Origin of the sequence: Candidatus Neomicrothrix sp., from assembly GCF_035329545.1 — a bacterium.
GTDB classification, from domain to species: Bacteria; Actinomycetota; Acidimicrobiia; order Acidimicrobiales; family Microtrichaceae; genus Microthrix; species Microthrix subdominans.
In genome coordinates, this window is record NZ_DAOLGP010000002.1 from 1 (window position 1) to 57671 (window position 57671).

A 57671-nucleotide genomic window follows, 5' to 3' on the forward strand; every position below is an offset into this window, starting at 1 on the left:
ACACGAGCCATCCGCCGATACTACACCCATGTAGTTCTAAGTTAACGGCATTGGGGCTACCCCCGGGTGGCGATGCTGACCGGCACGGTGGCGCCAGGCCGGCTGTGATCCTGGCTGGGGCGAGGCGGTGCCGAGGCGCCGACCAGCTGGCCCGAGGCCCGCTTCTGTTCCAGCAGGGTCTCGCCGTGGCCGAGCACGCACTCGGGATCGGGGTCGTCCATCTCGAGGCCGACGAAGAACTTGGAGGCCATGCAGCCGCCCTGGCAGGCGTCGTAAGCGCCACAGCTGGCGCAGGCTCCGGCCGAGGTGGGCTCCCGCAGCGACGGGAACAGGTCCGAGCCCCGCCACACCTTGGTGAAGCCACCCGGGTCGCGCACGTTGCCTGCGAGGAACTCGTCGTGGATCACGAAGGGGCATGCGTACACGTCGCCGATCGGGTCGATCAGGCACACGACCCGCCCGGCGCCGCACAGGTTCAGCCCGGGCAACTGCTCGGAGCCCAATGCGTTGAGGTGGAAGAACGAGTCGCCGGTGAGCACGTCGGGCCGATCGAGCAGCCAGTGGTACAGGTCGCGCTGCTGAGCCTGGGTTGGGTGTAGCTCGTCCCACGTGTCCGCGCCGCGGCCGGAGGGTCGCAGGCGTGTGATGCGCAGCTGGGCGCCGCACTCGTCGGCGATCGCCCGGAAGTCGTCGAGCTGGTCGACGTTCTGGCGGGGGACGACCACCGAGATCTTGAAGGCGCCAAAGTCGGCGGCCGCCAGGTGGTCCATGGCCGCCCGGGCGGAGGCGAAGCTACCGTCGCCGCGAACGTTGTCGTTGACCGCCTCGGTGGCGCCGTCGATCGACACCTGGATGTCGAGGTAGTCCATGCTGGCCAATCGCCGGGCGGCCGACGCGTCGATGTAGGTGCCGTTGGTCGAGAACTTGACGCCCACTTGGTGGTCGGTCGAGTAGTTGACGATGTCGAAGAAGTCGCGCCGCAGCATGGGCTCGCCGCCGCCGAGGTTGACGTAGAACACGCCGAGGCGCTGCAGCTCGTCGACAACGCCGAAGCACTCCTCGGTGCTCAGCTCGGCCGGGTTGCGGCGGCCCGATGAGCTCAGGCAGTGCCGACACGCCAGGTTGCAGGCGTACGTCAGCTCCCAGGTGAGGCAGATCGGTGCCTCCAGGCCGGACTTGAAGTCGTCGGTGAGGCTGCGCGTGGCCGACGGCGGCTGATCGGCGACGGCCGGCGCGCTGCGGCCGAGGGTCATTGGGACGGTCAGGTCACTCATCGGATTCCCCACTCGGTTGAACTTCATTGGATGCGGGACGCCTGACCACCATGTCCGAAGCGGCCAGCGTGGTCAGTGCGCGCTGGAACGACGGCCAGCGGGCCTCGGCAACGCCGGCAGTACGGAGTGCCTCGGCGACGGTATCGGCATCGGCCAGCCCCTCGGCGACGCGGACCAGATCCGGGTGTCGAAGGAACGACAGCCGACGATTGCCGAAGTGATAGGCCAGTGCCCCAAAACGTTCGGGACGCAGCGATACACGAGGGTTGAGTGCCCAGGCGTCGTCGAGATCGACCTCGGTCTCGACGCCAGGGTCAGCGTCGGCGTCCCCATCGACATCAACACCAACCTCAACGGAGTCGGCGGGGATCAGTACACCCCGCACATGCCGTCGATGGAGACTTCCTCCACCAACAGCTCGTCCTCGACCAGCGGCGCAGCGGCGCCGTCGACCGCGGCCTCGGTCACAGAGTCTGCGGCGTCGTGATCAGCGGAAATCTCGGTCGGCGTCATCGTTTCTGGGGCCACGGTGTCTCCCGGTCATCGTCGGCGGGTACCAGCCCCGCTGCGTCGGTTGCTTCGGGCCACTCTATCGGCGGCCCATCGGAGCAGCCCCACAGCGGTCGGCATCGAGCGAGACCTGAGGGTGGAAACTGTCACGCGTGTCACGAGCCGCAGCCGTGTGGGCTAAAACTGTCGCTGGCGGTCGCCGAGCGGGCGGCCTCAGAGAAGAATCCCAAGGGGGACCTATGAAGACTCGTGCTGCGGTGCTGTGGGGCGTTGGCGAGGAGTGGAAGATCGAAGAGGTCACGCTGGATGACCCGCGCGGCCGAGAGGTGTTGGTGAAGACCAAGGCCGCCGGCATGTGCCACTCCGACGAGCACGTCGTCACCGGCGACATGCCGGCACCGCACTTCCCCCTGATCGGCGGGCACGAGGGCTCGGGCATCGTCGAGGCGGTCGGCCCCGAGGTCACCCGCGTGGCCGTCGGCGACCACGTATCGATGTCGTTCATCCCGTCATGCGGCAAGTGCCCGTCGTGCATCAAGGGCCAGAGCTTCCTCTGCGACGAGGGCGCCAAGCTGTTCAACCTCGGCATGCCCGGCGACGACCGCGTGGCGCACCACATCGGTGACGTCCCGGCGGCCCGCATGACGCAGCTCGGCAGCTTCGCCGAGCACATGTTGTTGTCCGAGGACGGCGTCGTGAAGGTGGCCGAGGACCTGCCCTTCCCGCAGGTGGCCCTGGTCAGCTGCGGCGTCGCCACCGGCTACGGCTCGGTCGTCGACCGCGCCGGCACCAAGGCGGGTGACACCGTCGTGGTCATCGGCGCCGGCGGCGTCGGCATGAACGCAGTCCAGGGCGCAGCGATCGCCGGTGCCCAGCGCGTCGTCGTGATCGACCCGGAGGAGTTCAAGCGCGAGCAGGCGATGGAGTTTGGCGCCACCCACACCTACGCCTCGATCGACGAGGCCATGGGCGGCCTCGGCGAGATGACCTGGGGCCAGATGGCCGACCAGACGATCATCACCGTGGGCGTGATGAAGGGCGACATCCTGGAGCCCGCCATGAACCTCACCGGCAAGGGCGGCACCGTGGTGGTGACCGCCGTCGCCCCGATGGTCGACGAGGACGCCAAGCTCAATATGTTCATGCTCTCGATGATGAACAAGGAGATCAAGGGCACCGTGTTTGGTTCGGCCAACCCCCGCAACCAGATCCCCAACCTGCTCGCCATGTACCAGGCGGGCAAGCTGAAGCTGGACGAGCTGATCACCAACACCTACACCCTGGACGAGATCAACCAGGGCTACGACGACATGCGAAACGGCAAGAACATCCGTGGCGTCATCGTCTTCGACGACTAGGCGCCGATGACCGAGTTCCCCCCGCTGCGCCCGATCGAGGGGGGCGCCGACCCATCCTCGGGCCGCTTCGACGCCGCACTGCTCGACCGTCTCGACGGTCGAGTGGTGGGGCGGCGCCGCGAGCTCGAGGTGGTTGTCGCCTCGCTGGCCGGCTCCCGGCACCTGTTGCTGGAGGGGCCGCCCGGCACCGGCAAGTCCACCCTGCTGCGCGCCGTCGCCGACGAGGCGGGCCTGGGGTTCGAGTTCTCCGAGGGCAACGCCGAGCTGACCCCGGCCCGGCTGATCGGCACGTTCGATCCTGCCCGCGTGCTCGACGAGGGCTACGCACCCGAGGTTTTTCTCGATGGGCCACTGGCCCGTGCGCTGCAGGCCGGATCGCTGCTCTACATCGAGGAGATCAACCGGCTTCCGGAAGAGACCCTCAACGTGCTGATCACCGTCATGAGCGAGGGCGAGCTGCACGTCTCGCGTCTGGGCATGATCCCCGCCTCCCCGGGCTTCCGTCTGGTGGCGGCGATGAACCCGCACGACACCGTGGGCACCGCCCGCATTTCGTCCGCGGTGTACGACCGCTGCGTGCGGGTGGCCGTCGGCTACCAGGACGCCGACACCGAAGCGCAGATCGTCACCCGGGAGGCGGCGGCCGTGGCCTCCGACCTCGAGCAGCTGATCGCCGCCGAGCGGGAACTGCTCGACGGCGCGGTGGCGGTGGTTCGCGCCACCCGCAACCATCCCGAGCTGCGTAGCGGGTCGTCGGTGCGAGGCTCGATCGACCTGTTGATCGTGGCCGGCGAACTCGCCAAGCTGCGCGGCCGTCCGATCACGTCCGCCGACATCACCTTGGACGCAACGCTGTCGGCCTTGTCCGGGCGCATCCGCCTGGTCGAGGGTGCGGGCCGCAGCGCCGAGGAACTACTCGAAGAGCTGTGGGCGACCCACTTGGCCCATCTGTCCCCCGAGGATCGAGAGATCGCATCCGGCGACAGCGACGACGGGCATGAGGGCGATGCACCAAAACGCCCGGCCCCGGAGGGGGCGGCAGCGAAGGCCTGATCCGCGAGGGTGCCGAGGCCACCGAGGCGGTGGCCGACGCCGCGCGCCGAACAACCGGCCGGGCCGAGCTGTCCGGTCGGCATGGCTTCCTCGAGGTGAGCCCGGAGGTCGGGGTGCTCGACGAGGACGCCTTCGACGACCTGCTCGCCGACGACCCCGACGCCGCCCTCGGCCTGCTCGCCGACCTGGTCGGCGCCACCGACCCATCGCTGCGAGCGCTGGCGGCAAGCCTGGCCGGGCGCATCACAACCGAGGTGGCGCGATCGGGCCCGGCCCCCCGCCCGGGACGCGGGGTGGGCCGACTGACCCGGCGACGGGCGTCGCAGGCCGACGGCGAGCTGGACCTCGACGCCTCGATGGACGCCGTCATCGCCGGTCGGGCGCTGGGCCTGGCGCCGTCGGCCGACGAGCTGACCGTGGCGGCCTGGGAGCGCCCGGGCATCGCCCTGTGCCTGGTGGTCGATCGGTCCGGTTCGATGCTGGGCCCCCGCCTGGCCACCGCCGCCGTCGTCGCGTCGGCGATCGTGCTCAGCCGCCCGGCCGATGCGTCGGTGCTGGCGGTGGCGAGGGAGGCCCTCGTGCTCCGCTCCCAAGGTTCGGATCGCTCGGCCGAGCAGGTGGTCGGCGACCTGCTCGTGCTGCGAGGGCATGGTGTCACCGACCTGTCGCTGGCACTCGACGCCGCAGCGGTGCAGCTCGCCCGGTCGAACGCCCGCCGCAAGGTGTGCGTTCTGTTGTCGGATTGCCGATCGACGGCCGGGCCGCCCCCAGCCGAGGCCGCAAGGCGGCTCGACGAGCTGGCCATCCTGGCCCCTGCCGATGACAGCGCCGACGCCGAGGCACTCGGCCAATCGACCGGCGCCCGCCTCGTGCCGCTCGACGGGCCCCTCGACGCAGCGGCGGCCGTGCAGCGGGCGCTCGCCTGAGCTCGGCGCAGCGCTAGCCGGCGTCGGCCAGGGCCTCCTCCGTGCTCTCGCCCTCGCCGACCGCCATCACCGTGTCGCCCGTGGCGTCGCGGAACCGCAGCACGGCGGCGTCGAGGAACTTTTCCACCCAGTTCAGCGTGCGGCGGGTGCGGGGTGACACGAAGATATCAAACGCGTGCTGGGCGCCTTCGAGTTCGACGTAGATCACCGGCTCGTCCGATGCGGCCCGCAGCTCCTGGGCGAAGGTGCGGGCGCCCGCAGCCGGCACCAGCACGTCGATCGAACCCTGGATGACGAGGAACGGCGGAGCATCGGCGTGCACCCGCTCGATCGGCGAGTAGGCGCGGTGCAGCTCGGGGTCCTCGGCCAGCGAGCCGGGAAACATGAAGCGGTCGAGCACCTCGAGCATCTCCTTGGAGTTCTCGGTCAGGTCGTACACCCCGTAAAAGGGGACCGCCGCCTGCACCGAGCAGTCGGCTTCCTCGAAACCGGGCTGGAGCGACATGTCGTCGCTGGTGAGCGCAGCCAGCGCGGCCAGATGCCCGCCGGCCGACCCGCCGGAGATGGCGATGAAGTCGGGGTCGGCGCCGTAGTCCTCGGCGTGCTCGCGCACCCACGCGATCGCCCGCTTGACGTCGATCACGTGATCGGGCGCCTTCACCTTGGGGCTGAGCCGGTAGTTGACGTTGAACCCGACGTACCCGTTGGCCGCCAGATGGTTGAGCATCGGGACGCCCTGCTCGCGCTTGTCGCCGATCACCCAGGCACCGCCGTGCACATAGATCACGCACGGACGGGTCACCCCCTCGGGCGGCGGCTCCTGCGGCTCGTACACGTCGAGGCGCAGCTTGACCCCGTCGACCTCCGCGAAGACGACGTCCTTCTGACGGCGCCGCTTCTTCGACCCCGAGAAGAAGGGCAGCAGGTCGCCCTTCGGGTCGGCGGGCACGAAGTCCGGCATCCCGTCCAGGCCATCGAGGTCGGCGTAGTCGCCGAAGCCCTGCTCGAAGGCCAGGCCGGCCTTGGTCGCCTGGCGCCACTGGAACAGGCTCACCCCGGCCGCAGCCGCACGCAATCCCACCGCCACTCGCCCCTTGGCCGAACCCAGCCCGCCCTTGCGAACAAAGTTGGCGGTGTCCAGGGCGTCCGCGAGCAGCAGGGGGGCACCGAGTTCGGTGGTGAACCAGCTGGCGAAGAACGAGGGTGCGGTCAGGAGTCGGCTGTTGCCTCGGGGCGCCAACGCATTGGCTCCCAAGACCGCACGTCCGAGCGATCGGGTGAAGTAACTCATCGCGCTCAGCCTAAGCATCCGGCGCCGACGACGGGCGAGCGCACCCTTCGACGACCGGCGACGACCACCGGGCACAACCGTCGACGGCGGCGCCAAACGGCCAGAGTCCGAAGGCGGCACACTGCGCTCGCTCATGAAAGGATGCTGACCCAAGCGACAATGACAGCTCTTCGCGGGCCTCGGCTTCGAGGTCACGACACCAGGGGGACACCATGGAACGTCTGTCGGGGATCGACGCCGCCTTCACGTACCTCGAAACGCCCAACGCCCACATGCACGTGGCGATGACGGCGATCCTCGATACCGAGACCATGCCCGGCGGCTACTCCTTCGAGGCCATCCGTCAGCTGGTCCTCGAGCGCATGCACCTGGTCGCTCCTTTTCGACGCCGGTTGGTGAACGTCCCGTTCAACCTCAACCATCCGATCTGGATCGAGGACCCCGACTTCGACATCGACTTCCACGTTCATCGCGTGGACGCTCCAGCTCCCGGAGGCCGTCGGGAGCTGGCCGAACTCGCAGCCCGCATCGCATCGGTCCCGCTCGACCGTCGACGCCCGCTGTGGGAGATCTGGGTGATCGAGGGCCTCAAGCACGACCGGATCGGGGTGGTCACCAAGGTGCACCACTCGGCGGTCGACGGCGCCAGCGGCACCGAGATCATGACGACGCTCTACGACATGGTTGCCGAGGGTGCAGACGTCACCCCGCCCGAGCCTCACGAGCCCGAGCACATTCCCAACGAGTGGGAGCTGATCGGCTACGCCATGTCGTCGCGTCTGAAGCGGTGGATGGACATGCCGGCTCTGCTCGGCCGGACGGTTGGCAACCTGAGCAACGTGGTCAGCAGCCGCCTGTCGGATGACCCGGCGCCTCACGGTGCGCTTCCGTTGACCGCCCCGCCCACCCCCTTCAATTCGGCGATCTCACCTCATCGGCTGGTCGCCTTTGCGCGCGTGCCCTTGGCGGGGGTCAAGGAGATCAAGGAAGCGTTCGGGGTCAAGGTCAACGACGTGGTGCTGGCGATCATGTCGGGCACGTTGCGCAAGTACCTGGACGATCGCGGCGACCTGCCCGAGGACTCCCTGGTCGCATGCATCCCGGTCTCGGTTCGCACCGAGGAGGAGAAGGGCAGCGCCAACAACCGGGTGTCGGCCATGTTCGCCCACCTGGCCACCCAGGAGCCGGATCCTTCGGAGCGTTTGCGTCTGATCGCCGAATCGACCCGGGGCGCCAAGGAGGAGCACAACGCGTTGGGCGCCCGCCTGATGACCGACTGGGGCGAGTACGCCGCGCCCCGGACCTTCCATCTGGCCTCCCGTCTGTACAGCCAGATCGGCATGGCCAACATGCACCGTCCGATCCACAACCTGGTGATCTCCAACGTGCCGGGCCCGTCGTTCCCGCTGTACTTCGCCGGGGCCAAGCTGATCGCCGCCTACCCGATGGGGCCGATCATGGAGGGTGCCGGCATCAACGTCACCGTGCTGTCCTATGAGGACAACATCGACGTCGGGTTCATGGTCGACCGGGAGCTGACCCCCGACGTGTGGGACCTGGCCGCCGCCGTCGAAGCGGCCTACGACGAATTGCTGGCCGCTGCACGCGCCAAGACGGGGACGGCGGTACCGGCCGAGGATGCGACGGCCGAGAAGGCCCCAGAAAAGACGTCGACCGACGGGCCTGCGACGGCCACGACAACGGCGTCCCGGAAAGCCACGGCCAAGAAGGCACCCGCCAACAAGGCAACCAAGAAAGCTGCGGCCAAAAAGGCGACGGGGAACAAGACGCCGACCCGGAAATCAGCGACCAAGAAGGCTCCCGCCAAGAAGGCGACGATGCGTAAAATGGCCGCAAAGAAGGCACCGGCAAGAAAGACGGCCGCTTCGAAGAAGGCGGCACCTCGGAAGCCCTCCAACACCCGCGTCACCGAGCGCGGCGCCACCGTGCGGACCGCCCGCAAGAAGCCGGCTTCGCCCTGAGGGACTGCTTCGAGCGCTGATCGACGCAGTCGCCGCACCGGTGGTGACGCCCGAGCGGCGGGCCCGCGCTCCGCTGAGGCCGTGGACCTAGACCTATCCCCGAAGGTGCGAGGCGTCGGCCACCCGCTCGATCCCTAGAGCGAAGGCCGCCTCTCGCATCGTCACCCCACGGTGTTGGGCCTTGGCGATCGATGATCAACCGGCTCGCCGGGCGCGGACACTCACCTGCGGCGGGGTGAGCGGCGCGGCGGTGTCGCGTAGGTTGAACCGCTCGGCAATCGCCGCCCGCCGGAGCCGAATCGTCCCGGTCATCGATCGTCACCCTCTCGCAACCACCCGCCTCTGTCCCGCAAGGAGCCCCCATGTCCGAGTCCGCATTCCGTCTCTCCCGAGCGATCACGCCATCGCATTATCGCCTGGAGATCTCACCTGACCTGGATGCGGCCACCTTCGACGGGACGGTGTCGATCGACGCCGAAACGACCGAAGGGACCGACTCGATCACGATCCACGCCGTCGACCTGACGATCACCAGCGCCGACATCAGCCAGGGCGGTACCACCCAAGCGGCCGACGTGAGCATCGACGCGGACACCGAAACGGTGACGTTGCGCGTCGCCGAAGCCCTCAACCCGGGCGCGCTCGAGGTCAACCTCGCCTGGAACGCCGACATCAGCGACGGGCTGGTCGGCTTCTACCGATCCACCTACACCGCCGCCGATGGCACCACGGCCACGCTGGCCGCCACCCAGTTCGAGGCCCCCCACGCCCGCCGGGCGTTTCCGTGCTTCGACGAGCCCGACATGAAAGCGACGTTCGGCGTGACGCTGCTCGTCGACCCCGATCACCTGGCCGTCTCCAACAGCGCCGAGGTTGAGCGCTCGGAGCGGGACGACGGCCGGGTGCTGGTGCGGTTCGCCGACACGATGAAGATGAGCACGTACCTGGTGGCGTGGGTGGTCGGCCCGCTCGAGGCCACCGAGGCGACGATGGTCGGTGACACCCCCGTGCGCGTCGTGCACCAGCCGGGCCAGGCGCACCTCACCGCCTTTGCGCTCGAGACCGCCGAGCATGCGCTGGTGTACTTCGAGAACTACTACGGCATCGCCTACCCCGGCGACAAGCTGGACCTGGTGGCGCTCCCCGACTTTGCCTTCGGGGCGATGGAGAACCTGGGATGCGTCACCTTCCGCGAGGTGCTGTTGCTGGTCGACCCCGAGCGGGCCACCCGCGCCGAGCAGCGCCGCCTGGCCACGGTGATCAACCACGAGCTCGCCCACATGTGGTTTGGCGACCTGGTGACGATGGCTTGGTGGGAGGGCCTGTGGCTCAACGAGGCGTTTGCCACTTTCATGGAGATGCGCTGCACAGATGACTTCCGACCCGAGTGGGAGGTGTGGGCCGAGTTCGGGCTGGAACGTTCCGCCGCATTCACGGTCGACGCGCTCAGCACGACCCGACCGATCGAGTTCGAGGTGCACACCCCGGCCGACGCCGAGGGAATGTTCGACGTGCTCACCTACGAAAAAGGCGCCTCGGTCCTGCGGATGCTGGAGCAGTTCCTGGGCGAGGACACCTTCCGGGATGGCATCCGCTCCTATTTGACCGCGCACTCCTATGCCAACACGGTCACCCACGACCTGTGGGACGCACTCGAGTCGGTGTCCGACGCCCCGGTCGGGCGGATCATGGACGCCTGGATCCTGGCCGGTGGTCACCCGGTGTTGAACGTGGAGCGCAACGGCGCAGAACTGGCCTTGACCCAGCAGCGGGCCGTGCCGCTGGGGGCCGGCGAGGTCGAAGATCGCAGCTGGCCGATCCCGGCCCGCGTGGCGGTCGGCGCCAACGGCACGAGGACCGTGCTCGAAGCGCTCGTCGAGCCGTCACCCGGCAACGACGGCGCCACGGTGCTGTCCCTCCCAGCCGATGTGGACTGGGTGATGGGCAACGCCTCGGGTAACGGCTTTTGGCGTACCCACCACGGCGGCGAACTGTTCGCCGGCCTGCTGGGGTCGGTCGATCAGCTGGAGCCGATCGAGCGCTACCTGCTGGTCGACGACACCTGGGCTGACCTGCTGGCCGGCCGGGTGGAGCTCGAACGGGTCCTCCAGGTGAGCGAGGCTCTGTCGGGGGACGACCATCCGGCGGTGTGGCGGCGCCTCGGTCAAGTGCTCAGCGGCCTGCGCCGGCTGGTCGATCCTGCCGATCTCGATGACTACCGGGGCTGGGTCCGCCAACTGTCCACCCCGGCCCTCGCCTTCGCCGCCGAACGGGTCGACGGCGCCGATGCCGCCGGCCGGGACCTGCACGCCGTGCTGTTCGGCATCGCCGGGGTGGCTGGGGCCGATCCCAGCACCCGGCGAGCCGCACGGGATCTGCTCGCGCAGAAGGCCGGCGCGGTCGACGCCGACCTGCTCGCCTCAGCCACCGGCGTGGTCGCCGCCGACGCCACCGCCGCCGAGCACGCCGACCTGCTCGAGCGTTGGCGGGCGGCCGAGAACCCCCAGGAGGAGGTGCGGTATCTGTATGCCCTGGTCGATACGCCCTCGCAGGAGGACTTCGAGGTCTCCCTGGACCTGGTCGCGAACGAAGTGCGTACCCAGAATGCCCCCTACGTGCTCATGCGGGCCTTGAGCCACCCGACGCTGGGGGCGGTTGCCTGGCGCTACCTCATCGACCGGTGGGATGACATCACCGAGCGGTTCCCGACCAACTCGCTCCCCCGCATGCTGGAGGGCATCCGCTGGTTGACCGACGACGCTGTGGCCGATCCCGAGGCCAAGGCCGGGGCGCCGAGGTTCCTGGCCGCCCACCCCCTCGGTTCGGGCGATCAACTGGTGCGACAGAGCCTGGAACTCCAGGCGGTGCACCGGGCGCTGGTCGAGCGGGCACGCCCATCGATCGGCCCGCTGATCGCAGAGCGCTCCCCCAGCGGTGGGTGAGCTGATCCACTGCCGCCACAGCCGATGATGAGGCCAACGGCTCGCACCGAGGTACCCGGAGCACGACCAGCGCTGGGCCCGACCGGGCTGAGGCGTGGTCCGATGGTGTTCGCCGTCGAGGACACCACCGCCCAGCTGACCTGGCTGGGCTCACTCCTCCCCGCAGACGCGGGCCGACGGGGCGCCCGACACCATGACACGGCTCCCGCCGCGTCGGTCACCGCTCAAGGCCGGGGCGTTGCGGCCGATGCGACGATCACGGCCCGGGACCTGGCCACCGGGGATGTTCTGGGCTCGCGGCCCTACCTCGACGGAAGCGGTTCGATCGAGCTGGCCGGACTACCACCGGCGAGCACCAGCACCGTCACCCTGGACGTCGATGGCCGTCCGGCCGGGTGCGTACGGCTCACCACGACGGCAACCCTCGGTCCCGAGCTGAGCCGATTCGCCACCCTCTCCGACATCCACCTGGGCCTCGACGCGTTCGGCCTCCGGGGGAAGATCGTCGAGGGCGACCCGGCGACGCCCAGCAGTAGCGACCGGGCAGAGGACAGTGGCGGCCCCATCCACCTCCGGGCCGCCTCCCTGGCGCTCGACCAACTGAACGCCTGGGGCGCCGAGCACCTGTTCATCAAGGGCGACCTGGTCGACCGTTCCACCCCGGCGGCGTGGGCGCTGGCCGGCCGACTGCTCCTCCGGCCGCGCCCTCCGGTGACGGTGATGACCGGCAACCACGAACACAACCATGCCGGTCTCGTCTCGCCGCTCACCGGAGCGGTGTCGGCCGGTATCGATGTGGTCGACCTGGCCCGCCGGGTGGATCTGCCCGGGCTGAGCGTGCTGTGCGTCGACACGATCCGAGCAGGGGTCCACGGCGGCCGGGTGGCCAACACGGTCACCTCCGCCGCACTCGACCTGGCCCGGGCCGCCCCCGGCCCGGTGATGGTCCTGACGCACCATCCCATCGATCGTTTCGATCTGCCATTGAGCTATCCGCCCGGGGTGCCCAACCGCCAGGGCGCAGCGCTGATCGGTCGATTGGCGAACGAGTGCGAGCTGCTGTTGGTCAGCTCCGGCCACACCCACGCTCACCGCCTCCGCACGATCGCTGGCGTCAGCACCACCGAGGTGGGCTCACCGAAGGACTTCCCTGGGGTGTGGGCCGGTTACTCGGTCGCCGAAGGCGGTGTCCGCCAAGTGCTGCGTCGGGTCGACTCGCCGGACATCAACCACTGGCTCGATCACACCCGATTCGCCCTCGGGGGCATCTGGGGGCGATGGTCGGTCGGCCGCCTGGCCGATCGAAGCCTGCAGGTGCGACGGGGAGCCCGCTGAGCCGGTCGACCGGGACCCGGACGGACGGACGATGATTACCCAGCGGTGGCCAACGCCAGCACCAGGCCAACCTGCCCCAGGTGGTAGGTGACCATCACCACCACTCGGCTGTGAGGGAAGTCGCGCAGGAAGCGGGTCCAGCCGATCACCGAATCGGAGAAGCCGAACAGCAGTGCGCCGACGATACCGACGATGATCCCGGTGCCGAACGACGTCGCGATCATCACCGCTATCACGACGACGTAGGCCATCACCGGCGCAAACAGCCGTCGGTCGGTCGCTCTCGCCCCAGCGATGACGCGGCGCCCAACCGTGACGATCACCAGCACGGCAGCCACCGTTCCGATCACGAGCCAGCCGCCGGACACGCCGAGCAGCACCATGCCGACGACGTACAACACATGGGCCACCAGGAACGATCCAAGCCCGGCGACGAACGACAGCTCGGGGTCCATGGCGGATTCGGGCAGCATGAGGAACACATCGCCGGACAGGGACAAGATAATGGCGGCCAGATACCACCAGCGCAGCTGACCGCCGGGCAGGTCGAGGGCAAGCACGACGGCGCCCAGCGCCACCATCGTCGCCGGCTTGAGTACGTATTCGAGGGGGCGACGGTCGACGGCGACCGCCACCCAGTCGGCCAGCGCGATCAGCAGCGTCAGGGCCAGCAAAGCGCCGGCAACCGCGGTCATCGGGATCGTCCGAACGTCGAAGGGGTGGTCGGGGTCACGTGCTCGAAGCAGGGCTCGATCGTTGGATTCACGCAGTCACCGAAGGATTTGGGCATCAGGGTCGCAGGCTCATGGGAGGCTCAGCTGCCGAGGGCGTCGACGAGCGTCAACCCATCGGGTCGGTCCATGCCCATCCGAGTGCGCATCACCTTGGCGTTGCGGTTGTAGCCGATGACCGCTTTCACCATCGTGCCGTCGTGGGTGACACCGACCCAGGCGCGATCCTCGGGCGTGCCGTCGACCCACGTGAGGGCGTCGTCGGGGCTCACGTGGCCGGCCAGCTGAAACTTGGAACCGAACTGATCGGACCACAACCAGGGCACCGGCGAGTAGGCCTCGACTCCTGCATGGTCACCCGCCATCAGGCGGGCGCCCACGTAGCGGCCCATCTCGATCGCGTTGTCCCAGTGCTCCACCCGAACGAACGAGCCGGTGCCCTGATGCCACCACCGGGCGAGATCTCCGGCCACCGCGATGCCCGGCGCCGCCATGCAGGTGGCATCGGCGAGCACCCCGTCATCGAGCGTGATCCCCGGCGTGTCGCTCAACCAGCCACTGTTCGGTGCCGCTCCGACGGCGACGAGCACCAGGTCGGCGGCCAGCACCGTGCCATCGCTCAGGCGAGCACCCGCTACCGGGGCGTCGGCGTCGCCGCCCTGAGCGCTGTCCCCGCCCTCAACATCGTCGCCCCCCGCCCCAACCTCCGCCCCCACCCGCCCCGACGAGAGCCTCGACCGACGTGTCGGTGCGCAGGTCGACGCCCGCAGCGATCGCCGCCTCGGCCAGCGCCATGCCGACGGCCGGTGGCAGCACGCGGCTCGCCGGGGTGCTGAACGCCTCGACGACCGTCACCGGAAGGCCAAGCTTCCGGGCCGAGCCGGCCACTTCCAGACCGATGAACCCGGCGCCCACGATCAGCACTCGCTTCGGCGCGACAGCCAGGCCGGCCCTCAGCGCCGCCGCATCCGCGCCGGTTCGCAGCACGTGGACGCCCGCCCGGTCGATCCCGGGGATCGGGGGCCGGCGGGCGGTCGAACCGGTGGCGAGCACCACCGCATCGGCCGAGACGATCGCATCATCGTCGAGCGACAGCGTGCGCGTGGCGACGTCGAGGCGGACCGCACGTCGGCCGAAGCGCAGGTCGACGTCGAGGGCGTCAAGGGCGTCGCTCCCCGGTTGACGGGCCCGTTCCAGCTCCCATTCGCCGGTGAGTACCTGCTTGGACAGGGGCGGCCGGTCGGGAGGCAGGTCGGCCTCCCCTTCGATCATCACGATCTCGCCGTCAAAGCCATGATCCCTCAGGCTGGACGCTGTAGATAAGCCACTCAGGGACGCACCGACGATCGAGACCCGGCGAAGCTCCCCAGTGGGGACGACCGGGTTCACCAGTTGGGGCTGACTCAACGCGGTGCACCCACCGCACACACGTGCGATGGTGTCGACTCCGGCGATCCAGCCAAGACCAGGCCAGCAAGGGTCTGCGGGGGTATCGACTCCGGGGATCCGGCCGAGTACAACCGGACAGCAGCCTTCAGCGGAAGGCCTCTAGTCCTCAAGGCTGATGGCCTGCTTGGGGCAGCGCCTGACCGCCTCTTCCATCTTGGAACGCAGTTCTTCGGGCGGGTTCTCGTCCAGCACGTAGAGGAAGTCGTCGTCGCGCACCTCGAAGACCTCGGGGGCGATGGCCATGCACACCGCGTTCGACTCGCACAGGTCGTAATCAACAACCACCTTCATGGGGCGCTCCTCCCGGACGGGTTTGGGTCGTCGGGCGATTCCGGTGACCCGCCCCGCCATGGTACCCAACCGCCCGTCGCGGTCGGGCCTCGCACCGACGGACTTTCGGCGTCTTCCGGGTACCGGCCCGTGGCCGCCGGCGGTTGGATGAGGTCAGCGCACCTGACGCCAGTCGCCCCCCGGGCTACGGCGGTGGGCCGATTCGGTCCGGGTCACCCCATGGTCCGAGATCACGCGGACCGCTCCGTAGCTGCGACTCTGGTCCGACGCGTCGCTTCGCTCGACGGTCATCGTCAGCTCGCCTTCACGCACCATCCGTTGGAGGGTGGCGGCCACCCGGTGCGGGACGGGGTGGGGCCGGTTGAACTCGTTGAGTGCCGCCTGTGTGTTCGCATCGTCGGCCGACAGCGTGGCCTCGAAGCGCACTTTGGCATCGCTGCGCAGGTCGAAGGTCGGACCGGTGCCGATGTTGAGCGCCCCGAGCAGGGCTGCCGCTCCCCCGCCGGTGGTCTCCAGCGACCACGTACCGCCGCTGACGCCGGCGGGCCCGATCGTGGTCGAAATCAAGCTTTCCCCGTTCAGGTCGACCCCGAGGTCGCCGATGACCTGGGCGGTGGCGCCAGCGCTGACGCTGGCCGTCGTCACCCAGGTGTCGGTCCCCGGGTAATAGCTCGCTCCGCGGGCCACCTCGGCGTCGATGCCAAGACGGTCGACCGCACCGGCAACCCAGGTGTCGGCTGAGCCCCCGACCGAACCGTCAACCTTGGTTGGAGCGTGAGCGATCAGCACGCCAGCGGTGTCGCTGATGACGTCATCGACGATCGCCCGCCCACCTCCCAGCATGACGGCCGGCAGCCCCAACCCGGCGGCGACGGCCCACGGGGGCGGCGCCTCGACATCGCCGAGGGCGGCGAGGTCGGGCACGAGAGCATCGGACATCTCCGACACGAAGCTTCTGGCCGTCGCCTCGTCACCGAAGGAGAACACCAGCTCGTTCGAACCGGTGAGCCCCACACCTGCTCCGGCACTCGCCTCGCCGAGCAAAGCGCCAGTTCTCTGATCGGTGCGCACGCTGACGTCAGCCGAACCGTCCTCCGACACGCTGAGCGTCAGGGTGGCCTCGGCGCGGGCGTCGACCGGCGTGGCGCCGGCCTCGACCCCGATGGTGTGGGTCTCGGTCAGGAGCGTCAGCGGGGGTACCCCAGGGCTGGGGGTGCCGACAGGGGCAGCATCAGCCGGAGCGGTATTCACCGAGGTAGTGCGGACCTCACCAGGCCGTTCCCCGGGGCCGGCCGGAGCATCACCGGAGGCCTGGCGCTGCTCAAGGGCCTGACCCTCCAGCCGGTCGGCCAGTGATCGGAGCCCGCCGACGGCGCTCGCCAGGTTGCGACGCACCCCGTCGGCGAAGGATGCATGAAGGTGCCGGGCGTCGCTGCCCCGCCAGGAGACCGCCGCCAGGCGCTGACGCAACCGAGTCTCCGCCCCCTCGAGCGAGGTGCCGCCGGCGCGGGCAACCACCGCCAGTCGTTGCAGCTCTTCGGGGTCGGCGCCCAACACGTCGTTCGTCGGCACCCCCTCACTTTGAACCCGCCATCGCCACATGGCACCGGGCCTCGCTACCCGGCCCGGACGATGTGCACTGGGCACCCCACCTACCGGCCACCCTCACGCCCCCGAACCCGGGAGCCCAAACAACCGTCAGAGCGCGCTCCGGACTCCCCAGTTGCCAGCGACCCCCGAACCCGGGAGCCCAAACAACCGCCAGAGCGCGCTCCGGACTCCCCAGTTGCCAGCGACCCCCGAACCCGGGAGCCCAAACAACCGCCAGAAATCGAGAACTGGCCGGGGTGCGATCAGCCTCCGCTGACCCCCGCGGCGATTCGGTCGCCGATGGTGGCGTCGATGTTGCGCCAGTAGTCGAAGGCCCGTTGCAACACCGGTTCGGTCACCCCGTCGCTCAGGTGGCCGACCACGTTGTCGACCAGCCGGTCGCGGGCGGCATCGTCCAGGACGTCGCGCACGAGCGTGCCGGCCTGACCCCAGTCGTCGTCCTCGGCATGGAGGGTATAAGCGGCGTGGACAAACTCGCCGCTCGCCGCCCACTTCTCGGCGTACGGGCTGCGGGTGGCGTCGGCGGCCGGGCCGCCCTTGGAGTTGGGCGCATAGACGGGATCGGAGACGTTCTCCATTCGCATCGCCCCGTCCTTGCTGTAGCTGTTCACCTCGGCCTGAGGCCGGTTGACGGGGATCTGCATGTAGTTGCCGCCGATGCGGGCCCGGTGGGCATCGGCATAGGCGAACACGCGCCCGAGCAGCATCTTGTCCGGGCTGAGCCCGATGCCGGGCACCAGGTTGTTGGGCTGGAACGCCGCCTGCTCGATCTCGGTGTGGAAGTCGGTGGCGTTGCGGTTGAGCGTCAGCTTGCCCACCTCGTGCAGGGGATAGTCGCTGTGTGGCCACACCTTGGTGAGGTCGAACGGGTTGAAGCGGTAGTCCTCGGCCTCGTCGAAGGGCATCAGCTGCACCTTGAGCGCCCACGAGGGGTGCTCGCCGTCGCGGATCGAGTTGAACAGGTCGCGGCGGTGGTAGTCGGCATCCTGTCCCGCCATCTGATCGGCGTCGGCCTGGGTGAGGAACTCAATGCCCTGGTCGGTCTTGAAGTGGTACTTCACCCAGAACCGCTCGCCGGCGGCATTGACCCACATGTAGGTGTGCGAGGAGAAACCGTCCATGTGGCGCCAGGTCTTGGGGATGCCTCGATCGCCCATCAGCCACGCCACCTGGTGGGCCGACTCGGGCGAGAGCGTCCAGAAGTCCCACTGCATGTCGTTGTCTCGCAGGCCGGAGTCGGCACGGCGCTTCTGCGACCGGATGAAGTGCTGAAACTTCAGCGGGTCACGGAGGAAGAACACGGGGGTGTTGTTGCCCACCATGTCGTAGTTGCCCTCGGATGTGTAGAACTTGATCGAGAAGCCCCGGGGGTCACGCCAGGTGTCGGGGCTGCCCCGCTCCCCCGCCACCGTCGAGAACCGCATCAGCGTGTCGGTCGTCGTTCCCGGCTGGAACAGGGCCGCCTTGGTGTAGGCGCTGACGTCGTTGGTCACCTCGAAGTTGCCGAAGGCGCCCGAGCCCTTGGCGTGGGGCTGGCGCTCGGGGATCCGCTCGCGGTTGAACGCCGCCATCTGCTCGATCAGGTAGTGGTCCTGCAACAGGATCGGCCCGTCCGGCCCAACGGTGAGCGAGTGCTCGTCGCTGGTCACCGGAATGCCCGCATCTGTCGTGGTGGGCTTCACCTGGTCGTTCGCTTGATCGCTCGTGCTCATCAGTCCCCTGCTTTGATGGAGGTCGGGCGATCAGGGTACCGCCGCGCCGCCCGACGTGGTGGCCGTCACACGCCGAAGCGTCCTCGGTGCGGTCTCGCAGGCCCGGTTAGGCACTTTCTCACGCCATCTGTCACACTTACGCAACGTCACGTTTGTCCGGGGGGACATTGAAAGGGCCCGGTTCGATCTCGAACCGGGCCTTTCCGCGTCTTCGTAGGGTGCAAGCGCATCGAGGATCACCGACGAAAGGCACCGCAGATGAGCGAACCCACCGACCGCCCCTGGCTCGAACGGGACCGTCGGCCCTCTGGGGTCAGCGACGAGACGGTCTCAGCCGTCGGCAAGTTCAGCGAGGCCCTCGAGTGGGTGGAGCGGGCGAGGGGCCACCTCTATGACTTCCACCAGATGATGGGCCACGCCGACGCCCTCATCGGCGAAGCGGCCGACGAGTTGCGCGAGGCCGGTCATCAGGACCAGGCACAGCGCATCGAGGCCGAGTTGGTCGGCCGCAATGCGCTGGAGGGCCGCTGGTCGTTCCAGATGGTCGAGGAGTACGACGCCATCTACTGGTCGGTGGTGCGGGCCTTCGCCGACGACCTGCGCGGCGAACTGATGGGCGGACGACACCACGTGCTCGAATCCGAGATGAAGGAGGATCGCCGCACACACGGCGGCCGCTTCCACGAGCAACGCCCGACCGACGTTCCCAACTAAAAACGCACTTCCCGGCCACCGCTGTGCGGGACCGGGAAGTGAGACTTCTCAAGGCGAGGTTGGCAGAGTACGAACGGCCAACACACCGTCGGGAATTACTCGATGATGGGCTTATTCAATCCGGAGGCCGGAGATCGCCCGAGCGATCACCAGCTGCTGGATCTGCTCGGTGCCCTCGAAGATGTCGTAGATCTTCGAGTCGCGGTGCATGCGCTCCACCGGATACTCACGGGTGTAGCCGTAGCCGCCCAGGATCTGCATCGCCCGCTCGGTAACCCACACGGCTGTGCGTCCGGCCTTCAGCTTCGACTGGCTGCCCTCGGCGTTGATGTACTCGCCGTTGCGCGACAGCCAAGCGGCGCGCCACACCAGCAGTCGGGAAGCGTCGATCTCGGTGATCATGTCGGCGAGCATGAAGGCGATCGACTGGTTCTCGATGATCGCTTTGCCGAACGCCTTGCGCTCCTGCGCGTACTGCAGCGCGTACTCATACGCGGCGCGTGCCACGCCGACCGCCTGGGCGCCGACGGCCGGACGGGTGGCCTCGAACGTGGCCATGGCCGGCTGCTTGCCCGACGACTTGGGCTGCGGGTTGGTCTTGGCCTCGCGAGCGCGGGCCAGCTTCTCGTCCAGCTGCTCCTTGGTGCCCAGCAGGCAGGAGCCGGGGATGCGAACGTCGTCGAGGACGACCTCGGCGGTGTGGCTGGCCTTGATGCCGTGCTTCTTGTATTTCTGGCCCTGGCTGAGGCCCGGGGTGTTGGGCGGGATGATGAAGCTGGCCTGACCCCGGCTGCGCAGCTCGGGATCGACGGTGGCTACCACGACGTGGATGTCGGCGATGCCACCGTTGGTGATCCAGGCCTTGGTGCCGTTGAGCACCCACTCGTCGTTGGCCTCGTCGTACTTGGCGCTGGTGCGCAGCGACGACACGTCGGAGCCGGCATCCGGCTCGGACACGCAGAAGGCGCCCAGGGCGACCTTCTCCGGGGTGCCGTAGCACTGGGGCACCCACTCCATCACCTGGTCGGCGGTGCCGATCCCGGCGATGCCTGCGGCGGCCAGGCCCGAACCGAAGATCGACAGGCCGATGCCGGCGTCGCCCCAGAACAGCTCCTCGAGCGCGATCGGCATCGTCAGCCCGGAGGGATCGCCCATCATCGCCTGGGCCATGAAGTCGAAGGAGTACAGCCCGATCTGGGCGGCCTCCTCGACGATCGGCCACGGAAACTCCTCGCGCTCGTCCCACTCCTCGGCGGCCGGACGCACGACGTCCTTGGCGAAGGTGTGGATCCAATCCCTCAGCTGCACCTGGTCGTCGTTGAGAGCCATTGAGAATTCACCCATCAGGGTTTACCTCCGGGAGTGCGCAGCGAACGCGGTCGCAGCGACGTCGACAGTAGAAGCCCTAAGTTACCCATCGGTAACCGGAGGGCCAAACCGCGAGGGGCAAATCGCGACGGCGTGTCGGTCGGGGCGGTCCGGCCGCTCCGCACCGCTACCCCGGGAGGATCACCCAGCGGGGCGATTCGGCGCACAGCGCCTCGATCTCGTCGGGATCGGTCGGCACCTCATCGGTCAGCACCTCGCATCCATTCGAGGTCACGACGACGTCGTCCTCGATGCGAATGCCGATGCCGAGAAACTCCTCGGGAAGCCGATGGACCGTCTCGGGTGCCTCGGCCAACTCGGCCTCCTCGGCGGCCTTGGCCCGCTCGACGCCCAGCTCGACCCGGCGGCGCGCCCAGGCGTCGCGGTCGTGCGCCAGCAGCTTGAACGTCACCTCGCCCTTGGTGGGCGCCACGTAGATGCCGGGCTCGATCGTCAGCGCCATCGTCTCGGCCAACGGCCGGTGGTCGTCGTCGTTGCGGTAGGAGCCGACGTCGTGCACGTCGAGGCCCAGCCAGTGGCTGGTGCCGTGCATGAAGAACTCGGCGTCGAGGCCCATGCCCACGACATCGTCGATGCCGGAGGGGATCAGCCCGAGATCGACGAGCCCCTCGGCGATCACCGCCCGGGCCGCCTCGTGAGGAGAGCGAATGGTCGCCCCCGGTCGCACGGCCGCCAGCGCGGCGTGCTGGGCGAGGAGCACCACCTCGTACATCGCCCGCTGCGGTCCACTGAAGCGGCCGTTGACCGGGAAGGTGCGGGTGATGTCGGCCGAGAGCTGGTCCACCTCGCAGCCGGCGTCGATCAGCACCAGGTCGCCGTCGGCGACCACGTCGGCGTTCTCGGTGTAGTGCAGCACGCAGGCGTTGGTCCCGCCGGCAACGATCGAGGGGTAGCCGTTGCGGGGCGACCCGGCCGCGCGCCACACCCACTCCATCGCCCCCTGAAGCTGTCGCTCGGTTGCCCCGGGCCTGGCCAGGCGCATCGCCTCGCGGTGCCCCTCGGCTGCCAGGGCTCCGGCGCGCCGTAGCGAATCGAGGTCGGCGTCGTCCTTGTGGAGGCGGAGCTCGTCGAGCATGACGCCGGGATCGATCACCCCATCGGGCACCCGATCACCCAGCCGGTCGCGCCGGTTTCGCCCCCCGACGAGCAAGGCGGTGACCGTCTCGTCGAGGCGCTCGCCCAGCCGGTACCACACGCGGTCCCGGCCAACCGCGAGTGCTGGTAGCCGGTTGCCGAGTTCGGCGATCGGGTACGCACGATCTGCACCGAAGGTGTCTTTGGCGCCATCGACCCCGGCCCGGTAGCCGTCCCAGGTCTCACGCTCGGGATCGCGAGGTCGCACGAACAGGTGGTAGTCGCCATCGGCATGCCCCGGGGTAAGCACCGCCACCGCATCGGGCTCGCCGAAGCCGGTCAACCACCAGAATTGGCTGGCCTGGCGAAACTCGTGGTCGACGTCGTGGTTGCGGGGCGCCTCCACGCCAGCCGGCACCACCAGCAGGCCGTCGGCGCCGACGCGCTTGGCCACTCGATCGCGCCGTCGGGAGAACACATCCGGGCCGGGGCCTGATCCGGAGCTGACGACGTCGAGGGGCGAGCGGACGGAGGACGGGGTGCTCATCGCGCCAGTTTGCCGCGGGCCGCGGAGAGGTGTGGAGCAGAGGTGTGGAGGTGTGCCGGTGAATCTCACCGGCACACCTCCACACCTCTCGACGGACGACGGCTCGAACCGGGGGAGCAACGCCGCCGGGGGTTGGCCTCAGGGTCCGGCCGGCAGGCGCTGGTACCTTGGCGGGCCTATGACCGACGCCCCCCGACGCCGATCGACGCCGACCGTTCCCGCCAAGGCCGCCCTCGAGGGTCTCGAGGACAAGTGGGGTGAACGCTGGGAGGCCGACGGCACCTATCGCTTCGATGCCAACGCCCCTGCCAACGCCGTCTTCTCCATCGACACACCTCCCCCGACCGTGTCGGGGTCGCTGCACGTCGGCCACGTCTTCAGCTACACCCACACCGACTGCATCGCCCGGTACCAGCGGATGACCGGACGCGAGGTGTTCTACCCGATGGGTTGGGACGACAACGGCGTGCCCACCGAGCGCCGGGTGGAGAACTACTACGGCGTGCGCTGCGATCCCACCGTCCACTACGACGCCGCCTTCGTCCCGCCGGAGAAAGCGCCGAAGAACCGACGGGACTTCCTGGCGGTCAGCCGACGCAACTTCATCGAACTGTGCGTCCAACTGACCGGAGAGGACGAACAGGTCTTCGAAGCGCTCTGGCGCCGCCTGGGCCTGTCGGTCGACTGGACCCAGACGTACACGACGATCGACGAGCGCAGTCGCCGTGTGAGTCAGCGGGCCTTCCTCGACAACCTGGCCCGCGGCGAGGCCTACCAGGCCGATGCCCCGTCGATGTGGGACATCACGTTCCGCATGGCGGTCTCACAGGCCGAGCTGGAGGATCGCCCCCGCCCCGGCGCCTACCACGACCTGGCCTTTCACCGCTCGGACGGGGAGGGCGATCTGGTCGTGTCGACCACCCGCCCCGAGCTGGTCGTCAGCTGCGTTGCCCTGGTCGCCCACCCCGACGATGAGCGGTACAAGCCGCTGTTCGGCTCGACGGTGACCAGCCCGTTGTTCGGCGTTGAAGTGCCGGTGGTCGCCCACCGCCTGGCCGACCCGGAGAAGGGCACCGGCGCAGCCATGATCTGCACGTTCGGCGACCTGACCGATGTGATCTGGTGGCGCGAGCTGGACCTGCCGGCGCGGGCGGTCATCGGTCGCGACGGGCGCTTTGCCGCCGACACCCCGGCATGGATCGAGTCCGACACCGGACGGAACACGTATGAGGCCCTGGCCGGTCTCGGGGTGAAGGCCGCCCAGCGCACCACGGTCGAGCTGTTGGAAGCCTCCGGCGAGCTGCTGGGCGAGCCGAAGGTGATCGAGCACCCGGTGAAGTTCTACGAGAAGGGCGAGGCACCGCTCGAGATCGTGCAGAGCCGTCAGTGGTACATCCGCAACGGCGGTCGCGACGCCGCCCTGGCTGAGCAGCTGATCGCACGCGGCGACGAGGTGACCTGGCATCCGCCCTACATGCAGACCCGCTACACCAACTGGATCGAGGGGCTCAACGGCGACTGGCTGATCTCCCGCCAGCGCTACTTCGGCGTGCCGATCCCGGTCTGGTACCCGGTCGACGCCGACGGCGAGGTGAACTACGACGCGCCGATCGCGCCCGACGCCGTCACGCTTCCGGTCGACCCCCAAAGCGACGCCCCGAACGGCTACGACGAAGCGCAGCGGGGCCAGCCGAACGGGTTCGTCGGCGACCCCGACATCATGGACACGTGGGCCACCTCGTCGCTCACCCCTCAGATCGCCGGTGGCTGGGACCACGACCACGAGCTGTGGGCCAAGGTGTTTCCGATGGACCTGCGGCCCCAGGCCCACGACATCATCCGCACCTGGCTGTTCTCGACCATGGTGCGCAGCCACCTGGCCGAGGGCACGGCGCCGTGGCGCCACGCAGCGCTGTCCGGGTGGATCCTCGACCCCGACCGCAAAAAGATGTCCAAGTCGAAGGGCAACGTGGTCGTCCCTACCGAGTTGCTCCAGCAGCACGGCTCCGACGCCGTGCGCTACTGGGCCGCCAACGGCCGGCCCGGCACCGACACCGCCTTCGACGAGACGCAGATGAAGGTGGGGCGCCGCCTGGCCCTGAAGGTGCTGAACGCCAGCCGCTTCGTGCTCGGCTTCTCCCAGCGCAACGACCAATCGGCGGACGGCGGCGACGATGCCGCTGATCAGGCGGCGACCGGCGCGAGAGCGACACCACTCGGAGCCGATGCTGTCACCCACCCGATCGACCGGGCGATGCTGGCCGAGGTCGCAGCGTTGGTCGAGACGGTGACCGCAGCGTTTGAGGAGTTCGACTACGCCCGAGCGCTCGAGCGCACCGAGGCCTTTTTCTGGGACTTCGTCGACGTCCACCTGGAGTTGGTGAAGACCCGCGCCTACCGCGACGACGACGGCTCGGCGTCGGCGCGAGCCTCCCTGGAGCTGGCGCTCTCAACCCTGCTTCGGTTGTTCGCACCCCACCTGCCCTTCGCCACCGAGGAGGTGTGGAGCTGGTGGATGGACGGGTCGATCCACCGCACCGGTTGGCCAACCACTGCCGAACTCGGCGGCGCCGGCGACGGGGCGGACGGCGAGCTACCCGCGCTCGCTGCACAGGTCCTCCACGAGGTGCGCCGCACCAAGACCGAGGCCCGCACCGGCATGCGCACCGCGGTGCGCCGCCTCGAGGTTAGCGCCCCGCCAGAGTTGCTCAATCGGCTCGAGACCGTACGAGGCGACCTGGTCGACGCCGGAGTGGTGCAGGAGTTCGAGATGACGCCAACGGATGCTGGCGCCGACCTGACGGTCAGCGTCGAACTGGTCGTCGACGACGCCTAACGGCCTCAAAGATACATCCTCGGCCGACCGCATTGGCCGGGATCAGCTCGGCGTCGAGCAGGAGCCAAGGCATCACCTCAGCCTCACCGGTGCACCCGACGGGACCTGGCCGTGCACACTCGGCCCGGTCGGCGGCGCCCACTCCGCCCGATCAGTCGTCGAGCGCCACGCTGCCGGGGTCCCGCGGCGGATCGTCGGGCCAGTCGTCGTCGTCCGACGGGCCGATCGAATCGCCGGGCGGCGGCCCTTCCCCTCGTCCTGTCGCCGGCGGTTCGGGCCGCCGTCGTCGCGGGCCCCCGACGTCCTGCACCGGGTTGGCCCGGGACGGGCGCGATTCCTCCCCACGTGCGGGGCGGGGCACGGTCACCGTGCCTGGGGCCAGAGGGCCCTCCGCTGTGACCGGCGGGCTACGCCGTGGTCTGGTGAGCAGCACCGTGTCGTCTCCTCCACCAGCACCACCGCCGCCGCCATCGCCTCCACCGTTGCCACCAGCACCGCCACCGCCGTTGTCGTCGTCGTCATCATCATCATCGCCGTCGGCACCCCATCCAACGACGTCGTCATCCTGCTCGCCATGACCACCTTCGTCGTCCTCCTGCGGCAAGTGGGTGATGCCATCCGGTCCCGGCACGCCCAGGATGGCGTGGATGTCCTCGGGCAGCGGCACCGATCCCTGGCGTTGGCTGACCATGTAGACGAGCACCCGCATCATCGTCTCCGGGTTGGTCAGGTTGGTCATCTTTCTGAACTGCGAGTCCTCGTTTGCCGACTCGATGCGCACGCTGCCCACGTTCTTGATTCGGTCCCAGATCGACTGCTCCATCGACATGTCGGTGACCTTGGCCCAGGGGATCCATTGGTGGGTGCGGTTCAGCACCCCCTTGATATAGAGGACGCGATTGGTCGTTACCACGTATCGGGTGTAGTGCAGCTGGACCGCTCCTACGACGAAGAGGCCGATCGCCGTGACGGCCGCTAGAAGCGCAACAGCGGTCACGATCAGGCCGGTACTGAAGAACGCCAGGGCCAACGACCCGATCAGCAACATGATCGACCACTTCTGTTCGAAGAAGAAGGCGATCTGGGCCGGCCCGTCGATCATCACGATCTTCTCGTGGGGCAACAGCCGATCGAAGATGATCTCGTCGATCGTGTCCGTGCCCACCAAGCCCTGGAGAAAGGCAACCAGCCGATTAATCACTACCTTGGGCCCCCGGTTCGTTTCGGATGGGGTTTCAGTCCGTCAGCCCGTCGAGGAAGGTGGCGATCGTGTTGGCCAACCGCTCAAGAAAGCGGCCGATTGCACCGAGAACGTCGCCCAGCCACTCCGCCGACCCCGACGGAGAATTCCAGACCAAAAGCAGGACCACACCGACGATGATGCCTAGGGGGATCGCAGTTTTAGCGTTCATGGTGGCTACCTCGTTCAGCTGTCAGACCGCGCGAAGCGGCCCCGGTCTCCGCCCGTGGACCATGGTAGGGGAACGCTTGCTCCGCACCGCGGACACTCCAACACCCGCACCCCACAAGGAGGTCCCGCCGGTCCTGCTGCCTGCTCACTCCGACGGGTTTACCGGGGGCGGCGCCTGCTGGGGCACCGAGATGCCCGCCTCATGCAGACCATCGCGCAACCGCCGGCGCAGCTCGCGCTCCACCGCCCACTGCGATGCGGGCTCGGTGTCGACCACCAGCCGGAGGGTGGTCCCGTGGCTGTCGAGCGCTTGAACCCCGAGCATCGACGGCACGCCGAGCAGACGGTCGCTCCACTCCTCGTCGTCGGCCAACGCCGTTCCAACCGAGGCGACGATCCGCTCGGCCACCGCCAGGTCGGCGTCGTTGGCAACCGTCACGTCGATCAGTGCGCGGCTGAAGCGTTGCGACTGGTTACCGGCCCGGACGATCTCGCCGTTGGGAACGTGCCAGACCGTGCCGGCCACGTCTCGGAGCCGGGTGGATCGAAGGGTCACCCGCTCGATGGTGCCGGTCGCCGGGCCGACGTCGACCACATCGCCCACGCCGTATTGGTCCTCGATCAGAACGAACAGACCAGCGAGCAGGTCTCGCACCAACGACTGAGCGCCAAAACCGAGGGCCACCCCCGCCACCCCCGCGCCGGCGAGCAGTGGGCCGAGGTTGATGTTGAGCTCGCCCAGGATCATCAGGCCGGCGATCGTGAACACCGCAGCCGACGTGATGGAGCCGAGCACGTCGGAGACCGTCCGAGCTCGGGCATCCGCCCGCGGCGATCCTGCGGCCGCGGCGTCTGAACTGGTGGGCCGTGCGCCTCGCACGGCCGCCGCTCGGGTTCGCGCCGCCACCCGCGCCACCAGACGTGCGGCGAACCGATTGACCAGCCAGGCCAGGATGACGATCATCACCACCTTCGCCGGGGTATGCACCAGCCAGTCGACCGCTTCGGCGGCTGCGGCGGACCCGGTGAGATCGAGCGTGCGCTCGCACCACCATCCCGGATCGGGGCCGCAGGTCTGCATGTGGTCTCCTCCCACCGGCGTGGTCGTGCCGGACGACCGTCAGGCCGGCCATCCGTTGGCGGAGCGTATCGAGCGCGGCACTCTCGTGGGACGACCGACCATGACCGGACAATTCCGCTCTCAGCGCACCCGCCATCACTCAACGTGAGATTTAGGTTGAAAGGCCTACAAGAATGACCACTCCGCGCAGTTGATCGGTACGATGGCTGCAGATGCTCGCCACCGGCGTGACGCATCGCACCGCTCCCGAGAGGGACGATGCGGAGACCGGCGCCGGTGTGAAGTGAGGAGGGGGGGACGTGGCCAAAACCGAGCTCCGACCGATCGATCGTCCTCTACACCGGCCGTCGCAAAACCCGACCCCGCGCGAGGCAGTGCGGCCGGAGGGTTATCCCGCTCAACGCACCCCGCCCGAAACGGGTCGGGCGGGTCTGGCCTACCAAATCCCCCGCCGTGTGGCCGTTGCCGTCGCCGCTGTGGCGGCGATCGTCATCGACCCTCCGTCGAACTCATTCGAGCTGGCCTTGCGTGTGGCGGCAGCCCTCACCGTCGTCGGGTTGGAGGCTGCCCAGATAGGCGCCACCCTCCTGATGCGCCGCCGGTCGCACCTGGGCTCCATGCTCAGCCTGGTGGCGCTCGTCGGGCTGGGGCTCACCAACCCGGCTGCGCTCGTGCCAATCGCCGTTGCGCTGACCGCCGGCTACCTGTGTTGTCTCGGTCCGAACCGGGTGCAGGCGTCCGCCGCCGTCATCCAACTTGGTGGTACCGCTCTGATCGGGGCGTTCTCCAACCGTCCCGAAGACCTCAGGCTGCTGCTTCCGATCATGTTGATCGCCGACGCCACCAAGGTGGCGGGGGTCCATCTGTTCACCGCCCGACTTCGGGCGATCGATCAACGCGTCGACACGATGCTCGAGCAGTCGCGCAAGGTCGCGTGGTCCCTCGCCGAACGGCTGCGCCACCAGAACGACCACGACGCTCTCACCGGCCTTCCCAACCGGGCTCGGCTGAAGGAATACCTGCGCGAAACGGCGGCAGCAGGTGTCCCGCCCGGCCACGGCTTCGCACTGCTGCTGATGGACCTCACCCAGTTCAGACAGGTCAACGACGCGCTCGGCCACCAGGGCGGGGACCGTCTGTTGGCGGCGATCGCAGTAAGGCTCCGGGCCGAACTTGCCGGCCAGTGCGGCATGATCGGACGCTGGGGAGGCGATGAGTTTGCGCTGGTAAGTCTCCCGGTCGGCGACGAGGAGGAGGCGCTCGGTCTCGCCCGGCGCGCCATCGGGGTGCTCGAGCGTCCCTTCGAGGTGGACGGCATCCCGGTGCAGTGCAGTGGCAACCTCGGCATCGCTCTGTTTCCGGAGCACGGCAAGGGTGACGAGGATCTGCTGAACGCCGCCGACGAGGCCCTGTACCGGGCCAAGCGGTCGGGCCAACCGGTCGAGCTGTATCGCGCCGAACGCCATCAAGGCTCGCTGCGTCAGGTCACCTTGTTGGGCGAACTTGGCCGAGCGATGGACGCCGGGGAACTCGCGCTCTATTACCAACCGGCGCTCGGCCTCGGCACCGAACGGGTCGTTCAGGTGGAGGCGCTGGTGCGCTGGCAGCACCGGGATCACGGTCTGATGCTGCCGATCGACTTCATCGAGACCGTCGAGGGCTCCCACATGATCCATTCGCTCACCCGGTGGATCGTCGCCGAGGCGTTGCGGGACGCCGAAGCGATGCACCAGGCCGGGTTGGACCTCGGCGTCGCAGTCAACGTCTCGGTGCGAAACCTTCAGGACCCCGACCTGGTCGACTTCTTCGAACTGCTCTCCCACCGAGAGGATTTTCATGCCGAGCGCCTCCAGCTTGAGATCACCGAGACCGAACTGATCGACGACAACCCACGGGCGGTCGAGGTGCTCGCCCGTCTGAGAGCGCTCGGCATCTCGGTCGCGGTCGACGACTTCGGCGTTGGGAACGCTTCGCTGTCCTACCTGAAGCATCTGCCGGTCTCCCATCTCAAGATCGATCGCGGGTTTGTCACTGCGATGACCTCAAACAGCGACGACGCCGCCATCGTGCGCTCAACGATCGAGATGGCCCACCAGCTGGGGCTCACCGTCACCGCCGAGGGAGCCACCGACCTGACCACGTTGACGACACTGCGCCAGATGGGGTGCGACCTGGCACAGGGTTTCTACATTTCCGAGCCGGTGCCCTTCGACGACCTGGTGCCTCTGGTGACACACCTCGATGCCACCGCGCCGGCCTTGCTCCGCGGCGCCGGGCCCATCGAAGCGAGACTTGGTCAACCCAGCGCGCTGGTGGCGACCTCCCCGGCCCAGAGGTAGTCGGCCTTGCCGTTGGGACCGCGCTTGACCGCAGGCACGACAACCACGTGTTGGGGCGCCTTGTAGGCGGCGAGCTGCTCCTTGACATGGGTGCGCACCAGCTCGAGCAGCGCCGCATCGGCGGGTACGCCAACGGCGTCTGACCCGAGCGCTTCGTCTGGGGTGAGGTCGCCCGGCGCGCCGTCACCGAGCGACACCACCGCTGTCACCGCGCTCCCCTAGGTCTCGTCGGGGACTCCGACCACCGTTGCGTCAACCACCCAGGCGAGCGACTTGGTCGCTTCCTCCACCTCCTCGGGAAACACTTTCTCGCCGGCGGTGTTGATCGATACCGAGCCCCGCCCCAACAGGTTGATCGTGCCGTCGAGCTCGACGGTTGCGAAGTCGCCCGGCACCGCCCAGCGGCGCCCCTCGTAGGTGGGATAGGTGGCGTCGGTCGCCGCCGCATCCTTGTAGTAGCCCAGCGGCAGGTGCCCCCCGGTGGCCAGCCGGCCACGCTCGCCCGAGCCGGGCTCGACCCGCCGTCCGTCCTCGGTGAACACCGCAGCGTCGTCGCCCAGTTGGAACCGTGCGGTTCCGGCGCTGCGTCCGCGCCTGGCCACCGAGGCGCCGAAGCCGTTGCCTTCGGACGATCCGAGCAAATCGATCAACATCGCCGGCACGCGGGCGAGCAGCGCCTCCTTCTGGGGTCCCGACCACATGGCGCCGGACGACGTGATCACCTTCAACGAGGTCAGGTCGTAGGGGCGGCCGGTCGCCTCGGCCGTCTCCAGCTCGACGACCATCGGACGACAGAACGCGTCGCCGACGATGCACAGGTGGGTAGCGGACCGATCCTCAACCGTCGCCCACAGCTCGGCCGGATCGAAGCTGCGCGAGGTCAGGGTGACGACGTGTCCGCCCGTGCTCAGCGCGCCCATCGTCAGCTGCGACGAGGTGCCGTGCATCATCGGCGCCGCCGGGATCAGCCGCTGTTCGGTCCCTCGCTCGCGCAGCTCGGCCGCCACCCGGGCCGCCTCCGCAGGCGTGTCGGGCAGCGCCACCTTGAGGCCCTTCCAGGTGGGCCCAAACACGCCGAGCAGCGAGCTGTGGGGCCACATCACACCCTTGGGCATGCCGGTGGTTCCGCCGGTGTAGAGGAACCACAAGTCGTCGCCGGACCGCTCGATGCGCGAGGCGGGGTCGCTCGCCGCCAACAGTTCCTCGTAGTGCACCCAGCCATCGGGCAGCTTCCCCGCCGGGGACCCGTCGATCTCATCGCCCACCGCCACCAGCAGCCGCAGGCTGGGGACATCTGCGCGAATCGCCTCGATGAGGTCGACCAGCTCGGGATGGGCGACGACCACCTCGCAGTCGGCGTTGCTCAGCAGGTAGGCCAGCTCGGATTCCCGGTAGCGGTAGTTGACGTTGAACGGCACGGCCCGGGCCTTGAACGCTCCGAAGGTCGCCTCGGTGTAGGCGGGCCCGTTGTACAGCGCCATTCCCACCTTGGCCCCGCCATCATCGCTGCCAGCGCCGACGCCGGCGTCAGCCATCGCCCCGGCAAAGCGGGCGGCCCGGTCGTCCAGCTCGGCCCAGGTGCGGGTCAGCGGTCCGTGGGACAGTGCGGGCGCATCGCCCAGCGTGTCGGCGATCGCCTCCCAGACGGTGGCGAAGTTCTCGTTGAGGGCCATGGCCGGAACCTACCCGTGCCGCTGCGCCGCCGCTGCCAACGCGCCATCGTCGGTTGGGAGACGCCAGAAGCCAGCCCCTCGGCCTTAACAGCCGGCGGCCGCTTGAAGCACGCGGCACGCCTCGGCCATCCGAGGTGGCGACAGCTCGGCCACGCGCCGCCTCATGAGATCTCGCGGGATCGTATGGATGTTGTCGAAGTTGACGACGCTGTCCGTCGGCACTCCGTCGGCCGACGTCAGCTCAAGTTCGGACACGAGGCCTCGGCGGGTGCGGGTCAGTGCAGCAACCACGACCGATCCGATGCGGTCGGCAACGGGATCACGCGTGAGGACAAGCACCGGTCGGTCGCCGCCGGGGGTAGCGGCAAACCACACCTCACCGCGCTGCATCGGCCCAGTCCGACCAGTCTTCGGCCGGACCCCAGTCGGCGACCTCCATCAGAGCCCGCTCGCCGTCATCAAGCGGTTGAGCTGCCCAGCGAGCGGCGTCACCTTCGGATGCAAGCCGGTCGAGATGGCGGCGTAAGGCCTCCCGAAGCAGCTCGGACCGATCGATCCCGAGCTCGGTCGCACGTAGCTGGGCATCGGCCGCATCACGCTCGTCGACCCGGAAGCTCAGCATCGTCATACACCGAGGATAACCCGTATGACAGCGATCGACCAGGGGCAGGTCAGCCAAGTTGCCAGCTGGTCATCCAGCGGTAGGTGTGGCCCGGGCGGAGGGTGACGACGACGGGGATTGGGCCGTCGGGGCCCGCGATCGTCGCCATGTTGGGCCCGTTGGGCACCCGCCCGGCCTCCAGGCAGAGCGCACCGTGGCGAACCAGCGGTCCGTGTTGGCCGGGCAGACCGTCGAGGTGGTTGGCGGTGTACACCTGCACCGCCGGCTGGTCGCTGCGCATCTCCATCGTCCGGCCACTGCCCCGGTCGACCAGGCGGGCCACCAGCGGCAACTCGCCCTCGACCCCGGCGTCGACGAGAAACGTGTTGTCGTAGCCGTCGAGGTCCGCCAGCTCGGGCGAGCCCAAGCGGTCGCCCAGTCGCACGTCGTCGCGCAGGTCCCACGGTCCACCCGAAACCGGCAGTGCCGTCCCGGTGGGGATCTGCCCCGGCCCCAAGTCGAGCACCAGATCGGCGCTGAGCGACACCCGGTGATCGGCGATCGTCCCGGATCCCGACAGGTTCCAGTAGGTGTGGTTGGTCGGCGCCAGCACGGTCGCCCGGTCGGTCGTGCAGACGATTTGAAGCGTCAGCGTCCCCTCGGCGGCGAGCGAGTAGGTGGCGGTCGCCTCGACCCGTCCGGGAAACCCGCCCTCGCCGTCGGGATCGATCAGCGTCAGCGTCACCGATGCGTCGGCGTCGCCGGCGTGGAGGGACGCAATCCCCCACTGCCGTCGGTCCCACGGCGTCGAGCCGCCGTGGAGGGTGTTGGGCCCCTCGTTGGCCTCAAGTGAATAGGTCACCCCGTCCAGCTCAAACGACGCGCCGGCGATGCGGTTGGCGTACGGACCGACGACGCCGCACAGGTGCGGGTTGACCGCCGGGTCGGCCAGTTGCCCCAAATCGGCCAGCGTCAGCACGCAGTTGACCGGCTCGCCATCGGGACCGGGCGCCTCGAAGCCGACCAGCGTGGCCCCATAGGACAACACCGAGGCGGTGAGCGTTCCGGCCGACAGCCGGACGAGCTCCGCCGCGGTCCCGTCGCACATCTCGACGGTCGACCGCTCGACGCCCGGCGCGGCAGGGGTGACACCGGTGGGGCTCACGTCACCTCGTCGCGTCCGCTCATGTCGGCGTTGGGGCGGGCGGCGTTGACGATCTCCTCGACCAGCGGGCCAACGCGGGTGGGGTCGTCGGTCGGGTCAACGGTCGGTCCTCGATGCCAGCCCTCGGACACCGACATCGCCCGGCCGGTGATGTCGAACACCCGGCCGGTCACCCCGCGGCTCTCCTCGCTGGCCAGCCAGGTGACCAGCGGCGCAATCCAGTGGGGCGACATCTGCGCCTTGTCCTCCTCGGAAGCCTGGCCCATGCCCAGGTCCTCGGTCATCCGGGTGAGCGCCGCCGGCGCGATGGCGTTGGCGGTCACTCCGTAGCGGGCCAGCTCCTTGGCGGCGATGATCGTGAACGCCGCGATGCCCGCCTTGGCGGCGCCGTAGTTGGTTTGGCCGACGTTGCCGTAGATGCCCGACGGCGACGTGGTGTTGATGATGCGTGCGTCCACCTCCTCGCCGGCCTTGGAGCGCTCGCGCCAGTGCTGGGCGGCGTGGTGGGCCGGGCCAAACGTGCCCTTCAGGTGCACGGCGATCACCGCATCCCACTCGGCCTCGGTCATGTTCACCAGCATGCGGTCCCGCAGGATGCCGGCGTTGTTGATGACGACGTCGAGCCGTCCGTAGGTGTCGATCGCCAGGTCGACCATCGCCTTGGCCTCGGCAAAGTCTGCGACGTTGCCACCATCGGCCACCGCCTCGCCGCCCGCCTGGACGATCTCGGCGACCACCTGATGCGCAGGACCATCGTCCTCACCGCCGTCTCCGCGACGGTCGCCGCCGAGGTCGTTCACCACCACTTTGGCGCCGTGCTCGGCCAGCATCAGCGCATGTTCGCGCCCGATGCCTCGGCCGGCACCGGTCACCAGACAGACGCGTCCCTCACACAACTTTGCCATGGGCTCCCCTCCCGTCGTTATGTCGCGCTACGCCGCCGAGGCTAATCCCAGGCTGACCCCTCGGGCACGCAGTTCAGTGGAGCGCCAGAACCGATCGCAGGATGTCATAGATGGCATGTCGGTCCTCGACGCCGAGGCGGCCGAGACGCCTGACGAGTCGCCGCGATGACACCGCCCGCACCTGCTCCGCCTGAAATGCCGATGCCTCGTCGAGTCCATTGTCGGCGTTTGGTTGCACCACCGCGTGCAGCGACAGCCTCCGCAGCCGAGACGTCGCCGGAACGACGACGACCATCCGGAGCCGAGGGTGATGCAGCGCGTCGTCGCTCACGATCAACGCCGGACGCATGAACGCCTGCTCCGGGTCCGACGGGTCGTTGCCGAGGTCGACCAGCCAGACGTCGCCGCGCCGGTGCGTGGGTTCAGCGCTCACGAAGCCCATCGGCGGTAGTGACGTCGAGCGTCTCGGCATCGGCGTGATAGTCCGCCAGTTCGGCGGACGTCATGGTTTCCAATTCCTCATGCACCTGCGCCCACCATTGGTCTCGCTTCAAGCGAGCCACCGCATCGGCCACGACATCGAGCAACGTGGACTCGCGCTCGTCGGCGAGTCGAGCGATCTCGTCGCGCAGAGCTACCGGGAGCCGCAACGTCGTAGTCGGAGTAGGCGCCATCTACGTAGCCTAGCGAGGCGCTCGACGAACCCGGAGGCGATCGCTACTCCTGCGCGATCACGATCCATAGCCCGGCGCGGCCCAGCCGGCCAGGAATCGCTGCACCAAATCGTCGACGAGCGCCTCCTGGGACACCTCGCTTCCCACCAACGTGGAGAAGGCGAACGGACCGAGCAGCTGCAGGGCCACCAGCTCGACGTTCACCCCGTCGGGCACGGCGCCCTCGGCGACACCAAGGTTCAGCACCGATGCGAGCACGGCCAGCTTTTGGCTGGTGTCCGCCGTGGCGACGGAATCGACCTCGGGCAGCTCCCGCCGCAGCGACAGCAACGCCGGAAAGACCCGCTTCCAGGCGGGATCGGCGGAGATTTGGCCAAGCTGGGTCACGAGGGCACGAAAGGCTGATGCGAAGCCCTGGTCCATCGGGGGCTGCGGGATCGTCGGCGCGTTGGTTTCCAACACGTCGGCGAGCAGTTCGGTGCGCGATGCCCAGTGGCGATACAGCGTGGACTTGGCGACACCGGAACGCTCGGCCACCGCGTCGACGGTGACGCTGTGTGCGCCCGACTCGACGAGCAGGTCGAGCGCAGCGGCCAGCAGCTTGGCGCGGCTTCGACGCACTCGCGGGTCGACGTTGGACGTGGCGGAAGTGACGCATGACGCAAACATTTCACCCCTCAGCCTAGCCGGTCACCACGACAAACGCTACGCTACGGTCTCGTTTCGTTTCTCGGGCGATCCGTCGAATTCCCTCAACTACCCAGCCCCGAAAGTTCTAAGTCATGCCTGTCACTCCCCCCGGCGCCGCTCGCGGCGCCAGCGCAACCTCCTACGGCCGGCCGGTGCCCGGACCGATCACCAACAAGGTGCTGCAACGCAACGTGCTGATCGCGGTCTGTACCGCGCTGATGGCCGTCATCGCATCGGTGTCGGGGCTCAACGTCGCCCAGCAGAACCTGGCGATCGACCTTGGCGCATCGCAGAACGCCATCCTCTGGATCATCAACGGCTACACCGTTGCGCTCGCCGGTCTGCTGATGCCGATGGGGGCCATCGGCGACCGCTGGGGTCGCAAGCCGGTGCTGCTGGCCGGCCTCGTGGTCTTCGGCATCGCCAGCCTGGGCGCCGGCCTGGCCACCACCACGGCGATGATGGTGGCGGCCCGGGTGCTCGCCGGCGTCGGCGCCGCCATGATCATGCCCGTGACCCTGTCGGTCATCACCTCGACGTTCCCCGAGGAACAGCGTCCGCAGGCGATCGGCATCTGGGCCGGCGTCGCCGGCAGCGGCGGCTTGGTCGGGCTCTTCGCATCCTCGTTCATGGTCGACGTGCTCACCTGGCGCTGGCTCTTCGCCGTGCCGATCGTGCTCGTCGCCTTCTCCGCCTTCATGACAAAGCGGTACGTGCCCAACTCCGCCGACGGATCCGACCACCGCTTCGACGTGGGCGGCTCGCTGCTGTCGATGCTGGCCATCGGGTCGCTCATCATGGGCATCCACGAGGGCCCCGAGCGCGGCTGGACCGACCCCATCACGCTGGCCGGCCTCGGCATCGGCCTCGCAGCGCTGATCGGGTTCATCGTCTGGGAGCGCCGCCAGGATGAGCCGCTGCTCGACATCTCGGTCTTCAAGAACCGCGGCCTCTCCACCGGTGCGGTCACCCTCATGATCATGTTTGCCGTGATGTTCGGCATCTTCCTCGTGCTCTTCCCGTTCTTCCAGGCGGTCATCGGCTGGTCGGCGCTGCACTCGGCGGTGGCGCTGTTGCCGATGGCCCTGGTGATGATGCCGTCGTCCGCTGCGCTCGCCCCTCGGGTGAGCAAGGCGATCGGCTCTCGCAACACCATGTTGGTGGGCACCTCGATCTCCGCAGCGGGCCTAATCACGGTGGCGCTGCGAGCGTCGGTCGAGGGCGGCTACATGTCGGTGCTGCCCGGGTTGCTGCTGCTCGGGCTGGGCAACGGCCTGGCCATGACCCCGTCGACCGAAGCGATCACCGAGTCGCTCCCGTCCGAGAAGCAGGGTGTGGCCTCTGCGCTGAACGACACCACCCGCGAGCTGGGCGGCGCCATCGGCGTGGCGCTGCTCGGATCGATCCTCAGCTCGGGCTACCGGAGCGCCATTCAGCCGGCGTTGGAGGGCGTCCCCCGCCAGCTCGCCGAGGCGGCCAGCGACGGGATCGGGTCGGCGTTCGCCGTCGCCCCATCGGCGGGCGAGAACGCTCCTGCCATCCTCGATGCTGCCAAACACGCCTTCGTCGAGGGGTGGGTGCAGTCGATGTGGATCGGCGCCGCCATGCTGGGCATCGCCATCATCAACCTGGCGGTGCGCGGTCAGCGCCGACAGGTTGAGCCGGACACGGCGAGCGCTGCGACGCCCGCCGTCACCAAGACCGCCGCAGTGGGGTAGGTGCGACACCTTGGCGCATCTCAGTGTTACACTTTGCCCTGTGCCGACGATCAAGCAGCGCATCACCATCACCGCCACCGGTGACCTGGAACGCATCCTGGATGCCCAGGCGCGGCTGCACCCAGACCTCAGCCCCTCTGCGTTGGTGGCGATGCTGGTTGAGCGCGGCCACGCAGCCAGCACCGAGGCGATCGGGCGGGAAGCGCTCGTGCGAGGCCTTGCCGGAACACAGAGCTATCCCGTCGACTACCTGGGGGGACTGCGCGAGGAATGGCCGGATTGATCGTCGTCGACGCCAGCGCGTTGATCGCCTACTTGGACGCTGAGGACACGCATCACGACGACGCGATGCCGAGTTTGATCGCGGTCGACCGCTTCGTGGTGCACCCGGTGACGTTGGCCGAGGTGCTGGTGCACCCGGTGCGCAGGGGCACCGAGATGGACGTGCGGAACACCCTCACCACCATCGGACTACACGAGTCGCCGATGACCATCGACCCCGTCTCTCTGGCTCGGCTCCGGGTTGAGACCGGGCTGAAGATGCCCGACACCCTGGTACTTGCCACTGCAATCTGGCACGACGCAGCCGTGCTGGCGTTTGATGCTCGACTGAGGGCTGCCGCTGCGTCCCGAGGGCTACTGGCCGGATCCATCTGATCGTTCGGCGCCGGGCTCCACCCAGGACAAGGTGAGCGACAGCTGGTGTCGACCCGCCCGGATCAGGTGGCGGGCGGCGGCGTCGGGGCCGCACGACGCCGTGCCGACCCCGCGGTGGGCTGCATCCAGGTGGACGAACACCGCATCTTCGGGCTTGAGTTCATCGGCGTGGAGCGCCCGGGTGAGTTGCCCGTCGGAGTAGCGGTGGGCGGTGTGCACAAACGGCTGCTCCGCCGAGATGACCAGCGCTCCACGCTCGGGTGCGGCGGCGGACAGCCACCGGGTGCCGGAGCGTTGGCCGAAGCACTGCGGAACCACGTACGGGCTGTGCTCCTCCGAGGCCAAGCGCCGGTAGCGGCCAAGCACGGCGCCCTCCACCCGATCGGGCGGGCACTCGTGCGGGCCGAGGCCGTAGCTCTCGAGCTCGTCGAACGCGGGATCGAGCGCCAGCACCAGGCCGATCCGGGGCGGATCGGCCAGCTCCGCAGGGAGGCGCCAGGTGACGTCGACCGAGATGGTGCCGTCGTCGCGCAGCCACCAGCGCTCCGTGACCGGGCATTCGACGAGCGAAGCGTCGGGCTGGGCACTGGTGGGCTGGGAAGTGGTGGGCCGGGGAACCAGCGCCCCGCTCAACACCGCAGCGACGCCACCCTCGCGGCGTCGAACGGTCACCCGGTCGAGCCGTCGGGTCTGGGGGCCGTCAACCGAGTCGAGGCCCACCTGTCGCCAACGGTCCTGGTGGCCGAACCCGGCCATCCAGGCAGCTTTCAAACCGTCGTTGTCGACCGGCGCCCGCCACAGGCTGTGCCCGGGACGGTCCCTCAGCAGCGCGTCGCCGTTGCGTGACAGCCCGACCACGCCAAGGTGACGGTCGATCTCCAGGTTCCATGCCCCGTCACCGAGCGTCCAACGGTCGCCGGACTGCTCGCTCACCAACTCGCCCGGGCGCGGTGCGGCAACGTCGCGGCGCCGCAGCGCCGTCTCGCTTGGAATTGGGAACTGGTGGCGGGCAACCACATGACCCTCGTCGGCAAACGGCGTTGCAGCGGCGAGGGCGATATCGACGGTGAGGGCCAGCTCCTGATCGGACCATTCGCTCAGGTCCGTGGGCACTGAGACCGTTACCTCGGCCTCCCCGCCCGGGGCCACCGTCGGCACGTCCCAGGCACCGTCGGCGACGACGACGCCGTCGGCGAGCAGTTCCCAGGTACCGACCACGTCGGAGCTGTCCGCGAAGCTGCGCTCGTTGTACAGCCGAATGCGACCACTCCGAGCGTCGACGTCCTCAAGGTGCAGCGATCGGTGCAGGTGGGCCAGCTCGACGCAGGCCGGATGGGGCACCAGGTCGGGGCCGAGCAAGCCGTCGAAGACGAAGTTGCCGTCGTGGCGCTGCTCTCCGAAGTCGCCGCCGTACCCCCAGCGGGTCTCGCCGTCGCCCGCCGATTGCCCGGTGACAGCCGCTTGCCCGATCGTCTCCGACGATCCTTCGTTGGGGCGGACCAGCCCGTGATCGCGCCACTCCCAGATGAACCCGCCCTGCAACCCGTGATGGGTGCGGAAGGCCCGCCAATAGTCATCGAGCCCGCCGTTGGAGTTGCCCATCGCATGGGAGTACTCGCACAGGATCAGCGGCCGGCCCCGATCTGGACGGCCCTGCTCTTTGCGACTCTTTGCCCACGCGGTGATCTCCTCGACCGAGCGGTACATCGGCGCTACCAGGTCGCTCACCGAGTTCTCGGCGTCGAGGTCGAACATGATCGGGCCCTCGTAGCTGAGCGGACGGCTGGGGTCGAAGAACCGCAGCGCGCCGGCGAGCGCGTGGTGGGCGGTGCCCTCCCCCGCCTCGTTGCCCAGCGACCAGACGATCACGGACGGGTGATTGCGGTCGCGCTGCGCCATGCGCAACCCCCGCTGGATGATGGCGCCGGTGAACAGCGGGCCGGTGGTCAGCGACACCTGGCGCCCGTGGCTCTCCACGTTGGTCTCGTCAACGACGTACAGGCCCAGCTCGTCGCACATGTCATAGAACCACGGAGCGGCCGGGGCGTGGGCGGTGCGGACGGCGTTGACGTTGAGCCGCTTGGCCAGACACAGCTCAAACCAGGTGGTCTCGGGGTCGACGTAGCGACCCCGGGTGGGGCTGTGCTCGTGGCGGTTGACGCCTCGGATTAACGGGACAGCGCCGTTGATGCGCAGCTCCCGATCGCCGATCTCCACCGAGCGGAACCCGGTGAGCACCGCCGCCACCTCGACCAGCTCGCTGTCGGCTCCGTGCCTTTCACCGCGGGGCGGGCCGGCGTCGGGCGCGGTGCGCCACAACCGCACCAGCACCCGGTAACGGGTGGGACGCTCGTCGCTCCATGCCTCGATGCCGGGCACCTCAAGCCTGGTTCGCACCACCTGGCCGAGCCAGGTTTCCGTGGCGAGTATGCGGGCGAGCGCGTTGGCGTCGTCGAATGCGGTGATCTCAACCGGGTCGCTGTCGAGCAACGTGCTGCCGTCCAGGTCCTCGGCCGAGACGCCAACCCACCAGCGGGGCGCCGGCGCGTATGCGGTGGCCTGAGGATCACCGGGACCGGCGCGATGGCCAACGCCCCCATCACCGGCGACCCCATCACCGGCGACCCCGTCACCGGCGACCCCGTCACCGGCGCCGAGCTCACCGGTGGCCGCCTCGACCCGACCGCCGGTGAGGTCGCCGCCGACGGCGATGTCAACGTTGAGCGTGCCGGTGGTGCCGTCGGGGGCGAGGCCGGGCACCAGCCCGACGTCGGCCAGATGCACCGCCGGTCGCGACCACAACACGACCGATCCCTGGATGCCGCCGTGCCACCACTGATCCTGGTCCTCGATCCAGGTGGCCGCCGACCAGCGGATGACCACGATGGCCAGCGTGTAGGCCTGGCCGGGGGTCACGAACGGGGTGAGGTCGAACTCCGAGCCCAGCCGGCTGTCGGTGGCCAGCCCGACGAAGGCACCGTCGACGTAGACGACGGCCAGGCTCTCCGCCCCGCCGAGGCTGAGCACGACATCTCGCCCAGCCCAGTCGGCGGGCACCTCGATCGTGCGCTGGTACACCCCGGTGGGGTTGTCGGCCGGCACCCGGGGGGCGTCCCCCGAAAACGGCATCTGCACGTTGGTGTAGATCGGCGCATCCCAGCCCTGAAGGGTCCAGGCCCCGGGCACCTCGATCGGCGCTGCGACCTCGGCGCCGTCGTCGCCCTCAGCGGCGGCGGTGCGCGTCAACGCTGACGTTGGCACGTCCTCGGGCCGACCGAAGTGGGCAAAGCCCCACTCGCCGTCGAGCGAGCGGGCGAACCGTGCGCCGGGCTCGGCGGTATCCAGCCCAGCGGCCTGCCACAGCTTCGGCGCGGTCCGTGCGGCCTCGACGTCGTCGTGAGAGGCCAGCGGTGCGCGGGGCCGCAGACGGTTTCGCTCCGTGAGCGACGGGTCCTCCCAGAACCGGTCGCCGGGATCGAACAGCGGACGGTCGGGTGACTCGGCAGGGGCGGCGCTCATATCCAGAGGCTCCAGTCAGCTCAAGAGGCGGTGATGATGGGGATCCCGATAGATCAGGCTTGAAGCGAGATGCATCCACCGGGACCGACGCGATGCGGCAGAGCCGGAGCCGAAACGGGCGGGGCTCAAAACGTCAACTGGTAGTGCTCGACGGCTCGCACGAAGGCACCGGGTACATAACGGGGCGGAGCCTCCGCGCTGAGCGACCAGTCGGGAAGGCGCTCGAGCACCTGCCCGATCATCATGCGGATCTCCGTACGGGCCAGGCTGGCGCCCAGGCAGAAGTGCGTGCCCAACCCGAAGGCGATGTGGTTGTTGTGCTCGCGGGTGACGTCGAAGCGCTGGGGCTCGTCGAAGACCCGCTCGTCCCGGTTGGCCGAGGAGTACATCAGCAGCACCGTTTCCCCGGCGCTCAGCTGTTGGCCGCCCAGCTCGTGGTCCTCGGTGACCACCCGCGACATGTTGAGGATCGGCGTGGTCCAGCGGATGAACTCCTCAACCGCCGGCCCGTCGAGCAGCTCGGGGCGGTCCCGCAACAGCGCCCGCTGTTCCGGGTGTTCGGCCAGCGTCCACAGGGTGTTGCCCAACACGGTTCGGGTGGTCTCAGCGCCGCCGTCGATCACCAGCAGACACTCGGCGATGATCTCGCCGTCGTTCATCGGACGACCGCCAACCTCGGCCTGGGTCCAGAGCGACACCAGGTCGTCGGTGGGGTCCGCCCGGCGGGCCTCGATCAGCTCGGAGGTGGCGATCGCCACCTCGAAGGCACAGTTGGCGCCCTCGTCGGTCATGTAGCGGTCGCCGCCACCCAGCGGGATCGTCAGCTCGGACCAACGCTTGATGTCGCGCCAGCGCTCGGCGCCAAAGCCGAGGTCCTCGGCGATCATGATCGCTGGTAGGGGCGCTGCGAGGTGCTCGATGGCGTCCACCTCCTCGCCGACGGCGATGCGGCGCTCCACCTCACTGATCAGCTGATCGATCACCTCGCCGATGCGCTCCTCGCGCCGAGCGACCGCCCTCGGCGTGAAACGCCGGTGGATCAGCCGACGATGATCCTGATGTCGGGGATCGTCGAAGTTGATCATCGACGGGTTGCTCTCGGCGTCGCCGCCGTTGATCGGGCGGAACGCGCCGAGGCTGGAGTATCGCTCGGCGTCGCGGTCGACCAAGGCGACATCGCGGTAGCGGCTGATACCCCACAGGTTGTTGATGTCGTCCCAGTAGATGGGTGCCTCGTCGCGAAGCCATCGGTAGGTCGGCTCGGGATCGGCGGCATACAGATAGCCGTTCAACAGGTCGATCTGCGGCCCTGCACTCTGACTCGAAGCTGTCCCTTGATTCCCCACCGCCCCATCATGGCCGACCGACCACGAGCGCTGCACCGGTGGCTGCTACGCCGGCACCACCGGTGCCGACGGGCAGAGCCCTCGATCTAGCCCGGGCTGGCGCTGTGAGCCTGTTGGGCCACCTTGGCCCACAGGCGCGCACGGTCCACGTCGGAAGTGTGGGTGCCGGGTACGCGCACGTCACTGCGGATGCGGCGGTCGAGCCATAGCTCGCCAGAATGCTCCAGGGCCTCGGGAGCCGACGCCAGCCACAGCGCCGTGTCGGCACCCTCCTCCGGCGAGCGCAGGATGGGCCCCATCACCTTGTAAAACGTTTCCAGCTGCCCTGACACGCCCGGGGTATCGACCCAACCGGGATGGGTGGAGTGTGTCACCACCTCGTCGGCCGGCCACCGCTGGGCGAACTCGGCGGCCAGGTCGACCTGTGCCCGCTTGGCCTCGGCGTAGGCGAAGGTGCCGTTGTAGTCACGCTCCTCCCACTGGTCGTCGTCGGACTGGCTGCGCAGGTACATGCCACCGGAGGTCATCCAGATCACCCGCCCCGGCGCCGCCACGCTCAGGGGATGATGCAGCAGTTCGGTGAGCAGAAACGGACCGACCACCATCGACGCCCACGTCGCCTCGATGCCCTGGGCGGTTTCGGTGCGCTCGGCGATGATTGCGCCGGCGACGTGGGCGAGCACGTCAATACGGGGGTGATCGGCCATTAACGTCCGGGCCAGGGCGCCCACCTCATCGAGATCACCAACGTCGGCCCGGCGGAACATCGGCGGCGGCTGGTCGTCGGCGACCGCCAGCGCGGCCAGGTCGGACGCGATCTGCTCACCCTTCTCGGCGTTTCGACCGATCAGCTCCACTGTGGCGCCGCGCTGAACAGCTCCCTCGGCCAGCGCCGAGCCGATGCCCGACGTACCGCCGGTGATCACGACCACCTTGCCGTCGAGCCGGCCCGGCGGCTGCCAGCCGAAGAGACGGGAACGGACCTTGGGCCCGATCTCGGTGAAGCTGGCCACGACCGTCGCCTCGAGGAGGCCGTCAGCCGCCCGTCGGGCGGTTCGGGCTGCGGTGGCGACTGCGCTTGTTGATGAGGTCATGAGCTGATGTCTTCCCGGATCGATGTCACCCGTTGTGCGTACCCGAAGAGCGGCGCCGCAACACCTCCAGGGCCTCGTCGGCGTGCACCTCCATCTTCGTCTCCGAGCTGATCTCGGCCAGCAGGGTGCGATCGGTGTCGATGACGAACGTGGACCGACGGTTCCAGAGCGGGCCCGGGCGCTTGGCGCCGAGCTCCTTGGCGATCTTGCGATCCGGGTCGGACAGCAGCGGGTATCCCAGCGAGTTCTTGGCGTCGAACTTGGCTTGCAGCTCCGGCGAGTCCGCCGAGATACCCACCCGTTGCGCGCCGACGGCGTCGAACTCCGCCCCCAGGTCACGAAAGTGGCACGTCTCGGCCGTACAGCCACTGGTCATCGCCTTCGGGTAGAAGAACAACACCACCGGGCCGTGAGCGAGCAGCGACGACAGCGAGCGCTGCCTGCCGTCCTGGTCGGTGGCGGTGAAATCGCTGACCTGGGCTCCGACGTTCATCAATGCTCCTCGATGGGTTGGTGGATGCAGCCGGTGGCTGCGGTAGGCCGATGACGCCAGCCCCGTTATTCGGTTCTTCGGAGCCGGTGGCAACCCTGGATGCGCGTCGCGGCGACCAGGCGCCCCGCCGTCACTCGTCGGTGTCGACAAACTCGAGCTGGGCGTCGATGCGGTCGGTGCCCACCGCCAGCGACGCAATGCGAACCGTCAGGTCGTCGACGTTGGGAAGGGGATAGGAGATCGGCAACCGGGCGACGATCGGCATGACCGACGCGCCCAGCGTGGCAGCGGCGCGGCCGATGCCATCGAAGACCCCCAGCGGGCCGGGCAGCTCCAGCCAGGCACCGGCCAGGCGAACCTCGAGGTGATCCTGGCGTCGCGTGAGGTGCACAGCCGTGCGAACCCCGGTGCGGAAGTCGGGTATCGGCGGGCCGAGCACCCGGGTGTTGCGCACCCCCACCGAGAGCGACCCGGGTGCGGCGGACAGATCGAGGTCGAAGGGGGCGGGGATCCCCCCAAGGGCCCGGGTGGCGAGAAACGACAGCACAGGGCCAAGCAGGTCAGCGTCGATCGACACGCCGATGCGGTCCTCGCGCGACGGGGGCGTCCGGTGCGCACTGGCCGTCTCGCCGGTCACGCCACCGATGGTGACGGTCAGCGCGCCATCGGTGCTTCGGATCACGGCCCGGCCCGGCGACAGGCCGAGCTCGGCGACCGGGATACCGGTGAGGTCCATCCCGATCGGGCCGACCTCGCGGCCCAGCGAGGAGAACAGGGTGTCGCCGGTCTCGGCCAGCGCCATCTGGGCCATCTGCGCCATCGGATCGCTGGGCGCAGCGCCCTCCACCCCGACCACGCTCGCCCCAAGAAACTCCACCCCGGGGAGGTCGATGACCAAGCGAACCTGGTCCACCCCCAGGTCGAGCTGCGCCTCGACCAGCGCACGCACCTCGACGTCGAGCGGCGGCAGCGAGATGGGCAGCGGCTCACCGCTCGGGCGGCCGACCGTCACCCGGCCATGCACCCGCACGGGCACCCGGGCGTCGGCGCGCTCGACCAGATCGAAGTACGCCCCGACGATCGTGACCGTCAGCCCGACCTCAATCGAATCGATCATCGGCAGCGACACGGTGCGCACGACGGTGCCCGCCACGAAGCCGTCGCCCACCGCCGCTTCGACGGCGCGCTCCAGCATGGGCCCGGGTACGGTCACCATCACTGCCGGTTCTACCATGCGCTTGTTCTAGTTCAGCGCTGCGGCGTTGCGCCTACGGCGCCTCACCGAGCCTCGCTCAGACGGTCGACCAGCCCCGGCGCGGATCGGCCGTCGGCACACCACCCGTCGGCACCCACGGCGCTCACCCAGGCGGCGTCGGGTACCCCGGTTCCCCCGACCAAAACCGGGACGTCGATGGCCGAACGCAGCCCGGCGATCGTGCGTCTCGTTGCTTCCTCCTCGCCTTCGACCGCAACGCTCAGGCAGATCGCAGCCAGGTTGTCGACCTCTCGGGCCACGTCGATCAGCTCGGTTCCCGGCACGTCGGCGCCAAGGTCGGTGACGTCATACCCGGCCGCCCGGAAGATGTCGGCGACCACCGCCGATCCCAGGCTGTGGCGGTTGCCCTCGACGGCACCGACGATAATCCCGCCACGACTGCGACCGGGACGGGTGGCCGCCGGGCCCAGCCGTCCGATCAGCCTGGACGCAACGACGGTGGCCCGGTGTTCGTCGGCCACGCTCACCTCACCGTTGCGCCACCGGCGTCCGATCTCGGCCATCGCAGGCTCGATGAGATCGCACAACACATCGACCGGGGCGATCCCGGCACGCCGAGATTCCTCGACGAGCAGCCAAGCTCCGCCCTGGTCGCCGCGCAGCAGCGCAGCGGTCATCGGCGCCAAGCGTGAGCCGTCGAACCTGGCGGGGCGATGACGACCGGCCGAGTCGGCCTTGGATGTGCCTCGAGCGCCCCCGCCGGTGAGGGCCTCCAGGTCGCCAAGGCGCACCTTCCAGATACCGCCCGACTTCTCGGCGGCCAAACGGGACGTTCTGACCCACCGATAGACGGTCATGTAGTGCACGCCGGCCAGCTCGGCGGCCGCGGGCAGCCCCAACAGCGTGTCCTCCGGCAGCGAATCGGACGACCTCGGATCGGCCGGCGACGAACCGGAGCGACCGTCGTCGGACTGCACTGGATCGGACTGCCTTGTTGCGGACTGCCCGCTCCCACCAGGGGGAACGCGGGCTCCGTCGGTCATGCGATGCTCGACAGCTTCCGCATGGCCCGCCACGACGGATGGGTCAGCTTGGCGAGCGCCCGATGCTCCAGTTGGCGGATCCGCTCACGGGACAGGTCAAGCTCCTCGGCGACCTCGACCACGCTGCGGGGCTCGCCGCCGTCCATGCCGTAGCGAAGCTCGACGATGGTGCGCTCCCGCTCGTCGAGCACCTCGAGCAGCGCCTCCAATTCCTGTGGGAGCAGCCGGGCGCCGACGTTGTCGACCTCGGCCTCAGCGTCAGGATCGGCCAGGAAGTCGCCCAGCTCGGCTCCGCCGTCCTCGCCGACGCTGGCGGACAGCGACACCGGGTCGGCGCCGACCCGCATCAGGTCGAGCACACGGTCCTCGGGAAGATCGAGCGCCTCGGCCAACTCCGGCACCCCGGGTGGGCGGCCGAGCGACTGCTCGATCTGGTTTTGGGCCTCCCGCATGCGCAGCAGGTCGTCGTTGGTACGCGACGGCAGCCGAACCGTGGTGCGGGTGGCCGCAATGCCACGAGCGATGAACTGGCGGATCCACCACACCCCGTAGGTGGAGAACCGGAAGCCCTTGTGGTGGTCGAACTTCTCGACCGCACGGATCAACCCCAGGTTGCCTTCCTGAATCAGATCGAGCAGGGGAAGACCGGAGGCCTGGTAGCGCTTGGCCACCGAAACGACGAGCCGGAGGTTGGCATTGATGAACGCCTGGCGGGCCCGTTCGCCCGAGCGAACCTTCATGCGCAGGCGCGTTCGTTCGCTGCGAGAGAGGCTGTCGGCCGCCTCGAGCGCGGCTTCGGCTTCCCGCCCCTCCTCGATGGCAGAGGCGAGTTCTCGCTCGCCGGCCGGGGTCAACAGGTCGTAGCGACCGATCTCGTCGAGGTAGGCCGCCACCGGGTCGGACGCGCTGTTGGGCCGGCCACGGTCGCTGCGCCGGTTCGCCTGACGGTCGTGTCGCCGGGTCAGCGCCTCACCACCGGCGTTGGTGGATTGAGTGGTGCGCACGTCGCCTCCTTGCTGGGACGGGTCGATCTGAGGGCTGCCGACCTGTCCGATGAATGGTACCTAATTTAGTGCTAAATGACAACCAGCGATCAGGTAAACCTGCCGACGGCCCGATTTGTTCCCCTCCCAACCACAACTCACCGGCGTGTCCGGGGACCGTCCGGCCAGTCGTCGATCGTCCCAAACCGCAGCCGACCATCGCCTGAGCGCGCCGCAAGTACCCGTCCGTCGGGCGCTGGAAACAACCAAGCCGTGACATGGACCGCCCTTTGCTCCGATGCGTTCCCTCGATCCCCCGGCGCCGCCCAAACGTTGGAGGGGCCGGCACTGGCTTCGTTAGGCTGATGCCGCGTGGCTTCACCGATGCAACGCTTCGGGGCGCCACGACGGCGCGTCGGGAACGACCACAGATGAGGACCGGCCAGCCATGAGCCCTACCCCGTCACAAGCGATCACCCTCGACGGCGTCACCAAGACGTTTCCCGGAGCAACCGCACCGGCCGTCGACTCGCTGGACCTGGAGATCACCCCCGGCGAGCTGGTCGTGTTGCTCGGCCCCTCCGGCTGCGGCAAGACGACCACCCTCCGCATGATCAACCGGCTGGAGGAACCGACCTCCGGCCGGATCACCGTCAACGGCGTCGACATCGGCGACAAGCCGGTCGCCGAGCTGAGGCGGGGCATCGGCTACGTCATCCAGGACGTCGGCCTGTTTCCCCATAAATCGATCGCCGACAACATCGGCACCGTTCCCCGGCTGCTCGGCTGGAGCGGGGCCGACATCGACGCCCGGGTCAGCGAGCTGGGTGAGCTGTTGGAGCTCGGCTCGGCCCTTCTACGCCGCTACCCCGCCGGACTTTCCGGTGGACAGCAGCAACGCGTCGGCGCGGCCCGAGCGCTTGCAGCCGCCCCGCCGATCCTGTTGATGGATGAGCCGTACTCCGCCGTCGACCCGATCGTCCGCGGCCGTCTCCAGGACGAACTGCTCGGGCTTCACGATCGGCTGGGCACGACGATCGTGATCGTCACCCACGACGTTGACGAAGCCCTGAAGCTGGGCGACACGATCGTGTTGATGTCGGCCGGGGGCCGCATCGCCCAGTCGGGCCCACCGTCCGAGCTGTTGCGCAACCCCGCCAGCGAGTACGTCACCAGCTTCCTCGGGGGCGAACGCGCACTGCGCGGTCTGGGGTTGGTCCCGGTCAGCGAGCTGATGTTGACCCCACCCAACGGGTCGAAGGGCCCAGAGTTGGACGCCTCGGCCTCGGCCCGGGAAGCGCTCGACCTGTTGTTGGAGTCCGGCTCCGCCACGCTGGTGATCACCAACGACGGGAAGCCCCATGGTGAGCTGGGCTTCGACGACCTGGTGGCAGCCACCGCTTCGGGGTCCATGTCCTCCCGGAACGACCAGTGAGCATGACGTTCCCCCTCGGCGCCGCTGCGGTGACCCAACAGCCCGACGCCGGCGAGCCGCTGATCCGATGGGACTGGTTGGCCAGGCACCTCGACGACATCGCCGTCCGCACCTTCGAACACATCCAGCTCACCGCCATCGCCGTGGGCGTCGGGCTGGTGGTCTCGCTCGCCCTGGGCCTGGTCGCCGTGCGTTTCCGCTGGACCGCCACGCCGATCGGGTGGTTCTCCGGCGCGCTCTATGCAATCCCCAGCCTGGCGTTCTTCGGGCTGCTCATCCCGTTCTCGGGGTTCTCGATCTTCACCGCAGAGATCGCACTGGTCGCCTACACGCTGTCGACGCTGGTGCGAAACGTCATCGCCGGCCTCGACGGCGTACCCCCCGCCGCCCGTGCTGCGGCCGATGGGCTCGGCTACACCCCAACCCAACGCTTCTTCAAGGTGGACCTGCCACTCGCCGTGCCCACGATCGTCGCCGGGCTTCGGATCGCCACCGTCACGACGATCGGCCTGGTGACGGTGGCCTCGGCCGTCGGGTTCGGTGGATATGGCGTGTTCATCACCGACGGCCTCAACCGCGACTTCCCCACGCCGCTGATACTGGGATCGGTCCTGTCCCTCCTGCTCGCCATCGTGGCCGACCTGCTCTTCAGCGTGCTTCAGCGGTCCCTCGCCCCCTGGGACCGCGTGGGCCGGAGCCGCAAGCCCACACCAGGCCTGAGCGATGAGCTGGGCGATGAAGGGCTGCGCCAAGCGGCCATGGAGGACACCCGTGCGTGAGATGATCGACTTCCTCACGGCGTCGAGTTCCTGGTCGGGGTCAGCGGGTATCCCCGAGCGCCTGGCCGCCCACGTGTACGTGTCGATGCTCTCGATGGTGGTTGCCGGCGTGATCGCCCTGCCCGCCGGGCTGTGGCTGGGCCACCGCAACCGGGGCGCAGCCCTCGCCTCGGCGGTGGCCAACGCCGGCCGGGCCATCCCCACCCTGGCGCTGCTCGGCCTGGCCACCGTGGCGGTCGGCATCGGGTTCTGGCCGACGCTGATCGCCATGGTGGCACTCGCCATCCCACCGATGTTCACCAACACGTTCACCGGCATCCGGGGCGTCGACCCAAGCGTTCGCAGCGCTGCGGTCGGCATGGGCTTCGAGGACTTCGAACTGCTGCGCCAGGTGGAGATCCCACTGGCGATGCCGCTGATCCTCACCGGCGTTCGCATCGCCGCGCTCCAGGTCGTCGCCACGGCGACGCTCGGTGCGCTGGTCGGCTTCGTTGCGCTCGGCTCGTTCATCGAGGAGGGACGGCTTCAGCCCGATAAGGGCAAGCTGCTGGGCGGGTCGTTGCTCGTCATCGTGTTGGCGCTGGCCGCCGACGGGCTGGTCGGGGCACTCGCTCATCGATCAAGCCGCTGGCAGCGCCTGGGCCGCAGCCGTTGAGGCAAACGGGCCGCATCGCCCACCTCACCTGCGGTGAAGCGGGATCGACCGGGAATCGTTCGGGCGCCAGACAGACGGAGCGTCAAATGCTCGGCCCCCGCGTCGCGCCTCGCTAGGTTGTTTCGACACCCACGAGAAGGGCGACCTACATGACACGAAATCGCACGATCAGACACCTCGGAGCGGGCATCGCCTCGCTCGTGATGGTGGCGGCCGCCACGGGATGCGGCAACGACGACGAGTCGTCCGCTCCCGACGCGGACAAGCCTGCCATCACGGTCGGCATCCAGGACTTCGGCGAGTCCCAGGTGGTCTCGCAAGTCTACGGCCAGCACCTGGCCTCCGTTGGCTACGACGTCGACTATCAGGAGCTGGGCGGCTTCCGCGACCTCGTGCTCACCGCCTTCGAGTCCGGCGACATCAACTTCACCCCCGAGTACGCCGCCTCGATGCTCGAGTTTCTCAACGACAACGCCGGCGAGGCCACCAACGACGTGGGCGAGACCGTCGACGCGCTGAAGCCTCAGCTGGAGAAGAAGGACCTGGTGGCCTTCGAGCCCACCGAGGCCGTCAACACCAACACGTTCGTCGTCACCGAGGAGACCGCCAAGGCCGAGAACCTCACCTCGATCGGTGATCTCGGTGACGATCTCAAGCTGGGCGGCCCCCAGGACTGTCCGACCAACCCCGGCTGTCTTGCCGGGCTGAAGAGCATCTACGGCGTCGACCTGTCCGGCAACTTCACGCCGCTCGACGGCGGCGGCCCCAACACCAAGCGCGCTTTGAAGAGCGGCGACATCGACGTGGCCGTGCTGTTCAGCACCGACGGCGCCATCGCCGAGAACAACTGGGTGGTGCTCGAGGATGACAAGGGCCTGCTCAAGGCCGACAACATCATCCCGGTGGCGTCCAAGTCGCTCGCAGACGATGGCGGCGACGACCTGGCCAGCGAGGTGGACAAGGTTTCGGCCACGCTGACCACCGACAAGCTGATCGAGTTGAACAAGCGCTTCGACATCGATAAGGAAGACGCCAAGGACATCGCCGAGGAGTTCCTCGCTGACGAGGGCCTCAACTAACCGGCTTCATGGTTCTGGCGCCTGGTGCGCCTGCTGACAAACGTGTGTGGACTCACCCAGCCGCTCGGCTGGGTGAGTCTCGTTTTGAGAGCGTTAGCCGCGCTCGGTGGTCTCCAGGTCAAGCGGCCCCTTGACGAACCGGAAAATCATGGGATAGCGGTACCACTCACCCCGGTTGGCCGCCACCATCGCCATGATCGGCAGCACCAGCGCAACCAGCCCGATCGCCATCGTCAGGGGGAACAGCGCGAAGAAGCCACCGAAGGCGACGCCCCGACCAAAGACGAACGTGCCGCCCATCAGGAGCGCCATCACGCCGAGGGGCAACGCAAAGGACACGATCGTGAGCGTGATCGTGAAGTTCAGCGCCTCGGCGGCGTGGTGGCGCACGAACTGCGACCGTTCCTTCGTCACCGCATAGAAGATGCCGGTGCCGATGAGGCCGCCGAGCATGGCCAGCAGGTTGGCGACCAGCCCCATCGACCGATCGCTCGCCGGGTCGTGGCTCCACGGCTGGTTGGAGTAGTCGGGCCTGGGCGCCGCCACGCCGGGGCCGGAAGCCTGCCACGAGGATCCGCCAACGTGCGCGGTCCAGGCGATGCCATCCCACCAGCGCACCGACCCCTGTGGGTCGGCGTACCACCCGGGCGCCGGCCCGGCGCCTGGTGCGTTGCCCTGCGATGTCTGGTCGGAAGTGTCGTCGGTACTCAGTAGCTCTGACCCCCGTAGCCCTGAACGCCGCCCGGCTGGTCGAGTGGCCCCTTCACCAGGCGAAGGGTGGCCGGGTAGCGGTACCACTCCCCCTTGTTGGCCGCCACCGCCGCCAGGATCGGCATGATGAAGCCCCACAGCATGAGGAACGGCATGATCAAGAAACCGATCAACACGATGCTGAGGACGATGGTGGCCGCCCACGCGATCGCCAACGTGATCGTGAAGTTCAGCGCCTCGGTGACGTGGTGGCGTACAAAGGGCGACTTGTCGTTGCTGACCGCGTAGTAGATGCCGGTGCCGAGAATGCCGGTGAACAGCGCCAGCACCTGGGCGATCACCGCCGAGCCGGTGTCGTCGGCAACGCCGGCGCCCGCCATGTTGGCCATCGGTGGGACGGCCGGCGGCGGGGCGTAGCCCTGCTGGGCCGGGTCCGGCTGGGCGTAACCCGGCTGCGAGTAACCCGGCTGCGAATAATCGGGCTGGGCCGGGTCCGGCTGTGAGTAACCCGGCTGTGAATAACCGGGCTGGGCCGGGTCCGGCTGGGCGTAATCGGGCTGTGAATAACCGGGCTGGGCCGGGTCCGGCTGGGCGTAATCGGGCTGCGAATATTCGGGCGGCGCCTGGGCCGTCGAACCCTCGCCGGACGGCGGCGGAGGAACGCTGCCGTACCCACTCGAATCGGGCGGCGGCGGGGGTGATGGTGGCGGGCCATCGCCGCTCATGTCGGGCGGCGGCGGTGCCGATGGCGGCGGGGTTTCAGCTCCGCTCGATGGGTCGGCCGCGGGTGGCGACATCCCCTCCTCACTTGAGGAGGGCGTGCTCGGCTGGCCTTCGTCGCTCATCATGGTCCTTTGCCGGTTGGTGGTGCGGTCGTCGGATCGAGACGGTGAACCACAAGAAGTTACCATTCGACGAAATCGCCCGAGCCGAGTGAAGCGGAGCGGAGCGGGCAATGCCGACTTTCCGGCCGTCGGACTGGGAAATCGGCAAGACTGGACGACCACGGCGACTCAGGGAGGCTGCACATCGACGCCGAGGCCCTGCTGGTCACCGCCATCTCATTGCGCTCCGAGTTGAGCGGCATCACGCTGCCGTTTTCCGCCCCCTCGGCCGAAGCGTCCCGCCACTCGGCCGCCACCGCCGTCCAGCAGTTGGACGACTACATCGTGCCCCGTCTCTCCAGCCTGGACGCACCCGCGCTGGCGGTGATCGGAGGGTCGACCGGGGCCGGCAAATCGACGCTGGTCAACAGCATCATCGGGGCCGACGTCACCCGTCCCGGTGTCCTCCGGCCAACGACCACCGCGCCGGTGCTGGTGCATCACCCGGACGTCGCCGCCGCTTTCGAGGGGGACCGCGTTCTCGGCGGGCTGGCGAGGGTCAGCGGCAGCGCTGCCACCGGCCCGGCCGAGCTGGAGATCGTGGCGTCGACGACGCTGTCGGCGGGCTTGGCCATTCTCGATGCCCCCGACATCGACTCGGTGGTCAGCCAGAACCGGCAGCTGGCCGGCCAGTTGCTCGAAGCCGCCGATCTGTGGGTGTTCGTCACCACCGCCGCCCGTTACGGCGATGCGGTGCCTTGGCGGTTCCTTCGTGACGCAGCAGCACGCGGGGTGGTCCTCGCTCTGGTGATCAACCGCATCCCGCCCGGCGCCACGGCGGAGGTCGTCGCCCACTTCACCGAGATGCTCGAGGCCGAAGGCCTGCACGACGCCCCGCTCTTCGCCTTCGAGGAGCAGACGCTCGACGACGGACGCCTGCCGGCGTCGGAGGTCGACGAGCTGGGCTCATGGCTGGAGCAGGTGGCGTCCGACCGGGCGGTTCGGGCCGAGGTGGTGCGCCGAACCCTGACCGGCGCCCTCGGTGCCTTGTCGGATCGGGCCGACGAGGTGGCGACTGCGCTGGCCGACCAGCAGCGGATCAGTGACGCCCTGCTGGCGTCGGCGGCCGCACCGTTCAACCTCGCCCGGGCGCAGCTGTCGACCGAGGTGCGCGACGGCACGGTGATGCGGGGCGAGGTCATGGCCCGCTGGGCCGACCTGGTTGGCACCGGCGAACTGCTGCGTCAGCTTCAGAGCAAGCTGGGACGTTGGCGCGACCGCGTGACCGCAGCCGTCACCGGGCGTCCTACCGAGTCCGATCGCTTCCAGGGTGCTCTCGAGAGCGGCGTCGAGACGCTGGTGCGGGCACGAGTGGCCGAGGCGACCGCCGCCGCATCCGAGGCCTGGCGTGCCCACCCCGCAGGTGCCGCCCTGCTCGACGAGGCCGACGACGACCTCACCCGCCCGTCACCCGACCTGCCCGAACGGGCCGAGTCGATGATCCGCTCGTGGCAGGAGGGACTGCTCGATCTGCTCCGTACCGAGGGCGCCAACAAACGCAGCACGGCCCGTGCGTTGAGCTACGGCGTCAACGGCATGGCGCTGGTGTTGATGGTGGCCACGTTTGCCCACACCGGCGGCCTGACCGGGGCCGAGGTGGCGATCGCCGGCGGGTCGTCGGCCGTCGGCCAGAAACTCACCGAGGCGCTCCTGGGGGATCAGGCGGTGCGGAAACTGGCGGCCGACGCCCGCACCGACCTCGACCGACGCTTCGGCGTGCTCATCGACCGAGAGGCCAACCGGTACCGCTCCCAGGTGTTCGACCGGGGATTCGACCCGGGTGCGGCCGAACGCCTCGCCGGCTTGATCCAACAACTGCGTCGCGGGGTGAACCGATGAGTGCCCCCGACGTTCCGGCAACACCGTCCCGCCGGTCGCAGCGCTCGACCGCCAAAGCCGCCGATGCGCTGGCCGAACGCCTGGACGTCCTTGGCCAGGTGGTGGCGTTGTCGGATCATCGCCTCGATCCGGCCGCAGCGGATCACGCACGCGGCGCCCTCGACGCGGCCCGCGGTCGGCTTGGCCACGGCACCACCCACACGGTCGTGGCCCTCGCCGGCGCCACGGGCAGCGGCAAGTCGTCGATGTTCAACGCCCTGGTGGGCGAGGATCTGGCCGAGGTCGGCGTGCGGCGGCCCACCACCTCGTCGGCTCGGGCGGCGGTCGTCGGCGACGGGGCATCCGGTCTGCTCGACTGGCTGGGCATCGACCGCCGCCACGCTGTCGGCGGCCCCGCTGACGAGCTGGCCGGCCTGGTGCTGATCGATCTGCCGGACCACGATTCGACCGCCGCCGAACACCGGGCGGAGGTCGACCGACTCGTCGAAGTGGTCGATGCGTTCGTGTGGGTGGTCGATCCGCAAAAGTACGCCGATGCCGCCCTTCACGAGGGCTACCTGCGACGCTTCGCCGGTCACGCCGCAGTCACGCTGGTGGTGCTCAACCAGATCGACCTGCTGGCGGAGACCGACCGCGCCGCCACCCAGGAGCACCTCGGCCGGATGCTGGCCGAGGACGGCCTGGTCGGCGTGCGGGTGTTGCCGACATCGACCACCACCGGCGCAGGGGTGGACGCGCTGCGACGAGAACTGGCGGCTCGGGTGGCCGAGCGACGAGCGTTGCTCGCACGGCTCGACGCCGACCTCGACTGGGTGGCCACGGAGTTGGCGGCGGCTGTCGGCGACACGGTCCCCCGGCCGGTCGACCCTGCGTCGGCCAGGGCGCTGGCCAACAGCTTTGCCGTGGCAGCCGAAGTGGAGGTCGTCACCGACGCCGTGGCCGCGTCCCACCGGCGGCGATCGGCCCATGTGGCGGGATGGCCACCAACACGCTGGGTCGGACGATTGCGACCCGATCCGCTACGCCGGCTGGGGCTGGACAAGGAACGGCTGACGACGCGCCGACGCCACGGCGGCGACCACGACGACGCAGCCGGACCCGACCGCACCGTCACCGTGCCCCGTACGTCGCGTCCGGCGCCCAGCGCCGTCGCAGAAGCGGGTATGGACGAGGCGCTGCGAAACCTGAGCGACCATGTCGGCAACGGCCTTCCCCATCGCTGGCGCAACCGGCTCGATGACGTGGCCAGAGCGCGGCGCGACGAGCTCCCCGACGCGTTGGATCGCTCCGTCGGCGCGGTCGACCTGCCCACCCGACGCCCCGGCTGGTGGTCGGTGGCCTCGACGGCGCAGTGGCTCTTCACCGCTGCGATGGTGGTGGGTGTCGTGTGGCTGCTCGCCATCGGCGTCGTCGCAGCCTTGGGTCTGCCGGAATTGCCCACGCCGAGCGTGGGTCGGATCCCCTGGCCCACCATGCTCGCCCTGGGCGGCGCTGTCTGCGGGATTCTGGTGGCGCTCATCGTGGGGTGGGCAGCCGCCGTCGGAGCGCGACGCCGGGCAGCACTCGCCCGGCGAGCCCTCGTCGAGGCCACGGCGTCGGTGGCCGAACAGTTGGTGATCCGCCCGGTCGATGCGGAGGTGGCCGCCCTGGCGGAGCTGACCGCGTTGACCCGACGCCTGGACCGCTAGCTGAGGCGGCCGGGAACGCATCAGCAACTCGGGAGCCCACACCACCACCAGACCGCGCTCCTGACTCCCCACTACACCACCCTGTCGCAACTCGGGAGCCCACACCACCGCCAGACCGCGCTCCTGACTCCCCACTACACCACCCTGTCGCAACTCGGGAGACCACACCACCGCCAGACCGCGCTCCTGACTCCCGAGTACGGGTCCAGGCGGGGGTTCGGGAGGGTGACCCCGACGCTGGGGCTCTCGCATGCGATAGACGTGGGGCATGCGTGCAGCGGTGTGTTCCCAACTCGGCCCGGCCCAGGACCTGACCGTCGGCGAGATACCCGACCCGACGCCTGGTCCAGGCCAGGTGCGTCTCGAAGTCCGGTCGGCAGGGGTGAACTACGTGGACGCCTTGTTCGTCGAAGGTCGCTACCAGATCAAGCCTCCCCTCCCCTTCGTACCTGGCAGCGAGGTGGCCGGCGTGGTCGTCGAGGTGGGGCCCGACACCGACGGCGCCCCCGAACCGGGTACTCGGGTACTCGCCTCGATCGGGCTGGGGGGATTCGCCGAACAGGTGGTGGCTCCGATCGACGCCATCGTCGCCATCCCCGATGGTCTGAGCGACAACCAGGCAGCCACATTGGTGCAGAGCTACGCCACCATGCGCTTTGCCTTCACCCGGCGAACGAAGGTGCGGGCGGGCGAATGGGTGGCGGTCCTCGGCGCCTCCGGCGGCATCGGCATGGCCGCCATCGACGTGGCCCGCGACCTTGGGGCCCGGGTGGTCGCCGTCGCGTCGAGCGAACAACGCCTCGATCGGGCGGTCGCCCAAGGTGCCGAAGCGACGATCAACACCGCGACGCTGGGTTCGGCCGACCCCTCGACGCCGGTGGACGGCGTGGCGTTGAAGAACGCCCTGCGAGAGGCCACCGACGGCGGCGTCGACGTCGCCGTCGACCCGGTCGGCGGACCGGCGACCG

At 69.0% G+C, this 57671-nt stretch carries 52 protein-coding genes (1 of these 52 running past the window's edge); 19 read left to right on the plus strand and 33 right to left on the minus strand.

Annotated features, from left to right (window positions below):
- Positions 1-56: 56 nt before the first annotated feature.
- Genes mftC through mftA form a run of 3 tightly spaced genes read right to left on the minus strand, consistent with a single transcriptional unit; the run spans position 57 to position 1787 of the window.
- Positions 57-1253: a mycofactocin radical SAM maturase gene (mftC, locus tag PKD89_RS01520; RefSeq protein ID WP_349257308.1), complete on the minus strand. Its 1197-nt coding sequence runs from the start codon at positions 1251-1253 to the stop codon at positions 57-59.
- A 13-nt stretch (positions 1254-1266) separates the two neighbouring features.
- The gene (gene mftB, locus PKD89_RS01525; protein WP_287391282.1) at positions 1267-1659 is read right to left on the minus strand and encodes a mycofactocin biosynthesis chaperone MftB; all 393 of its coding nucleotides are present in this window, start codon (positions 1657-1659) and stop codon (positions 1267-1269) included.
- A complete protein-coding gene (mftA, locus tag PKD89_RS19770) occupies positions 1644-1787 on the minus strand; it encodes a mycofactocin precursor MftA (protein WP_425591219.1) in 144 nt (47 codons plus the stop codon). The genes mftB and mftA overlap by 16 nt, the downstream gene beginning before the upstream one ends.
- A 236-nt stretch (positions 1788-2023) precedes the next feature.
- Here mftA and PKD89_RS01535 point away from each other — a divergent pair, with 236 nt between their 5' ends.
- The 3 genes from PKD89_RS01535 to PKD89_RS01545 are packed head-to-tail and all read left to right on the plus strand — an operon-like array spanning position 2024 to position 5121.
- Entirely contained in the window at positions 2024-3142 is a 1119-nt protein-coding gene (locus PKD89_RS01535) for an NDMA-dependent alcohol dehydrogenase (protein WP_289011157.1), read from the plus strand.
- A gap of 6 nt (positions 3143-3148) precedes the next feature.
- Positions 3149-4195 carry an AAA family ATPase gene (locus PKD89_RS01540; RefSeq protein WP_289011158.1) on the plus strand — a complete coding sequence of 349 codons (1047 nt, stop codon included), beginning with the start codon at positions 3149-3151 and terminating at the stop codon, positions 4193-4195.
- Positions 4196-4224: 29 nt separating this feature from the next.
- Entirely contained in the window at positions 4225-5121 is an 897-nt protein-coding gene (locus tag PKD89_RS01545; protein WP_289011159.1) for a vWA domain-containing protein, read from the plus strand.
- 13 nt (positions 5122-5134) lie between these two features.
- Here PKD89_RS01545 and PKD89_RS01550 read toward each other — a convergent pair whose 3' ends face one another.
- Entirely contained in the window at positions 5135-6412 is a 1278-nt protein-coding gene (locus tag PKD89_RS01550) for an alpha/beta hydrolase (protein ID WP_289011160.1), read from the minus strand.
- Between the two features lie 212 nt (positions 6413-6624).
- On the opposite strand from PKD89_RS01550, the gene PKD89_RS01555 reads away from it, so the two are divergent.
- The 3 genes from PKD89_RS01555 (at position 6625) to PKD89_RS01565 (ending at position 12671) form a co-directional block, all read left to right on the plus strand.
- Positions 6625-8394, plus strand: coding sequence for a wax ester/triacylglycerol synthase family O-acyltransferase (locus PKD89_RS01555; protein ID WP_287378635.1), 1770 nt, complete (start codon positions 6625-6627; stop codon positions 8392-8394).
- A 362-nt stretch (positions 8395-8756) separates the two neighbouring features.
- Positions 8757-11336, plus strand: a complete 2580-nt coding sequence (locus PKD89_RS01560; RefSeq protein ID WP_289011161.1) for a M1 family metallopeptidase — start codon at positions 8757-8759, stop codon at positions 11334-11336.
- A 102-nt stretch (positions 11337-11438) separates the two neighbouring features.
- The gene (locus tag PKD89_RS01565; protein ID WP_289011163.1) at positions 11439-12671 is read left to right on the plus strand and encodes a metallophosphoesterase family protein; all 1233 of its coding nucleotides are present in this window, start codon (positions 11439-11441) and stop codon (positions 12669-12671) included.
- A gap of 35 nt (positions 12672-12706) precedes the next feature.
- Here the strand turns inward: PKD89_RS01565 and PKD89_RS01570 are convergent, their stop codons facing one another.
- The 6 genes from PKD89_RS01570 to PKD89_RS01595 form a co-directional block, all read right to left on the minus strand.
- Positions 12707-13366, minus strand: a complete 660-nt coding sequence (locus tag PKD89_RS01570; protein ID WP_287378641.1) for a lysoplasmalogenase — start codon at positions 13364-13366, stop codon at positions 12707-12709.
- A 119-nt stretch (positions 13367-13485) separates the two neighbouring features.
- Positions 13486-14118 (minus strand): oxidoreductase C-terminal domain-containing protein, encoded by a 633-nt coding sequence (locus PKD89_RS01575; protein ID WP_324332234.1) that lies wholly within the window; start codon positions 14116-14118, stop codon positions 13486-13488.
- A complete protein-coding gene (locus tag PKD89_RS01580) occupies positions 14081-14809 on the minus strand; it encodes an NAD(P)/FAD-dependent oxidoreductase (protein WP_324332235.1) in 729 nt (242 codons plus the stop codon). Before PKD89_RS01580 ends, PKD89_RS01575 begins: the two co-directional genes overlap by 38 nt.
- 141 nt (positions 14810-14950) lie before the next feature.
- Entirely contained in the window at positions 14951-15142 is a 192-nt protein-coding gene (locus PKD89_RS01585; protein ID WP_287391267.1) for a ferredoxin, read from the minus strand.
- Positions 15143-15295: 153 nt separating this feature from the next.
- A complete protein-coding gene (locus tag PKD89_RS01590; protein ID WP_289011165.1) occupies positions 15296-16714 on the minus strand; it encodes a hypothetical protein in 1419 nt (472 codons plus the stop codon).
- A 281-nt stretch (positions 16715-16995) separates the two neighbouring features.
- Positions 16996-18465 carry a catalase gene (locus PKD89_RS01595; protein WP_289011166.1) on the minus strand — a complete coding sequence of 490 codons (1470 nt, stop codon included), beginning with the start codon at positions 18463-18465 and terminating at the stop codon, positions 16996-16998.
- 258 nt (positions 18466-18723) lie between these two features.
- On the opposite strand from PKD89_RS01595, the gene PKD89_RS01600 reads away from it, so the two are divergent.
- Positions 18724-19179, plus strand: a complete 456-nt coding sequence (locus PKD89_RS01600) for a hypothetical protein (protein ID WP_287378651.1) — start codon at positions 18724-18726, stop codon at positions 19177-19179.
- Positions 19180-19290: 111 nt separating this feature from the next.
- On the opposite strand, the gene PKD89_RS01605 is transcribed toward PKD89_RS01600, so the two are convergent.
- Both PKD89_RS01605 and PKD89_RS01610 read right to left on the minus strand, forming a co-directional pair.
- Complete coding sequence (locus PKD89_RS01605) at positions 19291-20523, minus strand: acyl-CoA dehydrogenase family protein (RefSeq protein WP_349257306.1); 1233 nt, start codon at positions 20521-20523, stop codon at positions 19291-19293.
- A gap of 151 nt (positions 20524-20674) precedes the next feature.
- Complete coding sequence (locus tag PKD89_RS01610) at positions 20675-22189, minus strand: aminopeptidase P N-terminal domain-containing protein (RefSeq protein WP_289011167.1); 1515 nt, start codon at positions 22187-22189, stop codon at positions 20675-20677.
- A 178-nt stretch (positions 22190-22367) separates the two neighbouring features.
- Here PKD89_RS01610 and valS point away from each other — a divergent pair, with 178 nt between their 5' ends.
- Positions 22368-25025, plus strand: a complete 2658-nt coding sequence (gene valS / locus PKD89_RS01615) for a valine--tRNA ligase (RefSeq protein ID WP_289011168.1) — start codon at positions 22368-22370, stop codon at positions 25023-25025.
- Between the two features lie 151 nt (positions 25026-25176).
- On the opposite strand, the gene PKD89_RS01620 is transcribed toward valS, so the two are convergent.
- The 3 genes from PKD89_RS01620 to PKD89_RS01630 all read right to left on the minus strand — a co-directional run bounded on the left by PKD89_RS01620 (position 25177) and on the right by PKD89_RS01630 (position 27517).
- Positions 25177-26190 carry a PH domain-containing protein gene (locus tag PKD89_RS01620; protein ID WP_289011169.1) on the minus strand — a complete coding sequence of 338 codons (1014 nt, stop codon included), beginning with the start codon at positions 26188-26190 and terminating at the stop codon, positions 25177-25179.
- Positions 26191-26260: 70 nt separating this feature from the next.
- On the minus strand, positions 26261-26437 hold the full coding sequence (locus PKD89_RS01625) for a hypothetical protein (RefSeq protein ID WP_287378660.1): 177 nt from the start codon (positions 26435-26437) through the stop codon (positions 26261-26263).
- A gap of 144 nt (positions 26438-26581) precedes the next feature.
- The gene (locus PKD89_RS01630; protein ID WP_287378661.1) at positions 26582-27517 is read right to left on the minus strand and encodes a mechanosensitive ion channel family protein; all 936 of its coding nucleotides are present in this window, start codon (positions 27515-27517) and stop codon (positions 26582-26584) included.
- Positions 27518-27972: 455 nt separating this feature from the next.
- On the opposite strand from PKD89_RS01630, the gene PKD89_RS01635 reads away from it, so the two are divergent.
- Complete coding sequence (locus tag PKD89_RS01635; protein WP_289011171.1) at positions 27973-29856, plus strand: putative bifunctional diguanylate cyclase/phosphodiesterase; 1884 nt, start codon at positions 27973-27975, stop codon at positions 29854-29856.
- On the opposite strand, the gene PKD89_RS01640 is transcribed toward PKD89_RS01635, so the two are convergent.
- From PKD89_RS01640 to PKD89_RS01680, 9 genes are all read right to left on the minus strand, one after another.
- Complete coding sequence (locus PKD89_RS01640; protein WP_289011172.1) at positions 29814-30065, minus strand: hypothetical protein; 252 nt, start codon at positions 30063-30065, stop codon at positions 29814-29816. The two genes, PKD89_RS01635 and PKD89_RS01640, sit on opposite strands and share 43 nt — an antisense overlap.
- Before the next feature lie 9 nt (positions 30066-30074).
- On the minus strand, positions 30075-31529 hold the full coding sequence (locus PKD89_RS01645) for an AMP-binding protein (RefSeq protein ID WP_289011173.1): 1455 nt from the start codon (positions 31527-31529) through the stop codon (positions 30075-30077).
- 84 nt (positions 31530-31613) lie between these two features.
- Entirely contained in the window at positions 31614-31919 is a 306-nt protein-coding gene (locus PKD89_RS01650) for a type II toxin-antitoxin system PemK/MazF family toxin (protein WP_287391249.1), read from the minus strand.
- Positions 31906-32157 carry an antitoxin gene (locus PKD89_RS01655; protein ID WP_289011174.1) on the minus strand — a complete coding sequence of 84 codons (252 nt, stop codon included), beginning with the start codon at positions 32155-32157 and terminating at the stop codon, positions 31906-31908. Before PKD89_RS01655 ends, PKD89_RS01650 begins: the two co-directional genes overlap by 14 nt.
- Positions 32158-32200: 43 nt before the next feature.
- Entirely contained in the window at positions 32201-33295 is a 1095-nt protein-coding gene (locus PKD89_RS01660) for an aldose epimerase family protein (protein WP_289011175.1), read from the minus strand.
- Positions 33292-34200, minus strand: a complete 909-nt coding sequence (locus tag PKD89_RS01665; RefSeq protein WP_289011176.1) for an SDR family oxidoreductase — start codon at positions 34198-34200, stop codon at positions 33292-33294. The genes PKD89_RS01660 and PKD89_RS01665 overlap by 4 nt, the downstream gene beginning before the upstream one ends.
- A gap of 73 nt (positions 34201-34273) precedes the next feature.
- Positions 34274-34633 (minus strand): type II toxin-antitoxin system PemK/MazF family toxin, encoded by a 360-nt coding sequence (locus PKD89_RS01670; RefSeq protein ID WP_289011177.1) that lies wholly within the window; start codon positions 34631-34633, stop codon positions 34274-34276.
- Complete coding sequence (locus PKD89_RS01675) at positions 34623-34874, minus strand: hypothetical protein (protein ID WP_287378677.1); 252 nt, start codon at positions 34872-34874, stop codon at positions 34623-34625. The genes PKD89_RS01670 and PKD89_RS01675 overlap by 11 nt, the downstream gene beginning before the upstream one ends.
- Positions 34875-34931: 57 nt before the next feature.
- The gene (locus tag PKD89_RS01680; protein WP_289011178.1) at positions 34932-35543 is read right to left on the minus strand and encodes a TetR/AcrR family transcriptional regulator; all 612 of its coding nucleotides are present in this window, start codon (positions 35541-35543) and stop codon (positions 34932-34934) included.
- A gap of 113 nt (positions 35544-35656) precedes the next feature.
- Between PKD89_RS01680 and PKD89_RS01685 the strand changes: the two genes are divergently transcribed.
- The 3 genes from PKD89_RS01685 to PKD89_RS01695 are packed head-to-tail and all read left to right on the plus strand — an operon-like array spanning position 35657 to position 37939.
- Positions 35657-37282, plus strand: coding sequence for an MFS transporter (locus PKD89_RS01685; protein WP_289011179.1), 1626 nt, complete (start codon positions 35657-35659; stop codon positions 37280-37282).
- A gap of 40 nt (positions 37283-37322) precedes the next feature.
- Positions 37323-37565: a hypothetical protein gene (locus PKD89_RS01690; protein ID WP_287391239.1), complete on the plus strand. Its 243-nt coding sequence runs from the start codon at positions 37323-37325 to the stop codon at positions 37563-37565.
- Entirely contained in the window at positions 37553-37939 is a 387-nt protein-coding gene (locus PKD89_RS01695) for a PIN domain-containing protein (RefSeq protein WP_287378684.1), read from the plus strand. The genes PKD89_RS01690 and PKD89_RS01695 overlap by 13 nt, the downstream gene beginning before the upstream one ends.
- On the opposite strand, the gene PKD89_RS01700 is transcribed toward PKD89_RS01695, so the two are convergent.
- The 7 genes from PKD89_RS01700 to PKD89_RS01730 form a co-directional block, all read right to left on the minus strand.
- On the minus strand, positions 37919-41458 hold the full coding sequence (locus PKD89_RS01700; RefSeq protein WP_289011181.1) for a glycoside hydrolase family 2 TIM barrel-domain containing protein: 3540 nt from the start codon (positions 41456-41458) through the stop codon (positions 37919-37921). The genes PKD89_RS01695 and PKD89_RS01700 overlap by 21 nt on opposite strands.
- A gap of 125 nt (positions 41459-41583) precedes the next feature.
- Positions 41584-42750 (minus strand): cytochrome P450, encoded by a 1167-nt coding sequence (locus PKD89_RS01705; protein WP_289011182.1) that lies wholly within the window; start codon positions 42748-42750, stop codon positions 41584-41586.
- A gap of 140 nt (positions 42751-42890) precedes the next feature.
- Positions 42891-43898 (minus strand): SDR family NAD(P)-dependent oxidoreductase, encoded by a 1008-nt coding sequence (locus PKD89_RS01710; RefSeq protein ID WP_287391233.1) that lies wholly within the window; start codon positions 43896-43898, stop codon positions 42891-42893.
- A 25-nt stretch (positions 43899-43923) separates the two neighbouring features.
- Positions 43924-44391, minus strand: coding sequence for a peroxiredoxin (locus PKD89_RS01715; RefSeq protein WP_289011183.1), 468 nt, complete (start codon positions 44389-44391; stop codon positions 43924-43926).
- 130 nt (positions 44392-44521) lie between these two features.
- Positions 44522-45625, minus strand: a complete 1104-nt coding sequence (locus PKD89_RS01720; protein WP_324332238.1) for a hypothetical protein — start codon at positions 45623-45625, stop codon at positions 44522-44524.
- Positions 45626-45669: 44 nt separating this feature from the next.
- A complete protein-coding gene (locus tag PKD89_RS01725; protein WP_324332239.1) occupies positions 45670-46584 on the minus strand; it encodes a B12-binding domain-containing protein in 915 nt (304 codons plus the stop codon).
- A gap of 62 nt (positions 46585-46646) precedes the next feature.
- Entirely contained in the window at positions 46647-47654 is a 1008-nt protein-coding gene (locus PKD89_RS01730; RefSeq protein ID WP_289010356.1) for a sigma-70 family RNA polymerase sigma factor, read from the minus strand.
- Between the two features lie 427 nt (positions 47655-48081).
- Between PKD89_RS01730 and PKD89_RS01735 the strand changes: the two genes are divergently transcribed.
- The 4 genes from PKD89_RS01735 (at position 48082) to PKD89_RS01750 (ending at position 51581) form a co-directional block, all read left to right on the plus strand.
- Positions 48082-49068 carry an ABC transporter ATP-binding protein gene (locus PKD89_RS01735; protein ID WP_324332240.1) on the plus strand — a complete coding sequence of 329 codons (987 nt, stop codon included), beginning with the start codon at positions 48082-48084 and terminating at the stop codon, positions 49066-49068.
- Positions 49069-49070: 2 nt separating this feature from the next.
- On the plus strand, positions 49071-49847 hold the full coding sequence (locus PKD89_RS01740; RefSeq protein ID WP_287378699.1) for an ABC transporter permease: 777 nt from the start codon (positions 49071-49073) through the stop codon (positions 49845-49847).
- A 1-nt stretch (position 49848) separates the two neighbouring features.
- Positions 49849-50502 carry an ABC transporter permease gene (locus PKD89_RS01745; protein WP_287378729.1) on the plus strand — a complete coding sequence of 218 codons (654 nt, stop codon included), beginning with the start codon at positions 49849-49851 and terminating at the stop codon, positions 50500-50502.
- A 149-nt stretch (positions 50503-50651) separates the two neighbouring features.
- Complete coding sequence (locus tag PKD89_RS01750; protein WP_289012359.1) at positions 50652-51581, plus strand: ABC transporter substrate-binding protein; 930 nt, start codon at positions 50652-50654, stop codon at positions 51579-51581.
- A gap of 93 nt (positions 51582-51674) precedes the next feature.
- Here the strand turns inward: PKD89_RS01750 and PKD89_RS01755 are convergent, their stop codons facing one another.
- Both PKD89_RS01755 and PKD89_RS01760 read right to left on the minus strand, forming a co-directional pair.
- A complete protein-coding gene (locus PKD89_RS01755) occupies positions 51675-52379 on the minus strand; it encodes a DUF4870 domain-containing protein (protein ID WP_289012360.1) in 705 nt (234 codons plus the stop codon).
- Positions 52289-53089 (minus strand): DUF4870 domain-containing protein, encoded by an 801-nt coding sequence (locus PKD89_RS01760; RefSeq protein WP_289012361.1) that lies wholly within the window; start codon positions 53087-53089, stop codon positions 52289-52291. The genes PKD89_RS01755 and PKD89_RS01760 overlap by 91 nt, the downstream gene beginning before the upstream one ends.
- A 279-nt stretch (positions 53090-53368) precedes the next feature.
- Between PKD89_RS01760 and PKD89_RS01765 the strand changes: the two genes are divergently transcribed.
- The 3 genes from PKD89_RS01765 to PKD89_RS01775 all read left to right on the plus strand — a co-directional run.
- Complete coding sequence (locus tag PKD89_RS01765) at positions 53369-55015, plus strand: ABC transporter (RefSeq protein WP_324332241.1); 1647 nt, start codon at positions 53369-53371, stop codon at positions 55013-55015.
- A complete protein-coding gene (locus PKD89_RS01770) occupies positions 55012-56703 on the plus strand; it encodes a GTPase (RefSeq protein ID WP_289012363.1) in 1692 nt (563 codons plus the stop codon). The genes PKD89_RS01765 and PKD89_RS01770 overlap by 4 nt, the downstream gene beginning before the upstream one ends.
- A 280-nt stretch (positions 56704-56983) precedes the next feature.
- A protein-coding gene (locus tag PKD89_RS01775; protein WP_324332242.1) for an NADPH:quinone oxidoreductase family protein crosses the window boundary here: on the plus strand, positions 56984-57671 show its 5' portion. Its footprint extends 311 nt past the window's final position; the window shows 688 of its 999 coding nt (coding positions 1-688); it begins with the start codon at positions 56984-56986; its stop codon lies off the right edge, out of view.

What these genes read in the sequence shown, in the direction of transcription:
- mftC (WP_349257308.1), bottom strand. Translation starts at nt 1,253, where the DNA reads ATGACCCTCGGCCGCAGCGCGCCGGCCGTCGCCGATCAGCCGCCGTCG.
- mftA (WP_425591219.1), bottom strand. Translation starts at nt 1,787, where the DNA reads ATGACGCCGACCGAGATTTCCGCTGATCACGACGCCGCAGACTCTGTG.
- PKD89_RS01535 (WP_289011157.1), top strand. Translation starts at nt 2,024, where the DNA reads ATGAAGACTCGTGCTGCGGTGCTGTGGGGCGTTGGCGAGGAGTGGAAG.
- PKD89_RS01540 (WP_289011158.1), top strand. Translation starts at nt 3,149, where the DNA reads ATGACCGAGTTCCCCCCGCTGCGCCCGATCGAGGGGGGCGCCGACCCA.
- PKD89_RS01550 (WP_289011160.1), bottom strand. Translation starts at nt 6,412, where the DNA reads ATGAGTTACTTCACCCGATCGCTCGGACGTGCGGTCTTGGGAGCCAAT.
- PKD89_RS01555 (WP_287378635.1), top strand. Translation starts at nt 6,625, where the DNA reads ATGGAACGTCTGTCGGGGATCGACGCCGCCTTCACGTACCTCGAAACG.
- PKD89_RS01560 (WP_289011161.1), top strand. Translation starts at nt 8,757, where the DNA reads ATGTCCGAGTCCGCATTCCGTCTCTCCCGAGCGATCACGCCATCGCAT.
- PKD89_RS01565 (WP_289011163.1), top strand. Translation starts at nt 11,439, where the DNA reads ATGGTGTTCGCCGTCGAGGACACCACCGCCCAGCTGACCTGGCTGGGC.
- PKD89_RS01570 (WP_287378641.1), bottom strand. Translation starts at nt 13,366, where the DNA reads ATGACCGCGGTTGCCGGCGCTTTGCTGGCCCTGACGCTGCTGATCGCG.
- PKD89_RS01585 (WP_287391267.1), bottom strand. Translation starts at nt 15,142, where the DNA reads ATGAAGGTGGTTGTTGATTACGACCTGTGCGAGTCGAACGCGGTGTGC.
- PKD89_RS01595 (WP_289011166.1), bottom strand. Translation starts at nt 18,465, where the DNA reads ATGAGCACGAGCGATCAAGCGAACGACCAGGTGAAGCCCACCACGACA.
- PKD89_RS01600 (WP_287378651.1), top strand. Translation starts at nt 18,724, where the DNA reads ATGAGCGAACCCACCGACCGCCCCTGGCTCGAACGGGACCGTCGGCCC.
- PKD89_RS01605 (WP_349257306.1), bottom strand. Translation starts at nt 20,523, where the DNA reads ATGGGTGAATTCTCAATGGCTCTCAACGACGACCAGGTGCAGCTGAGG.
- PKD89_RS01610 (WP_289011167.1), bottom strand. Translation starts at nt 22,189, where the DNA reads ATGAGCACCCCGTCCTCCGTCCGCTCGCCCCTCGACGTCGTCAGCTCC.
- valS (WP_289011168.1), top strand. Translation starts at nt 22,368, where the DNA reads ATGACCGACGCCCCCCGACGCCGATCGACGCCGACCGTTCCCGCCAAG.
- PKD89_RS01625 (WP_287378660.1), bottom strand. Translation starts at nt 26,437, where the DNA reads ATGAACGCTAAAACTGCGATCCCCCTAGGCATCATCGTCGGTGTGGTC.
- PKD89_RS01630 (WP_287378661.1), bottom strand. Translation starts at nt 27,517, where the DNA reads ATGCAGACCTGCGGCCCCGATCCGGGATGGTGGTGCGAGCGCACGCTC.
- PKD89_RS01645 (WP_289011173.1), bottom strand. Translation starts at nt 31,529, where the DNA reads ATGGCCCTCAACGAGAACTTCGCCACCGTCTGGGAGGCGATCGCCGAC.
- PKD89_RS01650 (WP_287391249.1), bottom strand. Translation starts at nt 31,919, where the DNA reads ATGCAGCGCGGTGAGGTGTGGTTTGCCGCTACCCCCGGCGGCGACCGA.
- PKD89_RS01655 (WP_289011174.1), bottom strand. Translation starts at nt 32,157, where the DNA reads ATGACGATGCTGAGCTTCCGGGTCGACGAGCGTGATGCGGCCGATGCC.
- PKD89_RS01665 (WP_289011176.1), bottom strand. Translation starts at nt 34,200, where the DNA reads ATGGCAAAGTTGTGTGAGGGACGCGTCTGTCTGGTGACCGGTGCCGGC.
- PKD89_RS01675 (WP_287378677.1), bottom strand. Translation starts at nt 34,874, where the DNA reads ATGGCGCCTACTCCGACTACGACGTTGCGGCTCCCGGTAGCTCTGCGC.
- PKD89_RS01680 (WP_289011178.1), bottom strand. Translation starts at nt 35,543, where the DNA reads ATGTTTGCGTCATGCGTCACTTCCGCCACGTCCAACGTCGACCCGCGA.
- PKD89_RS01685 (WP_289011179.1), top strand. Translation starts at nt 35,657, where the DNA reads ATGCCTGTCACTCCCCCCGGCGCCGCTCGCGGCGCCAGCGCAACCTCC.
- PKD89_RS01695 (WP_287378684.1), top strand. Translation starts at nt 37,553, where the DNA reads ATGGCCGGATTGATCGTCGTCGACGCCAGCGCGTTGATCGCCTACTTG.
- PKD89_RS01700 (WP_289011181.1), bottom strand. Translation starts at nt 41,458, where the DNA reads ATGAGCGCCGCCCCTGCCGAGTCACCCGACCGTCCGCTGTTCGATCCC.
- PKD89_RS01710 (WP_287391233.1), bottom strand. Translation starts at nt 43,898, where the DNA reads ATGACCTCATCAACAAGCGCAGTCGCCACCGCAGCCCGAACCGCCCGA.
- PKD89_RS01715 (WP_289011183.1), bottom strand. Translation starts at nt 44,391, where the DNA reads ATGAACGTCGGAGCCCAGGTCAGCGATTTCACCGCCACCGACCAGGAC.
- PKD89_RS01720 (WP_324332238.1), bottom strand. Translation starts at nt 45,625, where the DNA reads ATGGTAGAACCGGCAGTGATGGTGACCGTACCCGGGCCCATGCTGGAG.
- PKD89_RS01735 (WP_324332240.1), top strand. Translation starts at nt 48,082, where the DNA reads ATGAGCCCTACCCCGTCACAAGCGATCACCCTCGACGGCGTCACCAAG.
- PKD89_RS01740 (WP_287378699.1), top strand. Translation starts at nt 49,071, where the DNA reads ATGACGTTCCCCCTCGGCGCCGCTGCGGTGACCCAACAGCCCGACGCC.
- PKD89_RS01745 (WP_287378729.1), top strand. Translation starts at nt 49,849, where the DNA reads ATGATCGACTTCCTCACGGCGTCGAGTTCCTGGTCGGGGTCAGCGGGT.
- PKD89_RS01750 (WP_289012359.1), top strand. Translation starts at nt 50,652, where the DNA reads ATGACACGAAATCGCACGATCAGACACCTCGGAGCGGGCATCGCCTCG.
- PKD89_RS01760 (WP_289012361.1), bottom strand. Translation starts at nt 53,089, where the DNA reads ATGTCGCCACCCGCGGCCGACCCATCGAGCGGAGCTGAAACCCCGCCG.
- PKD89_RS01770 (WP_289012363.1), top strand. Translation starts at nt 55,012, where the DNA reads ATGAGTGCCCCCGACGTTCCGGCAACACCGTCCCGCCGGTCGCAGCGC.